General features: G+C 60.7%; 48 protein-coding genes, 1 tRNA gene, 1 other RNA gene, 1 pseudogene and 3 riboswitches (2 of these 54 cut by a window edge). Of the genes and pseudogenes, 22 read left to right on the forward strand and 29 right to left on the reverse strand.

Translation table 11 applies throughout. The features are described from left to right. Positions 1 to 378 (reverse strand): annotated as a pseudogene (locus tag MHJ63_RS00250) (IS1/IS1595 family N-terminal zinc-binding domain-containing protein) (its annotated part extends 276 nt beyond the left edge of the window); the annotation flags it as partial. A gap of 978 nt (positions 379 to 1,356) precedes the next feature. Here MHJ63_RS00250 and MHJ63_RS00255 point away from each other — a divergent pair. From MHJ63_RS00255 to MHJ63_RS00265, 3 genes are all read left to right on the forward strand, one after another. Then, on the forward strand, positions 1,357 to 2,556 hold the full coding sequence (locus MHJ63_RS00255; protein WP_239445779.1) for an MFS transporter: 1,200 nt from the start codon (positions 1,357 to 1,359) through the stop codon (positions 2,554 to 2,556). Positions 2,557 to 3,571: 1,015 nt separating this feature from the next. Further along, complete coding sequence (locus tag MHJ63_RS00260; protein WP_239445780.1) at positions 3,572 to 4,282, forward strand: DUF6318 family protein; 711 nt, start codon at positions 3,572 to 3,574, stop codon at positions 4,280 to 4,282. 124 nt (positions 4,283 to 4,406) lie between these two features. Continuing rightward, complete coding sequence (locus tag MHJ63_RS00265) at positions 4,407 to 5,408, forward strand: hypothetical protein (RefSeq protein ID WP_239445781.1); 1,002 nt, start codon at positions 4,407 to 4,409, stop codon at positions 5,406 to 5,408. A 437-nt stretch (positions 5,409 to 5,845) separates the two neighbouring features. On the opposite strand, the gene MHJ63_RS00270 is transcribed toward MHJ63_RS00265, so the two are convergent. From MHJ63_RS00270 to MHJ63_RS00290, 5 genes are all read right to left on the reverse strand, one after another. Further along, positions 5,846 to 6,988 (reverse strand): DUF8083 family protein, encoded by a 1,143-nt coding sequence (locus MHJ63_RS00270; RefSeq protein ID WP_239445782.1) that lies wholly within the window; start codon positions 6,986 to 6,988, stop codon positions 5,846 to 5,848. A 24-nt stretch (positions 6,989 to 7,012) separates the two neighbouring features. After that, positions 7,013 to 7,816, reverse strand: a complete 804-nt coding sequence (locus MHJ63_RS00275; protein ID WP_239445783.1) for an exodeoxyribonuclease III — start codon at positions 7,814 to 7,816, stop codon at positions 7,013 to 7,015. A 69-nt stretch (positions 7,817 to 7,885) separates the two neighbouring features. Continuing rightward, positions 7,886 to 9,616, reverse strand: coding sequence for an AMP-binding protein (locus MHJ63_RS00280; protein WP_239445784.1), 1,731 nt, complete (start codon positions 9,614 to 9,616; stop codon positions 7,886 to 7,888). A 222-nt stretch (positions 9,617 to 9,838) separates the two neighbouring features. Next, positions 9,839 to 10,666 carry an ammonia-dependent NAD(+) synthetase gene (gene nadE, locus MHJ63_RS00285; protein WP_239445785.1) on the reverse strand — a complete coding sequence of 276 codons (828 nt, stop codon included), beginning with the start codon at positions 10,664 to 10,666 and terminating at the stop codon, positions 9,839 to 9,841. A 124-nt stretch (positions 10,667 to 10,790) separates the two neighbouring features. Beyond that, positions 10,791 to 11,489: a hypothetical protein gene (locus tag MHJ63_RS00290; RefSeq protein WP_239445786.1), complete on the reverse strand. Its 699-nt coding sequence runs from the start codon at positions 11,487 to 11,489 to the stop codon at positions 10,791 to 10,793. 127 nt (positions 11,490 to 11,616) lie between these two features. Here MHJ63_RS00290 and pyrE point away from each other — a divergent pair, with 127 nt between their 5' ends. Further along, positions 11,617 to 12,171: an orotate phosphoribosyltransferase gene (gene pyrE, locus MHJ63_RS00295; RefSeq protein WP_239445787.1), complete on the forward strand. Its 555-nt coding sequence runs from the start codon at positions 11,617 to 11,619 to the stop codon at positions 12,169 to 12,171. 304 nt (positions 12,172 to 12,475) lie between these two features. Here the strand turns inward: pyrE and MHJ63_RS00300 are convergent, their stop codons facing one another. Genes MHJ63_RS00300 through MHJ63_RS00310 form a run of 3 tightly spaced genes read right to left on the reverse strand, consistent with a single transcriptional unit; the run spans position 12,476 to position 15,030 of the window. Further along, entirely contained in the window at positions 12,476 to 13,246 is a 771-nt protein-coding gene (locus MHJ63_RS00300) for an ABC transporter (protein ID WP_239445788.1), read from the reverse strand. Further along, positions 13,247 to 14,014, reverse strand: a complete 768-nt coding sequence (locus tag MHJ63_RS00305; protein ID WP_239445789.1) for an ABC transporter permease — start codon at positions 14,012 to 14,014, stop codon at positions 13,247 to 13,249. Continuing rightward, positions 14,011 to 15,030 (reverse strand): ABC transporter ATP-binding protein, encoded by a 1,020-nt coding sequence (locus MHJ63_RS00310; RefSeq protein ID WP_420876122.1) that lies wholly within the window; start codon positions 15,028 to 15,030, stop codon positions 14,011 to 14,013. The genes MHJ63_RS00305 and MHJ63_RS00310 overlap by 4 nt, the downstream gene beginning before the upstream one ends. A 439-nt stretch (positions 15,031 to 15,469) precedes the next feature. On the opposite strand from MHJ63_RS00310, the gene MHJ63_RS00315 reads away from it, so the two are divergent. The 5 genes from MHJ63_RS00315 to MHJ63_RS00335 all read left to right on the forward strand — a co-directional run bounded on the left by MHJ63_RS00315 (position 15,470) and on the right by MHJ63_RS00335 (position 20,128). Further along, positions 15,470 to 16,633, forward strand: coding sequence for a CE1758 family FMN-dependent luciferase-like monooxygenase (locus MHJ63_RS00315; RefSeq protein WP_239445790.1), 1,164 nt, complete (start codon positions 15,470 to 15,472; stop codon positions 16,631 to 16,633). 27 nt (positions 16,634 to 16,660) lie between these two features. Next, positions 16,661 to 17,350, forward strand: coding sequence for an FMN reductase (locus MHJ63_RS00320; RefSeq protein WP_239445791.1), 690 nt, complete (start codon positions 16,661 to 16,663; stop codon positions 17,348 to 17,350). 385 nt (positions 17,351 to 17,735) lie between these two features. Next, positions 17,736 to 18,431, forward strand: a complete 696-nt coding sequence (locus MHJ63_RS00325; protein ID WP_239445792.1) for a TrmH family RNA methyltransferase — start codon at positions 17,736 to 17,738, stop codon at positions 18,429 to 18,431. Between the two features lie 261 nt (positions 18,432 to 18,692). Continuing rightward, positions 18,693 to 19,715: a class II fructose-bisphosphate aldolase gene (fbaA, locus tag MHJ63_RS00330; protein WP_035756602.1), complete on the forward strand. Its 1,023-nt coding sequence runs from the start codon at positions 18,693 to 18,695 to the stop codon at positions 19,713 to 19,715. Continuing rightward, the gene (locus MHJ63_RS00335; protein ID WP_070506846.1) at positions 19,715 to 20,128 is read left to right on the forward strand and encodes a DUF3151 domain-containing protein; all 414 of its coding nucleotides are present in this window, start codon (positions 19,715 to 19,717) and stop codon (positions 20,126 to 20,128) included. The genes fbaA and MHJ63_RS00335 overlap by 1 nt, the downstream gene beginning before the upstream one ends. Positions 20,129 to 20,331: 203 nt before the next feature. Here the strand turns inward: MHJ63_RS00335 and MHJ63_RS00340 are convergent, their stop codons facing one another. After that, entirely contained in the window at positions 20,332 to 21,558 is a 1,227-nt protein-coding gene (locus tag MHJ63_RS00340) for an acyl-CoA dehydrogenase family protein (RefSeq protein WP_239445793.1), read from the reverse strand. A 24-nt stretch (positions 21,559 to 21,582) separates the two neighbouring features. On the opposite strand from MHJ63_RS00340, the gene MHJ63_RS00345 reads away from it, so the two are divergent. The 5 genes from MHJ63_RS00345 to MHJ63_RS00365 all read left to right on the forward strand — a co-directional run bounded on the left by MHJ63_RS00345 (position 21,583) and on the right by MHJ63_RS00365 (position 26,886). Further along, on the forward strand, positions 21,583 to 21,849 hold the full coding sequence (locus MHJ63_RS00345; protein ID WP_239445794.1) for a hypothetical protein: 267 nt from the start codon (positions 21,583 to 21,585) through the stop codon (positions 21,847 to 21,849). A 41-nt stretch (positions 21,850 to 21,890) separates the two neighbouring features. After that, positions 21,891 to 23,051 (forward strand): CaiB/BaiF CoA transferase family protein, encoded by a 1,161-nt coding sequence (locus MHJ63_RS00350; RefSeq protein ID WP_239445795.1) that lies wholly within the window; start codon positions 21,891 to 21,893, stop codon positions 23,049 to 23,051. Then, complete coding sequence (locus MHJ63_RS00355; RefSeq protein ID WP_239445797.1) at positions 23,023 to 24,480, forward strand: MFS transporter; 1,458 nt, start codon at positions 23,023 to 23,025, stop codon at positions 24,478 to 24,480. Before MHJ63_RS00350 ends, MHJ63_RS00355 begins: the two co-directional genes overlap by 29 nt. Before the next feature lie 158 nt (positions 24,481 to 24,638). Then, positions 24,639 to 25,940, forward strand: a complete 1,302-nt coding sequence (locus MHJ63_RS00360) for an adenylosuccinate synthase (protein WP_035756589.1) — start codon at positions 24,639 to 24,641, stop codon at positions 25,938 to 25,940. 145 nt (positions 25,941 to 26,085) lie between these two features. Further along, a complete protein-coding gene (locus MHJ63_RS00365) occupies positions 26,086 to 26,886 on the forward strand; it encodes a carbon-nitrogen hydrolase family protein (RefSeq protein ID WP_239445799.1) in 801 nt (266 codons plus the stop codon). A 42-nt stretch (positions 26,887 to 26,928) separates the two neighbouring features. On the opposite strand, the gene MHJ63_RS00370 is transcribed toward MHJ63_RS00365, so the two are convergent. The 3 genes from MHJ63_RS00370 to MHJ63_RS00380 all read right to left on the reverse strand — a co-directional run bounded on the left by MHJ63_RS00370 (position 26,929) and on the right by MHJ63_RS00380 (position 30,039). After that, complete coding sequence (locus tag MHJ63_RS00370; RefSeq protein WP_070491553.1) at positions 26,929 to 28,035, reverse strand: magnesium and cobalt transport protein CorA; 1,107 nt, start codon at positions 28,033 to 28,035, stop codon at positions 26,929 to 26,931. A gap of 175 nt (positions 28,036 to 28,210) precedes the next feature. Continuing rightward, the gene (locus MHJ63_RS00375) at positions 28,211 to 28,723 is read right to left on the reverse strand and encodes a CoA-binding protein (protein ID WP_239445800.1); all 513 of its coding nucleotides are present in this window, start codon (positions 28,721 to 28,723) and stop codon (positions 28,211 to 28,213) included. Next, the gene (locus MHJ63_RS00380) at positions 28,723 to 30,039 is read right to left on the reverse strand and encodes an O-acetylhomoserine aminocarboxypropyltransferase/cysteine synthase family protein (protein ID WP_239445801.1); all 1,317 of its coding nucleotides are present in this window, start codon (positions 30,037 to 30,039) and stop codon (positions 28,723 to 28,725) included. Before MHJ63_RS00380 ends, MHJ63_RS00375 begins: the two co-directional genes overlap by 1 nt. Positions 30,040 to 30,051: 12 nt before the next feature. Beyond that, a riboswitch (SAM riboswitch) is annotated at positions 30,052 to 30,156 on the reverse strand. Between the two features lie 93 nt (positions 30,157 to 30,249). Between MHJ63_RS00380 and MHJ63_RS00385 the strand changes: the two genes are divergently transcribed. Then, positions 30,250 to 30,909, forward strand: a complete 660-nt coding sequence (locus tag MHJ63_RS00385) for a histidine phosphatase family protein (protein WP_239445802.1) — start codon at positions 30,250 to 30,252, stop codon at positions 30,907 to 30,909. 76 nt (positions 30,910 to 30,985) lie between these two features. Next, positions 30,986 to 32,275 (forward strand): M20 metallopeptidase family protein, encoded by a 1,290-nt coding sequence (locus MHJ63_RS00390; protein WP_239445803.1) that lies wholly within the window; start codon positions 30,986 to 30,988, stop codon positions 32,273 to 32,275. Between the two features lie 40 nt (positions 32,276 to 32,315). On the opposite strand, the gene MHJ63_RS00395 is transcribed toward MHJ63_RS00390, so the two are convergent. The 4 genes from MHJ63_RS00395 to MHJ63_RS00410 all read right to left on the reverse strand — a co-directional run bounded on the left by MHJ63_RS00395 (position 32,316) and on the right by MHJ63_RS00410 (position 37,228). Next, positions 32,316 to 33,257: an HpcH/HpaI aldolase/citrate lyase family protein gene (locus MHJ63_RS00395; RefSeq protein WP_052048547.1), complete on the reverse strand. Its 942-nt coding sequence runs from the start codon at positions 33,255 to 33,257 to the stop codon at positions 32,316 to 32,318. A gap of 9 nt (positions 33,258 to 33,266) precedes the next feature. Next, a complete protein-coding gene (locus tag MHJ63_RS00400; RefSeq protein ID WP_239445804.1) occupies positions 33,267 to 34,706 on the reverse strand; it encodes an amino acid permease in 1,440 nt (479 codons plus the stop codon). A 186-nt stretch (positions 34,707 to 34,892) separates the two neighbouring features. Further along, positions 34,893 to 36,935, reverse strand: a complete 2,043-nt coding sequence (gene acs / locus MHJ63_RS00405; protein WP_239445805.1) for an acetate--CoA ligase — start codon at positions 36,933 to 36,935, stop codon at positions 34,893 to 34,895. Between the two features lie 8 nt (positions 36,936 to 36,943). Next, a riboswitch (SAM riboswitch) is annotated at positions 36,944 to 37,041 on the reverse strand. Continuing rightward, entirely contained in the window at positions 37,022 to 37,228 is a 207-nt protein-coding gene (locus MHJ63_RS00410; protein WP_239445806.1) for a hypothetical protein, read from the reverse strand. Its footprint overlaps the riboswitch before it by 20 nt. A 149-nt stretch (positions 37,229 to 37,377) precedes the next feature. Beyond that, positions 37,378 to 37,491, forward strand: a riboswitch (SAM riboswitch). Positions 37,492 to 37,521: 30 nt separating this feature from the next. Between MHJ63_RS00410 and MHJ63_RS00415 the strand changes: the two genes are divergently transcribed. Beyond that, a complete protein-coding gene (locus MHJ63_RS00415) occupies positions 37,522 to 38,952 on the forward strand; it encodes an LLM class flavin-dependent oxidoreductase (RefSeq protein WP_239445807.1) in 1,431 nt (476 codons plus the stop codon). Between the two features lie 183 nt (positions 38,953 to 39,135). On the opposite strand, the gene purL is transcribed toward MHJ63_RS00415, so the two are convergent. The 5 genes from purL to MHJ63_RS00440 form a co-directional block, all read right to left on the reverse strand. Continuing rightward, positions 39,136 to 41,442, reverse strand: a complete 2,307-nt coding sequence (gene purL, locus MHJ63_RS00420; protein ID WP_239445808.1) for a phosphoribosylformylglycinamidine synthase subunit PurL — start codon at positions 41,440 to 41,442, stop codon at positions 39,136 to 39,138. Then, positions 41,439 to 42,200, reverse strand: a complete 762-nt coding sequence (gene purQ / locus MHJ63_RS00425) for a phosphoribosylformylglycinamidine synthase subunit PurQ (RefSeq protein ID WP_204880677.1) — start codon at positions 42,198 to 42,200, stop codon at positions 41,439 to 41,441. The genes purL and purQ overlap by 4 nt, the downstream gene beginning before the upstream one ends. Beyond that, positions 42,200 to 42,457: a phosphoribosylformylglycinamidine synthase subunit PurS gene (purS, locus tag MHJ63_RS00430; protein WP_035756569.1), complete on the reverse strand. Its 258-nt coding sequence runs from the start codon at positions 42,455 to 42,457 to the stop codon at positions 42,200 to 42,202. Before purS ends, purQ begins: the two co-directional genes overlap by 1 nt. Before the next feature lie 112 nt (positions 42,458 to 42,569). Next, positions 42,570 to 43,910, reverse strand: coding sequence for an NADP-specific glutamate dehydrogenase (gdhA, locus tag MHJ63_RS00435; RefSeq protein WP_239445810.1), 1,341 nt, complete (start codon positions 43,908 to 43,910; stop codon positions 42,570 to 42,572). Between the two features lie 132 nt (positions 43,911 to 44,042). After that, a complete protein-coding gene (locus tag MHJ63_RS00440; RefSeq protein WP_239445811.1) occupies positions 44,043 to 44,780 on the reverse strand; it encodes a DUF3159 domain-containing protein in 738 nt (245 codons plus the stop codon). A gap of 70 nt (positions 44,781 to 44,850) precedes the next feature. On the opposite strand from MHJ63_RS00440, the gene MHJ63_RS00445 reads away from it, so the two are divergent. Further along, positions 44,851 to 46,320, forward strand: a complete 1,470-nt coding sequence (locus tag MHJ63_RS00445; protein ID WP_239445812.1) for an FAD-binding oxidoreductase — start codon at positions 44,851 to 44,853, stop codon at positions 46,318 to 46,320. On the opposite strand, the gene MHJ63_RS00450 is transcribed toward MHJ63_RS00445, so the two are convergent. Continuing rightward, positions 46,317 to 47,216: a 3-methyladenine DNA glycosylase gene (locus tag MHJ63_RS00450; RefSeq protein WP_239445813.1), complete on the reverse strand. Its 900-nt coding sequence runs from the start codon at positions 47,214 to 47,216 to the stop codon at positions 46,317 to 46,319. The two genes, MHJ63_RS00445 and MHJ63_RS00450, sit on opposite strands and share 4 nt — an antisense overlap. A 146-nt stretch (positions 47,217 to 47,362) precedes the next feature. On the opposite strand from MHJ63_RS00450, the gene MHJ63_RS00455 reads away from it, so the two are divergent. Next, positions 47,363 to 48,805, forward strand: coding sequence for an aspartate ammonia-lyase (locus MHJ63_RS00455; RefSeq protein WP_239445814.1), 1,443 nt, complete (start codon positions 47,363 to 47,365; stop codon positions 48,803 to 48,805). A gap of 195 nt (positions 48,806 to 49,000) precedes the next feature. Here the strand turns inward: MHJ63_RS00455 and MHJ63_RS00460 are convergent, their stop codons facing one another. Together MHJ63_RS00460 and MHJ63_RS00465 are read right to left on the reverse strand one after the other, a co-directional pair. Beyond that, complete coding sequence (locus MHJ63_RS00460; RefSeq protein ID WP_239445815.1) at positions 49,001 to 50,446, reverse strand: ATP-binding protein; 1,446 nt, start codon at positions 50,444 to 50,446, stop codon at positions 49,001 to 49,003. 139 nt (positions 50,447 to 50,585) lie between these two features. Beyond that, positions 50,586 to 51,872: an aspartate kinase gene (locus MHJ63_RS00465; protein ID WP_239445816.1), complete on the reverse strand. Its 1,287-nt coding sequence runs from the start codon at positions 51,870 to 51,872 to the stop codon at positions 50,586 to 50,588. Between the two features lie 378 nt (positions 51,873 to 52,250). On the opposite strand from MHJ63_RS00465, the gene MHJ63_RS00470 reads away from it, so the two are divergent. Beyond that, entirely contained in the window at positions 52,251 to 52,547 is a 297-nt protein-coding gene (locus MHJ63_RS00470) for a hypothetical protein (protein WP_035756554.1), read from the forward strand. Positions 52,548 to 52,637: 90 nt separating this feature from the next. Here the strand turns inward: MHJ63_RS00470 and recR are convergent, their stop codons facing one another. Next, positions 52,638 to 53,237 (reverse strand): recombination mediator RecR, encoded by a 600-nt coding sequence (gene recR / locus MHJ63_RS00475; RefSeq protein WP_239445817.1) that lies wholly within the window; start codon positions 53,235 to 53,237, stop codon positions 52,638 to 52,640. 33 nt (positions 53,238 to 53,270) lie between these two features. Next, positions 53,271 to 56,042, reverse strand: a complete 2,772-nt coding sequence (locus tag MHJ63_RS00480; RefSeq protein ID WP_239445818.1) for a DNA polymerase III subunit gamma and tau — start codon at positions 56,040 to 56,042, stop codon at positions 53,271 to 53,273. Between the two features lie 179 nt (positions 56,043 to 56,221). On the opposite strand from MHJ63_RS00480, the gene MHJ63_RS00485 reads away from it, so the two are divergent. Further along, entirely contained in the window at positions 56,222 to 56,392 is a 171-nt protein-coding gene (locus MHJ63_RS00485) for a CsbD family protein (RefSeq protein WP_083285302.1), read from the forward strand. 220 nt (positions 56,393 to 56,612) lie between these two features. On the opposite strand, the gene ffs is transcribed toward MHJ63_RS00485, so the two are convergent. Then, an RNA gene (gene ffs, locus MHJ63_RS00490) (signal recognition particle sRNA small type) lies at positions 56,613 to 56,709 on the reverse strand. 131 nt (positions 56,710 to 56,840) lie between these two features. On the opposite strand from ffs, the gene MHJ63_RS00495 reads away from it, so the two are divergent. Further along, positions 56,841 to 56,925 (forward strand) — tRNA-Ser (locus MHJ63_RS00495). 120 nt (positions 56,926 to 57,045) lie between these two features. Here the strand turns inward: MHJ63_RS00495 and MHJ63_RS00500 are convergent. After that, positions 57,046 to 57,515, reverse strand: partial view of an IS1249 family transposase gene (locus MHJ63_RS00500; RefSeq protein WP_239445819.1) — the 3' portion only. Its footprint extends 709 nt past the window's final position; the window shows 470 of its 1,179 coding nt (coding positions 710-1,179); the start codon falls outside the window, past its right edge — the gene reads right to left on this strand; the stop codon is at positions 57,046 to 57,048.

The raw sequence follows: 57,515 nt of genomic DNA on the forward strand, positions 1-57,515 counted from the left end.
GGCCAGGACATGATCGAAGGTGGCCGCCACGATAAGACACCCGGCACCGGTGTAGGTTCCATCGATAAAGATCTGGTCATAGATCGTCCCGGCGTGTTTGATCATCGGGTCGGGTACTTCAACCAGCCAGCACCAGCTAAACCGTCGCTTCAACGTCGAAGGGCTCACCCCGGCCTGTTGTGCGGTGTCTTTCAAGCTACGGGTCGAGGTGCAGTGAGCGATGAACTGCTTGAACACTGCGGCTTTGGTGATGTCAGTCCGGGTTTTGGTGGTTGAGGCTCCGCAGAGTTTGCACCGCCACCTTGTCCTACCTTGTGTGGTGGTGCCATTGCGTTTCATATCGCCACCGCAGTGGCATCGTGGTCTGTTCTTCGGCATCCAGCCACCACACCACTAGCCGGTAGCACATCAAGGGCACCACACCGAGGAATGAACGCTCACACCACCGATATATGCCCAGCAGCCATATATATCCGCTGAAACCCGCGCCAACACAGCCGAAAACACCGACCCCAGACACACATTCTGACCCTTAACCCGTGCAGGCCGGGTATTCTGCCCCCGTTAGCGATGCCGTGAGCTGGCTTGTATCAGCCTCGTTGGTGTTGGATTCTGTTCCCGGCTAGCGGTCATGCCTAGTGCTTCGGAAGCGGTTGGCTAGCTTAGAACCCGATCACGGAAGCATGCCAAAGGGCGCCTTCATGACACATGAAAAACGTAGCGCTATCGCCGAGTACCAGCCTTGGCCCTTACCTCCGGGCTAGCGGCTTGTGGGACCAATGACAATGCCAAGCCTGCCGAAACGCCCGGCCTAGAACCCGCCTGTCCCGGGAACCTTGCCCGAGGTAGCTAAACAGGGAAGATCCAGCTAGCCCTGGAGAGGCTGGAGCGCGGCGTCGACCAAATACGACTCACTGTCATTCAGAAGCCACAAAACCGCCACCCTGGGAACCACAAACGAGTCGAACAATTCCCCGGAGCCACTTTGCATTCTTGTGTATAGTTCTTCTCAAGCAACGCTGGTGCTTGTCGGGGCAGTACTTTCAGGGCCTATCTATATGGAGAAGTCCCCACTGGAATGAAAGTCATGCCTACTACTTCGGCTGAAGCTAAGCTGCTTACTTGATCACTGCATTATGGAGGCGCGGAGAACGACGCGGATTGGAGTCATATAGACGACTCTGTTCTTCAGCGATTCCGGACCACTCGTGAATCGGGCGTTACGAATGTGCGGTGTCCCATAGCAACCCTTACTTTTAGTAAGTTTGGAACTGCTGAAAATTCTGACAGATGGTCTCGATGGAAGGGAGACTCGGGTGGCTCTCCGTAGAAATTTGACAGTTAGCACCTGAGAATATGCTTGAGGTTCTAAGAAATAGGCTTTACAGAATTTTCTTCTACAGCTTTACGCTAGGGAATTTTGCAGAAGGTCTCCTGGTAGTCACTACGCCATTCCTTATCCTCCGAACCACCGGCAGACCCGCCGACGTGGGCATAGGGTTAGCGGCGCAAACCATAGGAGTGCTATGCGCGCTTCTCCCAGGGGGCACCTTGGCGGATAGGTTCTCGAAGATAAAGATAATTTCTCTATCTTATATATTAGGTGCACTATCTTTGCTGCCAGTATTCCTATTGAATAGCGTCCAGAATAATATTGTCTTATTAGCATTATGCTTATTTATGTTTGGCGTGTCTACTGCAATCTATGGGCCTATAAGTGATTCGTTGACGCCAGATTTAGTAGATGAAAGCAACTTACATAGAGCTAATTCTGTCGAGTCATTTAGTCAGCGCGTTGGGCAAGGTATGGCAGGTCCAGTAGCTGGTGGCGTTCTGATAGTTCTAGATATGGGCACTATCTCTTACGCGATTGCTAGCATGTCGCTCCTTCTTGCGGCAGTAAGCATTAGAAGGATAAATATTCCGACACTTAATACTAGGGATGAAGATGGGCAGGGGCCATCTTGGTCAAGCGCCTTGAGATTTCTTAGAAAATGGCCTTCGTTTACGCTGCTTCTCGTGTGGGTCAGCGTCGCGGTGATGCTGCAGATGGGAGCGAAGCCTGTAGTAAATACAACCTGGGCAGATGGCTATCAGGGTGGATCTATGATTTATGGATCTGCACTGGCTATTGGCGCTGTAGCTTCGCTAGCAACAAGTGTGATTGTCGGCAATGCACGCCTACCTAAAAATTACGTTCTATGCATGATTCTATGCTGGTCTATTGGGTCCTCAGCGGTAATCATCTTATTGTTTAACAAAAGTGCAACTGCATTTGCGGTTACATTTATTGTGTCAAGTATATTTCTAACTATTGGCAATATATACTGGTCGACATTCATGCAAAAGAGTATCCCTCGGACACTGTTGCCTAGAATGCTAAGTATAGATTGGTTTGCATCGCTCGCGCTTGTTCCTCTGGGAGCAGCTTTGGCTGGTTTTGGTTTAGAGCGCATAGGACTAGAGAAGATGTTTCTCGTACTATCCACTCCAATCCTATTTAGCGGTTTTATAATGATGATTCTGATGCGACGCTCGTTTACGCTACGCGACTAATGAACCACTGACATGCCCATGAGCCATGTACCAGGAAGCTCCACCGAGAAGGCATCTCCTCTACTGAAACATGAGGGTGCCTTTTCGATAAGGTCAACACCGTGAATGCCACCAAATCCGATATGCAAGGGTCTCCACCGGCGACTAAGCTGACCAACCCCAAGACATGGCCTTAGCTGCTGCTACTTACTGGCAGAGCTGCACCGACAGCAGCAGAACTGGCCGAGCCATGCCCGTCCTTATGGCGAAGTAGATCTGAACGCTCAGCGAGTAGAAGACGCTTTCACTGCCTGGGGTCTGGACCGCTTGGGACCTAACTCGTGCTGGCTCTCAGGGCCGTTAAAGGACCTAGAGGCATGGGACGTCTTCATTGAATCGCTCTCTGAAGGTATAGATAATTCCCAGAACATGCGAGAGCTACCGTTTCATATTCTTGTTGCTCCGGTGGGATGAAAATGACCTTGACTTCTGAGCGTACAAAACCCGGAATGGCTGTGATGAGAGAAGGGGGCTGATGTTGGACCTGGCTGCCCGCCTCGGTTGTCTGAGGAGTAACGCTTGCAGCCTATTCCAGTTCGCAGGTTAATCCGGTGACGAGCAGAGCGTGGGCGAAGCGAGAGCCGGCGGGGTATCGCTCGGTATGAGCGTTCATTCCTCGGTGTGGTGTTGTTGCGGCGGTACCGGCTGGTGGTGTGCTTGTTGGTTGAAGGACTCGACCTGAGCTAACCCGCGTCCCCCTATCGCTACCGAGTGTTGGTCTACATCAGTCTTTTCATTTTGGATTCTGTTCCCGGTTAGCAGTCACGCCTGATCCTGTCCGGAGTATCGGACAAAGAATCCCAGGGCTCGAACCGTTCTTCAGTACTCGCCCTCCCCGCGTTCATGCGGAAGTTGGACTAATCCGGCTGCAACTGAAGTGTGAAAGAAAAATTTCATTTTGTTCTTCTATGGTGCTTTTGGGTGCGGTTGGCTACTTTAGGTTCTAAACAGAAACACATGCCTAAGGGGCGCCATCATGACAAACCTGAAACGCAGCGCTATCGCCACCGTATTGACGCTCGCTCTCGCTTCCGGACTGACGGCTTGCAGCAACAACAATGAGGACGCGAAGCCAGGTGAAGCGGCACCGTCCGCCTCGCCGTCTGTCAGTCCGAGCAATAAGGAAGTGAAAGACGAAAACGCTTCCGGTAGCGGCAAAGAATCTGCGAAATCCAAACCTTCTGCGAGCCCGTCACCGAAGGGCCCCTATAAACCTGCGACCTCTAAACATAGAGCTCAGAACGTGCCGCCTCCTGGCCCGCTACCCAAAGTGGCGAGAGAAGACAGTAAGGCTGGACAAATTGCCTTCGTTGAGCATTGGCTGAAAGAGCTCAACTATGCATGGGAAGTCGGCTCGTTCCGTAAAGAGTTCTGGGACATTACCTCACGTAAGTGTGAATACTGCAAAGACATTGACAAAGCTTTCTCACTTATGAAGCAAGACAAGGCTTGGATTGTTGGCGGACAGTTACGTTACGAGGACATCCAAGCACCAAATGAGGAACTAGACGACGGAAACTTCTACGTGACATTCACTGTCCACGAAGACAAGCGCTCCTTCTATAGGCCGGGGAAAACTAAACCTGTCGAATCAACCTCGGCCGGCTCAGCTGACAACGGAATGCTCGTCCTAGAGCGCAAAGATAACGGCTGGAAGGTTAGGGGGTTCTACGGTGCCGATCGCTAGCAGACACAAGAAGACCAATGCTGCTACTACACTCGCTGCCGCTCTTCTCCTGTTCTTCACCGGAACTAGCGCATATGCCGCTAACGTTTCCTATGGCGGAGATGGACTTGATGTCGATAGAAGTGTGGAACGCAAATATGAGACCACTACGAAGAAGCCAGGGGCATCCGACTACACTCCCGCGGTTGCTCCTAAGTCTTTTGCGAATCGTCCTGTGTGGCTCCAGGCTTGTACCGCTTCTGCGTTGGATCGGTCCGGGGCTGTGACCGGTTCCACCAAGGTTGCTGGTAGTGACCTGCATGTAGCCGAGATGGTGGACCTGAAAGCTCGTAATGCGGCTAAAACCCAAGCCTGCACCCGACGGGCCGTGGATGAGTGCGGTCAACGTGACGACCTGCTCTACACCAGCAACACCGCCACCACACAACTAGCCTGCCGCGCCAAGAGTAAACCGTCTAAGAACGGTGCCCCGGCTGAGCAGGCTCCGCTGACCATCACTGAAATCCGCACCCTGATCGCGACCGAAACCAAACGCATCCGCATCCACCCCGGAGCAGTGACTACCGACGCGATCAAACCCAACACCCTCACCACCGCCTGGACCAACTTCTACCTCACCAACCCCAAACACAACACCGACGACAAGAACGGCGGCAATGACAAGAACAGCACAACCAGCAACAGCGACACTGCCACCGTCGATGGTGTGGTGCGGGAAACCATCGAGGTCCTCGACGAGAACGTCACGGTCGAGCTGACCCCGATCAAGTATCGGTGGAAATACGGCGATGGCGAGGCACGCACTTCGAAAACCGCAGGGAAAATGCTGCCCACACGTGCGGATGTGTGGGAGAAGGAAACCCCGACCTCTCACATGTACCAGAAACGAGGAACCTTCCGGGTTGAGGCGACCGTGACCTACACGGGGAAGTACTCCCTGGATAACGGTGAAACCTGGGACACCATCCCCGGCACATTGGAAACCCAGGCCACACCCTTGGATATACGGGTGTGGAGTATGCGGTCCGTCAATGTCTCTGGTCCCTGCCAGCCAGGCAACCCCAATGATGACCCGACCTGCAAAATACAAGACTTCACCATCTTCAAACCCCGCCAAACACGCTAACCCCCACCACAACACGACACGGACGAAATGAGGCACCTTCATGCCAGAAAGAATTCTGGGACATCACCTCACCAAAGTGTCAATACTGTAAAGCCGAGGACGAAGTTTTCTCGCGCATGAAGAAAGACAAAGCCTGGGTGGTCGGCGGAAAGGTGCGGTTAGAAAACGTGGGCATACCAAATAAAAAGCTCAAGAATGGAAAGTGCTACGTGACGTTCACAGCGCACGAGGACGAGCGTTCCTATTACGTGCCCGGGAAACGAAACCAGTCCAAGCTGTCGAGGGAGGCTGGGGAGACGGTGCCGCTATGGTCTTGGAACGCAAAGCAGGCGGCTGGAGAATACGCGGGTTCTACGCAATCGACGAGTTGCCGCGAGGGAAGTAAGCATCCCTCGCAAGCGCGGGGTAGCGACTAGCTCTACTCAGAGCGGGGGTCGCTACCCCGCGTGCGCCCACATCGAAATCGAATCCCACCGCCGCCGTAAACGGAAATAAGCAGCCACAGCACCAGCCATGTCCGCGTCCATCAATGCATCCAACCCATCGGCGACATCCAAAACCGAATCATCCGGCCATGCCCTAGCCGTCAACAAACCATAATCCAACTCAACAACCGAATCCGGATGGAACTGCTGCAACCAGTCATGCAACTCCACAGCCGAGGCTAATAACCCAGTCGGGTCCACCGCATCGACATCATCCATGCCAGAACCGTCGAGGAAACCAGTGGCATCGACGTCCTCGTCCGCTTCCTCGTCCTCTGCAGGACTGCCGCCCCATGAATCACCCTCACCGAAGCCATCAGCGTCGGTGACCATCGAAATCGAAGACAACGCGGCAACGGCATACGCCGCCCGCTCCAGAGCCAACACCAAAGGAACCCGAACCGCAACCGAGAGCGGCTGCGAATCCTCGCCCTCGAGGACCTCCTCCTCATCGCCGGAACGGAACAACGCGAACCAAGTCAACGGGATCCGCCACGTAGACATCCGCGTGAACAACGGCGATTCAGCAAGCCACATCCCGTGTTCCTGCAAACGCTCACTATGCGCCGCGGCCGAAGCCGGAGGGAACCACACATCTAAAGCGTCCTCAGGCACGTAGTCCTCTAGCAAAGACGCCGCGATACCCGCACGCAACGGCTCCTGCGCCGGGCAAAACATCACGACATCGCCATGCTCCCTATCGAGCACAATCATGCGATACTGCTCAACAGTCCCATGCGGAAACGGATCCACCCGCGGACGCGAAATACGCGCCAAAGAACGCCACAACGCGGCCTCGTCATCAAACGATGCATCCAGCGTGTGCCCTGGCGTAGCAATCAACAACTGCTCAGCGTCATCGAAACTGCCCAACGGCGAATACACGCGCAAATATGCGGTGGGAGGCATATTACGACGCGCGCCCACCGGCATACGCGGAAACCCGCCCGCGCCGCCGTTGTCGCCAGAGTTGCCGGCGCTATCAGTGCCGCCAGCCCCAGCGCTGTTGCTCGCGCCGGCCCCGCTGGCGCCGTTCCCATCCATGCCGCCAGCCCCAGCGCCGCCGCCCGCATTGTCGTCTGAGAAAGTCCCCATCAGAGAGCTAGACCTAGCAGGACCTCAAGCCAACGTCACGACGACCGGCGCGTGGTCCGATGGGCCCTTGCCTTTGCGTTCTTCACGGTCGACTGCCGCATCCGTCACCCGCGCCGCCAAGGCGGGGGAGAGTAGTTGGAAGTCAATCCGCATCCCCTCACCTTTAGGGAAACGTAGCTTCTGATAATCCCAGTAGGTGAACACGCCGGGGCCGGGGTGGCGCTCCCGCATCGGATCAACAAAACCCGTATCCAGGAATGCGTGGAAAGCGTCACGTTCAGGCTGTGACACGTGCGTCAACTGGTTGTCGAGGAAGTACTGCATATCCCACACGTCCTCATCGCGCGGGGCGATATTCCAGTCGCCCGTCAAAGCGATCTGCGGCTGAGAATCCTCCGCCAGCCAGCCGGCCGCTTGACGGTTCAGCTCCGCAAGCCACTCCAACTTATACGGCATGTGTTCATCGTCCAGGGCGCGCCCATTCGGCACATACAAGCTCCATACGCGCACACCGTTACAGGTCGCCGCGATCGCACGAGCCTCCTGAACAGGATCCACCCCACCCTTACCGAACGCGGGCTGCCCAGGGAACGTCCGCTCAACGTCCTCAAGCCCCACACGGGACGCGATCGCAACACCATTCCACTGCGAAAAACCGAAATGCGCCACATCATAATCGAGCGACTCGAACAGCTCCCACGGGAAGTTCTCGTCCTTGCATTTGGTTTCCTGGATGGCCAGAACATCAACATCATTCTGCTCAAGCCACGCCTCAACACGGTCAGCGCGGGCCCGCAGCGAATTCACATTCCACGTTGCAATCTTCACGCACACAACCGTATCAACGCCCGCGCGTGGCGCGCCCAACTTTCACCGGCCCGGCGCCCGCATCGGCATCTACTTAGACCGGACCGACTTTAGCGCCGGGAAGTCTCGTTCGGTGTATTCGGTGCCTTGCGCGTCAGGTAGCAGCTGCCCGTCGGGGCCACGCTTTTCGGACTCTTCGTTGCGCAGGTCAACGCGGCGGATCTTGCCGGACACGGTTTTCGGCAGGTCCGCGAACTCGAGGCGACGGATCCGGCGGAACGGCGGCACGTTTTCCTTGCAGTAACGGAAGATCGCCTCCGCGGTTTCCGGGGTCGGTTCATGCCCGGCAGCGAGGATGATGTAGGCCTTCGGCACGGACAAACGGATCGGGTCCGGCGACGGCACTACCGCGGCTTCTGCGACGGCCGGATGCTCAACCAGGACAGACTCCAGCTCGAACGGTGAAATACGGTAGTCCGAAGACTTGAACACATCGTCAGCGCGCCCCACATACGTATAGATGCCGCGCTCATCGACCTCAGCGATGTCTCCCGTATGGTAGATGCCTCCGCGCATCGCCCGCTCGGTGCGTTCCGGCTCGTTATAGTAGCCGGCCATCAAACCGCCGGGGCGGGGATCCAGCCGCAGGCACAGCTCACCCAGCTGCGCCTCTTCACCGGTGGTCGTGTCGATCAAGACTGGCTCATAGCCCGGCATCGCACGCCCCATCGCGCCGATCTTGACCGGAATACCTGGAGGGTTCGCCACCTGGACCGTGGATTCGGTTTGCCCGAAGCCGTCGCGGATCGTCTGACCCCACGCCTTCGCGACCGTATCGATCACTACGGCGTTGAGCGGCTCACCCGCGGAAACCAGCTTCTTCGGAGGGTTTGTCAGGCGCGTCAAATCAGCCTGGATCAGCATGCGCCACACGGTTGGCGGTGCGCAGAAACTCGTGACCGACTCCTCCGACATGTGCTCCATCAACTTGATCGCATCGAAACGCTCATAGTTATAGATGTATACAGTTGCTTCGCCGATCCACGGCGCGAAAACATTCGACCACGCATGCTTACCCCAGCCCGGGGATGCCACGTTCAGATGCACATCGCCCGGTTCAATCCCGATCCAGTACATCGTGGATAGATGCCCCATCGGGTATGAATAGTGCGTGTGCTCAACCAGCTTCGCTTGCTGTGTGGTGCCCGATGTGAAGTACAGCAGCATCGAATCGTCACTGGTAGCTTTGTGTTCCGGAACGAACGATTCCGGCGCGGCATCCGCATCGGCCCAATGATGAGCCCCAGCGAACACCGAATCAACATCGATCAGTGAATACTCGCCCTCGATGTCCGCGAACTTCTCCAAATCGTTGTGGTCAGCGATGACCCAACGCGCACCGCCACGCGTAATACGGTCCTGAAGGTCAGCCCCCACCATCTGGGTAGTGGTCGGGATCAGAACCGAACCGAGCTTCACCGAAGCCAAAACCGACTCCCATAGCTCGACCCGGTTGCCGAGCATCAAAATGATCTTGTCGCCAAACTTCACGCCCAGCTGCGCCCACCATGACGCCACCTGATTCGACCGTGCCGAAAGCTCACCCCACGTGCGCGTGGTGCGTGTCTCATCGTCCTCAACGATGATGAGCGCTGGGTCATTCGCGCGCTCGCCGGACGCGATCTGATCGAACCAGTCGAACCCGAAGTTGAAGCCCGGGATGTCCGGCCACGTGAACGTTTCACGCGCTTTTTCGTAGTCCTCCCGGTAGGTCAGCAACTGGTCGCGTGCGGCCTTGTACTGCTCGAATTGTTGCGACATGGGTTCCTCCCGGGGGTTCGTCTATGCCTGCTGCCGCATATGTGGGTGGTTGCCCTGCGCGGCTGGCAGTTGACGAGGTTGGTATTGATTGGATTGTTGTTGTTTAGATTATCGATAAAAAAGTGCTGGGGCTGGAAAGATACGGTCCATGACGGGGCTCAGTTTCGCCACCGCTCTAGTTCCACTAGAGGTTCAGTCCTGGACCGACTGAGTTCCGCCGCCTCATTCCTTCCACCATGTGTCCGATGGGGTGGTTGGGGTGCGGCGCTTATGTCGGCTACGTAGGTAGGCGGCCTCGATGCGTTCCGCGGCTTGGCCGGGGACGGTTTCGCCGCGAAGGTAGGCGTCAAGGTGGGCGTAGGAGACGCCCATTTCGTCCTCGTCGAGCCGGCCGGGCTGGCCGTCCAAGAGGTCAGCGGTTGGGGCCTTGCCCACCACGCGTTGCGGGGCACCCAGGTGGCGCAACAGTTCACCGACCTGCCCCTTCGTCAGCCCCGCCAACGGAAGCACATCGGCACCGCCGTCACCGAACTTAGTGAAGAACCCCATCGTCGATTCAGCCGCCTGATCCGTACCGACCACCAGCTGGCCGCGCTCACCCGCAAGAGCATATTGGGCCGCCATCCGCATGCGAGCCTTCAGATTGCCGCGGTTGAAATCCGTGAGCGGGGCGCCCGTGGTGGCTTTGATCTGCTCCTCAAGACCAACGACCCCCGGCGCGATGTCCACTGTGTGAGGGTCATCGGGCTGTATGAAATCCATCGCCGCTTGCGCATCAGCCTCATCAGCTTGAACCTCGAACGGCAACCGAACCGCAGTGAAGGTGGCGTCAGTGTTGTGCTCGGCGCGAAGCCGCTCCACCGCGAGCTGCGCTAGACGGCCCGCGAGCGAGGAATCAACCCCGCCTGAAATACCTAGAACATAGCCGCGCGCATGCGCTACGAGGGCGTAATCCACTAAAAACTGGACGCGATCCTCAACCTCCTGAGCCGCGTCAATCTTCGGTTTCACACCCATTTCAGCGATGATCTGTTGCTGCAGAGACCTCATAAACCCAGCTTAGTCCGTGGGGTGCAGGTGTGGTTGGGGCGGCGGTGCGGGCCTGGGGCGGGAGGCGGCCGATGCGGTAGGAGGAGGCGCCGAGGTCCCGGCGCGTGGCGGTGGGGGCCTTGGCTTACGGTGCGGGTGGCGCTGGTGGCGGCGGCAGGAAGCCGCGAGGGGTTGAACCTTCCTGTGCAGTGTTTTCTGGCGGTGTTGTGCTTTCTGCTGGCTCTGCGTCCGCGGATGTTGCGGTGTCCGCTTCCGGTGTCGCCTTCTCTGGCGGGGCCGGCGGAGGAGGCAACGTGACGGGCGATGCGGGCGCTGGGTCCGGAACGTCAGCTTGGTCCGCGTGAGGGGCTGCGGGTGCTGGGTCCACATCGGGAGCCGCTGGCGCATCGTTCGTTTCAGGCGCATCAACCGAACCGGCATCAGACCCAACTGTGCCGTGGGCGATCTCCTGCCCAACCTCGGCAGCGGCGGCCTCAACCACGCCGCGCATCGAAACCTTCTCCGAAACCGGGGCATCCAGGCCGACCTCGTCGGGAACCTGCGGCGCAGGAATCACCGGTTCAGCCGCGCGAACATGCGGATCCGCGATCGCATCAGCCTGCTGCTCAGCGGCACGAACAGCCGCATAAATGTCCTCAGAATCCACACCGAGACGTTTCGCGATAGCGGCATCAACCGCATCGGAATCAGGTTCCCAATCAGTCGGTTCCCAGTCCGTCGGCTCCCACGAAGACTGCGGCGCAGGAACATCAAGCTCGGCAGGAGCCGCCTCAAACGGCTCCACATCCTGACCGGCAGGCCCAGGAGGAGTAGGAAGAGACATCGAAGACCCCCAAAAACGGAACGAATCCCAGAATCGACTAACCCAAGAAACAACTAACCCCAGAATACGGGGGAATAAGGCGTGAGGGAAATGAGCAAAAACCGGTGTAGCACCTAAACTAAGGAACATGACCAGCAACGAACGCGCACGCCTGCAGCAGCTCATCAGCGACCTCGCCGTGGTGCGAGGCAAAGTGATTCTCTCCTCAGAGAAAGAAGCCGACTACTACGTTGACCTACGCCGGGTGACGCTGCATCACGAAGCCTCGATCTTGATCGGCCGCCAACTGTTGGCAGCATGCGACGACGCCGGCATCACCTTCGAAGCCGCCGGCGGGCTCACGATGGGTGCTGACCCCGTAGGTACCGCGATCATGCACGCGGCACGGGAAGCCGGGTGTGAGATTGACGCGTTCGTGGTGCGGAAAGCCGCGAAAGACTACGGCATGGGTCGGCAGGTTGAAGGGCCGGGCGTTGAGGGGCGCGACGTGCTGATCGTCGAAGACACATCCACGACCGGCGGCTCCGCCCTCACGGCAGTGGAAGGGGTGCGGAAAGCGGGCGGCAACGTGGTCGCGGTAGCGGTGATCGTTGACCGGGACACCGGCGCGGCCGAACGCATCAAAGAAGAAGCCGGCGTGCCGTACATTGCGCTGTTCAGCAAACACGACCTCGGCCTCTAAACCTTTAGCAACAAGAGTGTCGAAAAACGTTAAGACCTGTAAGTGCTGAATAACCTTTAGCACCGAGAGTGTCGAAATAAAACGTGGCTGCCGCCCCTTGCCGGGGTGGCAGCCACGTTTTATGTGCCGATTATGTGCGCGGATGGCTACGGCAGAGAAATAACAGCACACACGATGCCGAAGGTTAAACACGGAGCGGGGCTGGCCGTGGAATAACAGCACACATGTTGCCGAAGGTTATTTCGGCACTCAGTCGGCTTGACGTTATTTCAGCAATTTCGTTGCCCAAGATTAAAAGGCTGGGCTAGATGACGCTGAACTTATGGCCTGCACGCAACCGCGAACGAGCGATCTGCACCATCAGCAAACCTAAAACAGCCCACGCCACGCCGCGGCCCACATCGAACGCAAGCACAGACCACGCCACACTCGAGTTCAAGCTGCCTACAGCATCGACCACACCAGTCAGCGGGATCACCGCACTCAACGGTGCCAGCCATTGCGGGAACAACGCGACCGGCACAATCACACCCGCCAAAACCGGGACAACAGCCCCCGCGAACGCAGCACCTTGATACGGGTCAGACAACGCCAAGCCAACACCCGACATCGAAATCCCCAACAAGCCGCCCACCAGCACAGCGCACCCCACCAACAAGGCCAGTCGCGCCACCACCGCAAAGCTAGCGTGCCCGGACATCACGGTGATCACCACAAGAGAGGCCACACCCGCCGGCAGCGCGAGTAGCACCGGCATCACCAGCGACGCCAGCCAGTACGCGAGATCCACCCGCCGGTATTCATGCACAACCTGGAACACTCCGAGGTTCCGGTCGGTCGCGGTCTTGGAAACCACCCCGGAACACACGCCCAAACCGATGCCCACCAGCGTGGACGCATACGCGGTACGCAGCACATCCATGGACCCGACGTCTTTGGCGAGCAGAACACTGAACAGAATCTCTAACAACGGGATCGCAAGCATCGAGACCAGCAAGGTTCCGACGGTCGCGTACGCAATCGATGACGCCAAAGAAACCCGGAACGCGGCTCCAAAACGCGATGCGAAACTCATCTAGATCACCGCCAATGTGCCAGCGGAACGGGCCTTGCGGATAGCTGATTTGCCGAGCCAGTACGATGCGGCGAACCAGCACGCTGTCACGCCCAGGCCGATGAGCAGACGGATCATGACCTCACCTTCCGGGACTTGGCCCAACAAAACCTGGGTTGGTGCAGATAACGGAATGATGTAGCTCAGCTCGTGTAATACCGGTGGCGCGTCCGTAGAAGTGAAAACAAGACCAGAAAGAATGAAAACAGGAATCAGAAGAAGTTCCTCATACGCAATAGCGTTCGGCGTCAGCACGAAAAGCGCCGCAATCACAAAAGAAATGCTGAGGCATGAAACCCACAACAACAGGATACTGACCGCAACCGACGCCCCTGAAGCCGGGGGAGTGCCGTGGCCTACGTCAGTCGCAATCCACAGTAGGCCCCACGCGAGCCAAGCGACCGCGAAGGATAAAAGCCCGAAAACCGAGGCCGCAGACACAACCGCAGCCGCCGGGGAAAGAACGCTGATGCGCGCACTGAATAGGTGGACAAGCGTGCCTTTGAACCGTTCGAATCCAAGGATTCCCGCGGCAACAGTTGTTGTGGTCCACATGCCAACGATGCCGCTACGCATCCACGCAACCCACGCGTCGCCACCCCACGCGTAGTATGCAAGCGCTTGAATAGCGAGAATGCCGAGGGTCGATGTGGCCATGAGTGAAACGAAAAACGGGACCCGAGCGAACTCGCCCAGGTGGAAAGCAACCATACGGAAGTAGCGCATCATGGGCGTTTGAGCTCACCTGCCAATGACAAATAGGCTTCCTCAAGCGTGGGTTGCCTGGTGACTAAATCGTTCGGTATTTCGATGCTGTGTTCCCGGAAAATACGCTGCACCTCAGCTTGAATCTGTGCGGGCGTTTGGCTGCTTTCCCAGAAAACAGTGAGCCCCCATCGTGCACCTTTCGGGGACTGACGCAGCTCCTTCACATGCGGCTGGGAGCGCAACGTATCAACAATGTCCTTGTTGCGCGCGTGGATCGTTGCAGTGGTTGTAGCGGTGACACCTGCGTAATTCACGACTTCCGTGAGCCCGCCCGTGAAGTGGATGCGGCCGGCACCGATGACCGAAATGACGTGGGATACGTCCTCGATTTCAGACATCGTGTGGCTGGTGAGGAAGACGGCGTGCCCGTTGTTAGCGAGCTCCTTCAGCAAAGCACGGATGGATAGCGCGATGTCTGGGTCGAGTCCGTTCGTTGGCTCATCCATGACAAGTAGGGCCGGGTGCCCGAGAAGTGCGCGGGCGATATGAAGACGCTGCACCATTCCCCGCGAGAAAGAATTGACTTTCTGGTTACCATTTTTAGATAAACCGACGGCTTCAAGAACTCTTTCAGTCTCTGCAGGAATGTTTTTCGCTGGGATGCCTGCAACGTTGGCGAAGAAACGCAAGTTCTTGATAGCGCTTGCCCTAGGGTAGAAGCCGAGTTCGCCGCCGAGGGCCAGCCCGACGTCGCGGCGGGCCTGCCGCGAATGTGTTGTGGCGTTGTGGCCGTTGACGATGACCTCACCCTGGCTTGGCTCCAGGATGGAAGCGGCCATCTTCACCAAGGTGGTTTTTCCTGCGCCGTTCGGCCCGATGAGTGCATGGATCTGGCCAGGTTCAACGGTGAGTGAAACCTCGCTGACCGCAGTGAACTTTCCCTTGTCATACGTCCGCGAAGCGTTGCGGAACTCCAGAGCGGGAACTTTTGAATCGTTCGAATCAGTAGAAATTTTTTCCCCTATTGTGTTTTCGATGAGGTGGGTGCAAAAGCTGGTTGGTCTTCTTGCTGGCGGAACATCCGCCCTTTTGCCGCCGCTTTCGTCTGCAGTGGTGGGCGCCTGTGGTGCTGGGTGCCTGTAGCACTGCGTATCTGGTAGCGCCGGCTAGCAAGGCGCGCGAGCGTGGGACGGCACCACATCAGTGTGACATAGGCCATATAGGGGGGGCAAGTGGTGTGACTGGACTGTAATGACGGTTGTGGTGCCGAAATAGCAGCACTGGCGTTGCCGAAGGTTAGTTCAGCGCGCAATCTACTCAACGTTATTTCTGCAATTTTGATGCTCAAGGTTAAAGGGTTGCCCAGGATTGGATGGGTCGAGGTTAGCGGGAATGAAAAGGGATGCCCGACGGTTGATATATTTGACACGTCAACAAAGTTCGGGGTTTGAACCCCGGCACCTAGGAGAAACCACCATGGAATTCGGTATCTTCACCGTCGGAGACCTCACCCCGGACCCCACCACCGGAACAACCCAAACCGAGCACGAACGGCTCCGGTCCATCCAGAAATACGCAACCAAAGCCGAAGAAGTCGGCCTCGACTTCTTCGCACAAGGCGAGCACCACAACCCGCCCTTCGTCGTGTCATCACCAACCACCAACCTCGCCTACATCGCCGCGAAAACCGAACGCATCAAACTCACCACCTCAACAACCCTCATCACCACCAACGATCCCGTCCTCATCGCAGAGGACTACACGATGCTGCAGCACGTCTCCGGCGGCCGCATCGACCTCATGATGGGCCGCGGCAACACCGGCCCCGTCTACCCATGGTTCGGCAAAGACATCCGCCAAGGCATCCCACTCGCGATCGAGAACTACCACCTGCTGCGCAAACTCTTCCGCGAAGAAACCGTGAACTGGGAAGGGAAATTCCGCACACCACTACACGGCTTCACGCTCGCACCCCGCCCGCTCGACGACACCCCGCCGTTCGTATGGCACGGCTCCATCCGCTCCCCAGAAATCGCCGAACAAGCCGCTTTCTATGGCGACGGTTTCTTCCACAACAACATCTTCTGGAAAATGGAACACACCGCCTCCATGGTCCAGCTCTATCGCGAACGATACGAATACTACGGTCACGGCGGAGCCGAGCAAGCCATCGTAGGCCTGGGCGGCCACATCTTCGTAGGCGAAACCGAGAAGAAAGCCAAGGAGTTCTTCCGGCCATACTTCGACAACGCGCCGGTTTACGGGTACGGGCCGTCCCTTGAAGAGTTCACGCGGGATACACCGCTGACCGTCGGCACCGTGGAGCACGTGATCGAACGGACGCTCGGATTCGCCGATGCGGTGGGCGACTACCAGCGGCAAGGTTTCCTGATCGACCACGCAGGCCTGCCGGAAGAGGTGGTCCTGGAGCAGATCGAGATCCTCGGCCGCGAGATCGTGCCCGTGCTCCGCCGCGAATTCGAGACGCGCCGCCCCGCCGGCGTCCCGTCCCGCGCGCCAAGCCACGAAGAGCTCGCCGCCCTACCGAAGGATCACGACTACTACCAGGTGACCTCCTCGCCGGTCGCCCGCGCGGCGGAAGCTGCGAAGCGGGAACACGCGGCGGAGAACGACAACTAGAAGGACGGACGTGGCAGAGGAGGGGACATGGCACTGAAACTCGTTGCAGTAACAGCTGGGCTATCGCAGCCATCGAGCACCAGGCTTTTGGCCGATCAGATCGTCAATGCCGTCCGTGCCGCGGTGACCGCGCGCGGCGAGGACGTTGAGGCGGACGTCATCGAGGTTCGTGAGATCGCCCAAGACCTCACGCAGTCGATGCTGACCGGCGGGATGCTGACGCCGAAGCTGGCTGAAGTTCGCGAAAAGCTTGCTGCGGCCGATGGGGTTGTTGCGGTGACGCCGGTGTTCACCGCGAGCATGTCGGGGCTGTTCAAGATGCTGTTTGATTCGCTCGATGTGGATACGCTGCGGGGCGTGCCGGTGCTGGCGGCGGCGACGGCGGGGACGCCGCGGCATCAGCTGGTGATCGACCACGCGATGCGCCCGATGTTCGCCTACCTGCACGCCACAGTGGTCCCGACCGGTGTGTTCGCGGCGACCGAAGACTTCGGGACGGAAGCGGGGAAGGGCCTTGCCGGACGTATTGCGCAGGCAGCGGATGAGCTGACCCAAGCGATGATGAGTTTCGGCAACACAGTTGCTGGTTTCACGGCAATGCAACAGCCAGCTGCGAAGCGCGGACGCCAACGGACATCCGGGAATGAGCCGACGCACGTGGTGGACTTCGCGACCCTGCTCGAGGGGCACGACGGTAACCCCACGTCTAAGGCTTAACGACCGAGAGAGTAACCTTCGGCACAAAAATTGTAGTTATTTCGCCAGACGGTGTGTGCCAGCCGGCGCCGGAAGGGTGGCGGCCGCCACGGCCGCTGGTGGCAGCGGTGCCGGAGGGCAGCGGTAGCGGAGGGCAGGGCGACGCAACCGTGGGGGAGCGGGACGGGCGCACCGCAACGGAAGCGGCCGCGAGAAATAACAGCACTAGTGATGCCGAAGGTTAAAACGTGCGGGCGGGGGCATCGAAATAGCAACACTGGTGTTGCCGAAGATGCAAATAGCAGCACTCACGTTGCTAAAGGTTATGTCAGTAGCTGCGCCGGGGAACGTTATTTCAGCAATTACGTTGCCCAAGATTAAAACTGGGGACGTACAGTTGTGTTTCGTGAGCGAGAACCAAACCCCGAGCGAAAACAATACCCCGAGCCAGAACAACACCCCGCGCGAGAACAACAGCCCCGAAACACCTGAGCACGTCGTCGGTGTCGGCCCGTGGGAAGGTCCTCACCCTAAAGGCGCCCACTGGGACCCCGAACTCCTCGCTCACGGCGACCGCCGCAACGTTCTCGACCAATACCGGTACTGGAAACACGATGCGATCGTCGCCGACCTCAATTCTCGCCGCCACCCACTCCACATTGCCATCGAAAACTGGCAGCACGACTTCAACATCGGCACCGTGGTACGCAACGCCAACGCATTCAACGCAGCCGCCGTGCACATCGTAGGCCGCCGCCGCTGGAACCGCCGCGGCGCCATGGTCACCGACCGCTACATGACCGTCATGCACCACCCCACCGTCGAAGACTTCGTGACCTGGGCCCGTCAAGAAAACATCCCGATCCTCGGGATCGACATCTTCCCCGACTCCGTCCAACTCGAAACCTACAGCCTCCCAGAACGATGCGTGCTCGTGTTCGGGCAAGAAGGCCCGGGACTCTCCGAAGAGATGCGCACCGCCGCGGTCGACACCCTCTCCATCGAACAATTCGGTTCAACCCGCTCCATCAACGCCGGAGTCGCTAGCGGCATCGCGATGCACGCCTGGATCCGCCAACACGTCTTCAACCAACATCCCTAAACGCCAGCCCGTGCCGCAAACAGTAACCCGCCCCGCGGTGCGGCACCTGCCCCTGCACCGCCGCCGCAACCCCTCACCGCGGCCGCAACCCCTCAACACAGCGCACGCAACACCGCGGGTCGGTAGCATAGAGGAAGACGGCGGCACCGCCTACCAGCGGGACCGTTGCGTGCGCGCACGCTAGCCTGCACGCAAGACTACGCTGGCTAGAACATCGCACGCCGAACCAGCCGCGCCAGCCCCTATATAGAAGGAGCCCACATGGGTGTTGCAACACCGGACCAGTACAACCAGATGCTCGACACCGCCAAAGCCGGCGGATTCGCTTACCCTGCGTTCAACGTGACCAGCTCCCAGACGGTTTCCGCGGCGCTCGCCGGTCTCGCGGAAGCAGGTTCTGACGGGATCCTGCAGATCTCCACCGGTGGCGCGCAGTACTTCTCCGGCTCCACCGTGAAGGACCGCATCGCAGGTTCCCTTGCTTTTGTCGCGTACGTGCGTGAGGTTGCGAAGAACTATCCGATCACCGTCGCGTTGCACACCGACCACGCGCCGCGTGAGCAGATCGACTCGTGGGTTATGCCGCTCATCGAAGCCTCCAAGGCAGAGGTGCAGGCGGGGCGCGACCCGCTGTTCAACTCCCACATGTGGGACGGCTCCGCTGAGACGCTGAGCGAAAACCTGCGCATCGCGCGTGAACTGCTCCCGTTGACCGCCTCGAATAAGCAGATCCTCGAAGTTGAGATCGGCGTTGTTGGTGGCGAAGAGGACGGCGTTGAAAACGAGATCAACGAGAAGCTCTACACGACCATCGAAGACGCCGCAGAAACTGTTGAAGCGCTCGGCTCCGGCGAATACGGCCGCTACATGACGGCGTTGACGTTCGGTAACGTCCACGGCGTTTATAAGCCGGGTAACGTCAAATTGCGCCCTGAGCTGTTGAAGGAAATCCAGGACGAAATCGGTAGCCGTCTGGGCAAGGATAAGCCGTTCGACCTCGTGTTCCACGGCGGATCCGGCTCCACCGAGCAGGAGATCGCTGACGCGGTGTCCTACGGCGTGATCAAGATGAACATCGACACCGACACCCAGTACGCGTTCACTCGCCCCGTGGTTGAGCACATGTTCCGCAACTACGATGGCGTGCTGAAGATCGACGGCGAGGTCGGCAACAAGAAACTGTATGACCCTCGCTCGTGGGGTGCCGCGGCAGAGAAATCGATGGCGGCCCGCGTGGTTGAGGCGTGCCAGGACCTCGGTTCCGCCGGGAAGGCGATCAAGTAATGATCGGCCGTAACTTGCTGGGGATCCCGGAGACGCGGATCCCTGAAAACCCTGAGCTGGTTGCCCGCTACGATGCCGGCGATGAGGCCGAGGATTTGGTGCGTCAGTTCCCTGCCGAGCAGCTTCCGTGGGCTTTGCTCGCTGAGGATGCTGCCGCCGATGGCCGCGATATTGAGGCGTATGCGTTCGCCCGGGTGGGTTATCACCGTGGCTTGGATGCGTTGCGTCGCGCTGGCTGGAAGGGGCAGGGCCCGGTTCCTTATGAGCATGAACCGAATCGTGGATTCTTGCGCTGCTTGTACCAGTTGAAGCTCGCTGCCGAGCGGATTGGCGAGGTGGACGAGGTTCAGCGTATCGGTGACTTCCTGCGGGATGCCGACCCCGAAGCGGAAGCAAAACTCGCCGCCGAATAACCGCCTTTCTCACCTTCGGCACCGAAATTGCTGCAAATTTATGCGATGGCATTAATTTTTTTACAGCAATTTCGGTGCCGAAGATGCTTAAACCAGGTGGGGCGGCGCCGTACAGCGCCGCCCCGCCGGCTACTAGCCCGGACGCCCCGACCAAGTCGCGTCCTGCCCAGACCAAGCCGCTACCCGCCGCCCCGCTCAGCTCGCTAGTTCGCGAATGCGCTGATTCCGGTGAGCTTTTGACCGATGATGAGCGTGTGCACCTCGTCGGTGCCTTCGTAGGTGCGCACTGATTCGAGGTTGTTCGCGTGGCGCAGCGGCGAATAATCGAGCGTGATCCCGTTGCCGCCACACACGGTGCGGGCCTCGCGTGCGATCTCGATCGCGGTCTTGACGTTAGCGAGCTTTGCAACCGAAATCTGGTGGAACTCCAACGTCCCCTCATCCTTCGCCCGCCCCAACTGCAACGCCAGCAACTGGCCCTTATTCAGCTCGACCGTCATCCGGGCGAGCTTCTCCTGCGTCAACTGGAACCCCGCGAGCGGCCGCCCGAACTGTTCACGCTCCAACGCATACCCCAGCGCAGCCTCAATCGAATCCCTTGCGGCCCCCATCGCGCCCCACGCGATCCCGTACCTCGCCTCGTTCAGGCACGCGAGCGGGCCACTCAACCCCTGAGCGCCAGGCAGCAAAGCATCCGCGCCAACCCGCACCCCATCCAGGGTGATGTCGCACTGAAGTGAGGCGCGCATCGAAAGCTTCTGCGTGATCGGGGTCGCCACAAACCCATCGGAATCAGTCGGCACAATGAATCCGCGCACCATCGAGTCCACGCCCGGCTTCACGCGGGCCTCATCCAAAACGCCAGCGGCCGCGGCGTCCTCGTTGCTCACGTGCGCCCAAATCACTGCAACCTGCGCTAGGGATGCCAAACCGATCCATCGCTTAGCGCCATCCAGAACCCACTCGCCATCAACCCAGCGGGCACGGGTGAGCATCGATACCGGATCAGACCCCGCGGTTGGCTCCGTCAACCCGAAGCAGCCGATCACCTCGCCCGCGGCCATTCGCGGTAGCCACTGCCGTTTCTGTTCCTCGGAGCCGTGCTTATAGATCGCGGACATCGCAAGCGAACCCTGCACCGAAACCACGGTGCGCAAGCCAGAATCCCCGGCCTCTAGCTCCTGCATCGCAAGCCCGTACTCGACCGCGGACCTCCCCGCGCACCCGTAACCGTTCAAGTGCATCCCGAACAGGCCTTCCGCCGCCATCTTCGGCAGCAATTCCACCGGAAGCGTAGCCGAATCGAACCACTCAGCGATGTTCGGCCGGATCTCGGCGTCCACAAAAGCTGCCACACGGTCGCGGGTTTCACGTTCGGTTTCACTCAGCATCCCGTCAATATTCATGAGGTCTGTCTGGTTGCGTGGCATGGGTTTCCTTCCGTGATGATGCCGATGCGGCACTTGCTGCGCCGCGGCGGTTGCGTTGATGGTTGGTTGCGTTGGTGGTCAGCGCACGATGCGGCCTCCCGCAAACTGTTATGTTGCGTGGGTCACATCTCAGGTTCCATCTTGCCACCGGATGCCGTGCGGCCGAAAGCCGGGGCTGGCTGTGCGCAGGCGCAGTTTGCCGCGCTGACCGCCGCGCGCTCCACCGCCCCCGGGCTCCGCCGCCGCCGCGCTGACCGCCGCACTCTCCGCCGCCGCGCGGGCGACGGCTAGATTCTGGACAGCCTGGTTTCGCCCGTGATAGTCATGTGACTATGGTCACAGCGGATGCGGGTAGGGTGAGCGGCCCCTTGAAGGGCTTGGTTGTCGCGGATTTCACGCGGATCCTTGCGGGTCCGTACGCGACGATGCTGCTCGCTGACCTCGGCGCCACCGTCATCAAGGTTGAGTCTCCCAGTGGGGATGACACCCGTACGTGGCAGCCGCCGGCACGCGACGGGGAAGCGACCTACTACCTGGGCGTCAACCGCAATAAGCATGCGATCGCCCTGAACCTCAAAGACGCCCACGACCTCGAAATCGCCCACCGCATCGTGGCCAAGGCCGATGTTTTCATGGAGAACTTCCGCCCTGGCGGGCTCAAGCAGTTCGGCTTGGACCCGCAGAGCGTCAGGGAGAAGCATCCTCACGTAGTCCATGCGAGCATCACGGGTTTCGGCTCCCGCGGCGGCGCGGACATGCCCGGCTACGACCTGCTAGCTCAAGCGACCTCTGGGTTCATGTCTCTGACCGGGGAGCCGGATGGCGATCCGCAGCGCGGTGGCGTCGCGATCTTCGACATTATGGCTGGCCTTCACGCCGCCGTCGGCGTCCTCGCCGCTCTCCGCCAGCGCGAACAGACCGGCCGCGGCCAGCACATCGAAGTCAACCTGCTGAGTTCTGCGCTGTCCGGCCTCGCGAATCAAACCTCGGGCTTCGTCGGCGCGGGCGCTGTTCCGTTCCGGATGGGCAACGACCATCCGAGCCTCTTCCCGTACGGTCCGTTCATGTGCTCGGACCGGCACGTGGTGATTTGCGTTGGTAATGACCGCCAGTTCGCGCTCCTTGCCACAGCGCTCGGTGTGTCTGAGCTTGCGGACAACGAAGACTACGCGACGATGCCTGCCCGCAACCGCAACCGGGATGCGTTGCGGCCGCTGATCGAGCAGCAGCTCGCACGTGCCACGGCCGATGAGTGGGCCACACGGCTACGCAAGGTGGGGCTTCCGGCTTCGCCGATCCTCGGGGTCGATGAAGGTGTCGCTTTCGCTGAATCGCTGGGATTGGAGCCGGTCATGACGCCGGTGGGGGAGCCCGATGGGGTGCCTACGGTGCGCACGCCGTTGTGGCTTTCGGACGCGGAGCCTGCGTATCGCAAGGAGCCGCCGGGTATAGATGAGGACCGTGATGCAATCTTGGCGTGGCTCGAAGACTAACCGCGCCACTGACAAGCCGGCGCTCCACCGTACGCGGCAGGCCCGTAAAGCAGGGTTCGCGGCGTTCATCGGCACGACCATCGAATGGTATGACTTCTATACGTATTCGACAGCGGCCGCGCTGGTTCTAGGGCCGCTGTTCTTCCCTGGCGAGCTCGGGGTCCTGGCCTCGTTCGCAACGTTCTGGGCTGGGTTCCTCGCCCGCCCGATCGGCGGGGTGATCTTCGGCCACTGGGGCGACACGTTCGGCCGCAAGAGTGCCCTCATCACCACCCTTTTGCTCATGGGCGGCTGCACCACCGCGGTCGGTTTGCTCCCCACCTACGATGTGGCCGGCTGGTGGGCGCCCGCCGCCCTGGTCGTCTTGCGGCTGGTGCAAGGCATTGCGATGGGCGGGGAATGGGGTGGGGCCGTGGTGCTCGCCGCAGAGCACGCCCCAAGCAACCGCGGGATCCTGTACGCCGCCTTCGCCCAACAAGGCTCCCCGGCCGGTAACTTGTGCGCCTCCGGCATGTGGTTGCTCGTCGCGATGCTGCCGGATGACGCGTTCTTCACGTGGGGTTGGCGCGTTCCGTTCCTGATCTCTGCGGCACTCGTAGCGATCGGGTTGTGGATCAGGGTCTCGGTCGAAGAGTCCCCGGAGATGATGCGCGGGAACCTCCACCGCCACGACGACGCCACCCCCGCAACCGGCAACAGCCCCGCCGCTGCCAAGGCAGTCACTGCCGACGCCAGCCCCGCCGCTAACCCAGCTACTGCCAACAGCAACACCCCCGCCACCGGCAGCGGCCGCGCTCGCCGTGAGGCTCCCATCGTGACCTTGTTCCGTGAACATAAGGCGACGGTTTTGTGGGGTGTGGGTGCGAGTGTTTTGGCGACCACGGTCACGTACTTCAAGGCCACGCTCGCGTTGTCCTGGGCCACGGACGCTGGCTTGTTCACGCGGCAGGGTTTCCTCGCGATGGTCACGGCGGCGTTGGTCGTGCAGTTCTGTGTTCAGCCGTTGGGTGCGTTGCTGGTGCACCGCGCGAAGGAACGTGGCAGGGTGCGGCGCGCGGTCGCCGGGATGCTGATCCCTGAGATCGTGTTGCTTCCGCTCATGTTCGTTCTGATCAGCACGGGTAACTCTGTGCTCGCAACCGCGGGGATTTTTGCGGTCACGATCCCGCACGCCCTGTATTTCTCAGCGCTCGCTGGCTTGCTCTCTGAGTCTTTCCCTCCCGAGGTCCGCTACACGGGTATTTCGTTGAGTTACCAGGTCGCCTCCTCGGTGTTCTCGGGTTCAGCACCGCTGGTGGGTTCCGCGATGATCACGATGGCCGGCGGGCACATGTGGCCTGTCGCTGTGATGGGTTCACTATTTGCTGTGCTGACGTTGGTCTCGGCGCTCAAGCTGTGTGGGGGCCGGATTGATAGACTCAGCGAGTAAGGCCCTCATCGCGGGAAAGCGCACGCCACAAGCCGGGTTGCTTGCGGCATCGTGTCTTGAGATGGCGGGTTCGCTTGAGGCGGGCCCCGGTGATGGGGGTGTTTCCCTGCCAACGCACTAGAGCACGCACTAGGAGACAGTGCGCGAGGAGTAGATGCATGCCGGCCGTCGTTATTGTTGGCGCCCAGTGGGGCGATGAAGGCAAGGGCAAAGCAACCGACCTTCTTGGTGGTCGTGTTGATTACGTTGTGAAGCCGAATGGCGGTAACAACGCGGGCCACACCGTTGTGGTGGGTGGTGAAAAGTACGAGCTGAAGCTCATCCCGGCCGGTATTTTGGCCCCGAATGTGATCCCTGTTCTGGGGAACGGCTGTGTTGTGAACCTTGAGGCCCTCTTCGAGGAGATCGACGCGCTCGAGGCTCGCGGCGCTGACACGTCCCGGCTGCGTGTTTCTGCGAACGCTCACTTGGTGGCCCCGTATCACCAGACACTCGATAAGGTCACCGAACGTTTCTTGGGTAAGCGCGCGATCGGCACCACCGGCCGCGGCATCGGCCCGACCTACATGGATAAGATCGGCCGCCTCGGCATCCGTGTCCAGGACATTTTCGACGAATCGATTCTGCGCCAGAAGATCGAGGGCTCACTGCGGCAGAAGAACGAACTCTTAGTCAAGGTCTATAACCGCCGTGCGGTGACAGTCGAAGAGATTGTTGAATACTTCTTGAGCTTCGCTGACCGTTTGCGCCCGATGGTGATCGACGCTGAGCTGGAACTCAACAAGGCGCTCGATGAAGGCAAGGTCGTGCTCATGGAGGGCGGGCAGGCAACCTTCTTGGATGTGGACCACGGGACCTACCCGTTCGTGACCTCATCGAACCCGACCGCCGGCGGCGCCTCGGTGGGTGCCGGCATCGGCCCAACCCGCATCCAGCGCTCGATCGGCATCATCAAGGCCTACACCACCCGCGTGGGTGCTGGCCCGTTCCCGACCGAACTGTTCGACGATATGGGTGAGCGCCTACGCACCGTGGGTGGCGAGTTCGGCGTCAACACGGGCCGTCCGCGCCGCACCGGCTGGTATGACGCGGTTATGGCTCGCTACGCGTCCCGCGTCAACGGTTTCACCGACTACTTCTTGACCAAGCTCGACGTTCTGACGGGCATCGAGAAGATCCCGGTGTGCGTCGCCTACGACGTGGACGGGGTGCGCCACGACGAGGTCCCGATGACGCAGTCCGAGTTCCACCACGCCAAGCCAATCTATGAATATTTTGACGGCTGGACCGAAGACATCTCGGGGGCCCGGAGCCTCGATGACCTGCCGGAAAACGCCCGCAAGTATGTTGAAGCGCTCGAAGCGATGTCTGGTTGCCGCTTCTCCGCGATCGGGGTGGGCCCGGACCGTGACGCGAGCATCGTGGTGCGGGATCTGATCGGCCCGGTTGAAGACAACTGAGCTCACTCATCCGGCCTTGAAAGAGACCGCTAGTAGCATCTGATGCCAGCGTGCATAGAACCTTGTTTCTATGCACGCTGTGCTTTATCCGAAGGTGTGTAGAGTAGGGCTCACACCGCTTGTTGCAGACAGCAAGGAGAACGCGATGAAGATTTCCCTTGGCCAGTTCAGCCCGACCGCCGATGTCTTCGAAAACCTCGAAACGTTGGATAAGTTGGCGCGGCAGGCCGCCTCTGAGAAGGCGGACATGATCGTGTTCCCTGAGGAGTCGATGCTTTCGCTGGTCCAGGCTGGCGATGATTTCGCTGGGCTTGTTGAGAAGGGGTGGGAGCGTTTCGCCCGCCAGGTCGGTTTGATTGCGGCGAGCCACAGCATCGCTGTTGTGGTGGGCGGCTATGAGCCGAACGAAACCGGCAAGCCGTACAACACGGTCCTTGCAGTGGATGCGAATGGCCAGGAGCTTGAGACGTACCGCAAGATCCACTTATATGACGCGTTCACGTCCAAGGAATCGAACCGTATTTCTGCAGGCGACCCCAACCAGGTCGCTACGTTCACGTACGGGAACCTGACGTTCGGGATGATGACGTGCTACGACGTGCGTTTCCCCGAGCTCGCGCGCAACCTTGCGTTGGCTGGCGCTGATGTTCTGTTGGTTCCAGCGGCTTGGTATAAAGGCGAGAACAAGATCGACCACTGGCAGACGCTACTGAAGGCCCGCGCTGTGGAGAACACGGTATGGGTTGTGGCCGCCGGTACGGCCTCGAACCAGACGATCGGATACTCGGTCATCCTGGATCCGCTGGCCCAGCCTGTCGCTTATCTTGAGGACGAGCCATTCGGGTTGGTCACGGGAAAAGTGGGCCGCAAGAAGGTCAAGAGCGTGCGCGAATACCTGCCGGTTCTTCAGAACCGCCGCGTAGGGGTCGACGCGCCAAAGGCCTGATCGCTGACCGCTGGCTAGCCGCGGCAGGGCTAGCCAGCGCCGCTACATCCAGTCTTTCTTTTTGAAGACGATGAACAGGAACAGAGCGAACCCGAACATAGCCGCGAGCGCGAGCGGGTAGCCGTAGGTCCATTCGAGTTCGGGCATGTTCGTGAAGTTCATACCGTAGATCGCACCGATGAGCGTGGGAGCAAAGATGATAGCCGCCCACCCGGAGATCTTCTTCATGTCTTCGTTTTGCCGCTGCGAAACGAGCGTCGCGTTGACCTGCAGGATCTGATTCAGCGCATCCCGTAGTTCGGCGATGTCGGGGATGATCTGGGAGAGATGATCAGAGACGTCATCGAGGTACATACGCAACTCGGTGTCGGTCCCATAGCGGGTGGTTCCGATCAACAGGCGGCGGATCACGGTCGCTAACCCGTTGGACATTTGGCGTAGCTCGATGATCTCGCGCGACAAGCGGTAAATACGCTCGGCAGCCGCCGGGTCACCCGAGAACACCTGGCGTTCAATCTCTTCTTTATCGGTTTCCAGGCCACGCAGCACGGGGCCGTATCCGTCCACGACCGCATCGAGCACTGCATGCAGCACGGCTTCCGGGCCGTGCTTGAGTAGCTCGTTCTGTTCGCCGAAGCGGTGTTCGAGCCGGAAACCTTTCGCCTGCCAGGCTCGCACCGCGGCCTGATCTTGGCACAAAACCGCTACCTGGTTCCCGCGCATCAACAGGTTGAATTCGCCGAAGACGACCTCTTCGATGTCATCTTGATAGGCAACAGAGTGAGTCACGACGAACAGGGTGTCGCCCTGACGTTCGGCTTTAGCGCGCCGCGATGGGGCCTGTAGGTCTTCGAGCAGCAGCGGGTGAAGATCCCAGGCTTCCGCGAGGTCTTCAATCTGCTGGTCAGTCGGCTTATCCATCGAGATCACGACGACCTGGTCAGGGTGTTCTTCCGAATACCTGCCAGCGGTTTCGATGGTGTGGCCGCCGGTGAGCGGAAACGCGCCTTCGTTATCGAATGAGACTGCGCGGATGTTGTCTTTCACCACGTGCGGGGTCGGCGGCGCAACGGGGGTTCGCTTATGACTGGCACGTCCCGAAACGAGGGGGAGGCCGAGTTTGGAGCGGATCTTGTTGCGAGCAGACATGCCTCTATTCTGGCACCAGTTCCGCTCGTTCCCGGCCACCGCGACGCGCTGGACGTTCAACCCCGCGGCGCCGCGGTGAGACGGTCACGCGGTAGCCACCGCGCCACCGCGCCGCCGCGCAGGCGCCTCAAGCGTCGGTGCGCGATCGTGCCGCGCAGCGACGCAACAGCAACCGTTATGCGCGTAGCTGGCGTTTGGAGGAGATGACTCCGGTGTCGAAGCCTGCAAGGTGGAGGCCGCCGTGGAAGCGCGCGTGCTCGATCTTGACGCAACGGTTCATGACCGCGGCGAGCCCGCCGGCTTCAGCGATGCGCGCGGCTTCTTCGTTCCACAGGCCCAACTGAGCCCAGAACACCTTCGCGCCCACACGCACGGCGTCCTCAGCGACGCTCGGGAGGTCTTCGTTACGGCGGAACGCAACCACGATGTCGGGCACTTCCGGCAGGTCATCGAGGCTCGGGTACACGGGCTCCCCGAGCAACTCGGTGGCTCGCGGGTTGATGAAGTACAGCTTGTAGGGGGCGGAGGACTGCAGGTAGGTCGCCACAAAGTACGCGGCACGCGCCGGGTTCGTGGAGGCACCCACGATCGCAACGCTCTTGGCGGCACGCAAAAGGTTCAATCGTTGCGGGGCTGATGGGCCAACCCACGTGCTGTTGGCCTCTGTTGTGGTGGTTTCGTTGCTCATTACGCTTCCTCCCCGTTCGCAGCACCGTTCACGGCGGCTTCGAGGGCCTGGTCGAGGTCCCAGATGATGTCCTCAACATCCTCAAGGCCCACCGAAATCCGGATCAGGTCTTCACCGATCCCGCCCGCAATCAGCTGTTCTTTACTTAGCTGCTGATGCGTTGTGGATGCCGGATGCAACACGAGGGTCTTCGCGTCACCAATGTTGGCTAGGTGGCTGGCCAGCTGCAGGTTCGCGATGAACTCAGCCCCGACGTCGCGCCCACCCTTGACACCAAAGCTGAACACGGAGCCCACACCGTTCGGCAAGAGCTGCTTGCCGCGTTCGTGGTAGGCGTGGTCTTCCAGGTCGGCGTAGGAGACCCACTCGATGCGGTCATCGTTAGCCAGCCAACGCGCGACCTTGCGGGCGTTGGCGATGTGCGCATCCATACGCTGCGGCAGGGTTTCGATGCCGATCAGCAGCTGCCACGCGGACTGAGGGGCGAGCGATGCGCCGATGTCACGCAACTGTTCGTTGCGTAGCTTGGTGAGGAAACCGTATTCACCGAAGTTGCCCCACCACGACAAGTCACCGTAGGAAGGCACCGGCTCCGTCATGGATGGGAAGTTGCCGTTGCCCCAGTTGAAACGGCCTGATTCAACGACGACGCCGCCCAGGGTGGTTCCGTGGCCGCCCAGGAACTTGGTCGCCGAGTGGATCACGATGTCCGCGCCGTGTTCCAGCGGACGGAAAATATATGGCGGGGTCAGGGTTGAGTCCACAACCAGTGGGATCCCGTGTTCGTGGGCGAGAGCGCCGAGACCTTCGATGTCGGTGATCACACCGGACGGGTTGGCGACCACCTCGGTGTAGAGGACCTTGGTGTTCGGTTGGATCGCGGCCGCGAAGTCCTCGACCTCGGTTGAGTCGATGAACGTGGTCTCCACGCCGAATCGGCGCAGCGTGACATCCAGCTGGGTTACGGTCCCGCCGTAGAGCTTCGAGGAAGCGACCACGTGATCGCCCGCCTGGCATAGCGCGGCGAACGTGATGAACTCAGCGGCCATACCCGAAGACGTCGCGACCGCGCCGATACCGCCCTCAAGGGACGCGACGCGTTCCTCGAACGCCGCAACCGTAGGGTTAGCGATACGCGAATACACGTTCCCGTACTTCTGCAGCGCGAACAGCGTTGCCGCATCGTCCGCGTTTTCAAACACGAAAGACGTCGTGTTATACAGCGGGACGGCACGCGAACCGTGCTCCGAATCAGGGGTGGCACCCGCATGCAGGGCACGGGTACGGAAACCGAATTGACGGTCGGCAGAAGACATGGAACTCCTTCAACTCCATCGATCCCGGCATGAGCACCATTCGCTGCAGCGGTGGTGCTGCGTCGATGGTTGCTGCGGCGTCACAGGGCCAGGTCCCTCGACCGCTCTAGATGGTCAGCCACCATTATGCGCACTCGACTCGAGCCAGGGCAAACGCATGTGACGTACTAAGGCGCGCCGGGAACAGTGCGGCCGGCATAAGCTGGGGATATGAGCACCAGCCCTCACCACGTCCCGTCTCTCGCTTTGGTCCGCCACGGGCAAACAGACTGGAATAAAGAACGCCGCTTCCAAGGAAGCGCGGACGTCCCCCTCAACGCGACCGGCATCGAACAAGCCCGCGCCGCGGCGGAAACCCTGGCGGCTGACGCGACATCACGATGGGGTAGCCCGTGGGACGTCATCTTCACCTCCCCACAACTCAGGGCGCGCGAAACCGCGGAGATCATCGCTGAACACCTCGGACTTGAGGGGCCGCGCGTCGTCGCTGGGCTCAAAGAACGCTCCTACGGCCCCTACGAAGGCCGTGCCTACGGCGACCTCGACAAAGAAACCTTCACCTACCTCTTCCCGGCACACCTCCCCAACGTCGAAGAGATCGAGGCCCGCGGTAAAGAGCTCGGGATCCTCGAAGGCGTCGAAAGCTCCAAAGACGCCGGCCGCCGTAGCGCTACAGCGCTCGCCGAAGCGCTCCAGCGCAACCCAGGCCAACGCGTCATCGCCGTATCCCACGGCTCGACCACCCGCTGCCTGCTCAACACCCTGGACGAGTGGAACATCAGCAACCCGGGGTTGCGCAACTGCGACATCCGCTACCTCACTCCAGCCCAAGAAGCGCACTTGCACCACATCCGCAGCGCACTTTCCTAACCCGGCGCTGCATCACAGCCACCCACTACACTGACTGTGACGCCGTTCACGGACACCAGCTAAGCCAAGGACACCCATGATGAGCACCGCCAGTACATCAGCGAGAAACACGTCAACACCGGGGCAACAGCTTCCGGCGGTACATCCGGCGGCGCAAGAACCGATCCCGGCGGAACTCAACGGGCACATTGTCCGGTTGCGCCGCTATCTGCACGCGAATCCCGAGCTGGACCGGCACCTGCCCACGACTCAAGCGGCGGTGCTGGATGCGCTCGAGGGAACCGAGGGGATCGAGCTGCACACCGGGAAGGCGCTGTCCTCCGTGACCGCTGTTCTGCGTGGTGCTGCTCCGCTACCTGACGGCACGCGCCGCCCCGTAGTCCTGTTGCGTGGCGACATGGACGCGCTACCGGTCACCGAAGAAACCGGGCTTGAATATTCGCCCACCGAAACCGGGAAGATGCATGCGTGCGGCCACGACATGCACACCGCCGGCCTGGTGGGTGCGCTGCTGTATCTCGCGCAGCGCCGCGATGAACTCACCGCCGATGTTGTGGGCATGTTCCAGCCTGCCGAAGAAACCGCTGGCGGCGCGAAAATCATGATTGAAGAAGGCCTACTGGAAGCCGCAGGCCAGCCGGTCGATGAGGCGTACGCGATCCACGTGTACGCCGACCGCTATCCGCACGCAACGTTCGTCTCCAAGCCGGGAACCATCCAGTCCGGTTGTGACGACCTCGTCATCACCGTCCACGGCCAAGGCGGCCACGGATCCGCCCCGCACCAGGCCGCGGACCCGGTGCCAGTCGCGGCAGAGATCGTACTCGGCCTACAGACCATGGTGACCCGCCAATTCGACCCGTTCGACCCCGTCGTGGTGACTGTCGGCTCGATCAAAGCGGGCTCTGCGCCGAACATCATCCCGTCCACCGCGACCATCCAGGTCACGCTACGTTCCTTCAGCCCGGCCTCACGTGAAAAGCTCGTTCCGGCCGTGCAACGCGTCGCCAAAGGCATCGCGGAAGCCCACGGGATGAGCGCAAGCTATAGGGTCGAATGCGACTTCCCTGTAACCGTGAACTCGGCCGAACACGTGGACTACGTGGCCGAAACCGTGCGGGACCTGTTCGGGGATACCGCCTACCGAGACCTGCCGCGCACCGAAGCCGGTTCAGAAGACTTCTCCGAAGTGCTCCAGCGCGTACCGGGCGCCTACATTTTCCTCGGTGCCGTCCCGGAAGGCGAAGACCCCACGAAAGTTGCGGGCAACCACTCGCCGCACGCGATCTTCGACGACCGCGTGCTGGGCCGCAGCGTGCGGCTTTTCGCGGAACTCGCGCTACGCCGCGGGCCTCTCGCACAGTAACGATCAGCCCGCAACGACAAGCCCGCGGCGGCTACGCGCGTCAGTAGTGGTAGGTGTCCGATGGCGCAGGGGCCGGGTCGGATGCCTTGCGCCATTGCACGTTGTAGGCCTTCGCAAGGGCGAGGATCTTGTTCGCGCGGGAGAGGCGCGGCAGGTCGGAGCCGTTGCGGATCTCTCCGCCGGCTTCCTCGAATTCTGTGAGGAACTCGTGTGCCCACGCGACGTCCTCGCTGGAAGGGGAGAGGCCTTCGTTGACGGTTGCGGTCTGTTCCGGAACCAGGCACAGTTTGCCGGTCATACCGAACTCGCTTGTGACCGCGGCGGCTTCGGCGAGTTTGACGCCCGTGGTACCCACGGTCGGGCCGTCGATCGCGCCCGGCAGGCCTGTTGCGCGGGATGCGATCGTGAACTGTGAGCGGGCATAAGCCAACGCCATCGGGCCGTCCCCCATCCCGGTGTCGCGGCGGAAGTCACCGATACCGAACGCCAAACGATAGGTCCCCTTCGCCGCGGCGATCGAATCGATGCGCTGCAAACCGCGCGCGGTCTCAACGAGTGCAATCACGGGAATCCCAGGCAAGCGGCGTGCGGTCTCGTTGACGTGGTCGGTGGATTCGACCATCGCAAGGATCACACCGGCCAAACCACCCTCAGCCACAGGCCCACCCACAGCAGAAGGCAACGCGGCAGCTAAAGCCTCAACGTCGTCTTCCCAATACTTGGTCGCATAACCGTTCATACGAACCCACGCGGTGTGGCCGCTAGTCATCCACTCAACCGCGGCTTCACGAGCAGCAACCTTGTCTTTCGGCGCCACCGCATCTTCGATATCCAAAACCACCACATCGGCGGCGGAATCTTCGGCTTCAGCGAAACGGTCAGGATGCGCCGCGTTCGTCAAAAGCCACGAACGCGCAAGGTCTGGGCCGATCTTCTGACCGGCCGCCGTAGGGATCTGTGCAGGGTAAAACGTAGGAGCCATGACCACACGTTACTGACTCTGGCGGCGCTTGAGCCACGTTGTGACAACATATATCGCCGAAATCAGCGCGATCCACACGGCACCCGCTATGAGCGAGACGCGTGTGTTCGGGAACCACGCCATCAACACGATCACCAGAACCAGGAAGGCACCCGCGAAAATCGGGGTGATGGGCCACAACGGCACCGGGAACTCAAGGTCCTTCTTAGGGACACCTGCGCGGCGTAGTTTGATGCGCATCGCGGTGTGGGACAGCAAAACCATGCACCACAGCCACGTGATCGCAAACGCGCCGACCGAGGCAACCACGGCGAAAGCGGACTCCGGCATCAGGAAGTTCAACACCACACCCACCGTGAGCGCGCACATCATGAGCAGTGCCGCAGCCCACGGCACGCCCTTGCCCGTGGTCCGGGTGAACGCGCGTGGGGATTGCCCCAGGTGTGCCATCCCGAACAGCATGCGGCCGGCACCGTACGAGTTCGCGTTGATCGCAGAGATCGCGGCCGTGAGCACCACGATATTCAAAATATGTTGCGCCGCCGGGATTCCTAGCGTTGCGAAAATCTGGACGAACGGGGAAGTGTCCGAGCTCATGTGGTTCCACGGAACCAGCGTCATGATCACACCCAAAGCCAGAACATAGAACAGCAGGATGCGGATCGGAACCGAGTTCACGGCGCGCGGGATCGCGGTGTGCGGATCGTTAGCCTCACCCGCGGTCACGGCGATGGTCTCGATGCCACCGAAGCTGAACACGACCATCGTCAAGCACGCCAGAATGCCCATCCAACCGTTAGGCGCCAAGCCACCGTGATCGAAAAGATTATGCAGGCCCGGGGTTGCTTCGCCCGGTACGCTCATACCGAAAATCAGGATCGCGATGCCGCCGAGGATCATCGCGATCACGGCGCCGACCTTGATGATCGACATCCAGAACTCCATCTCACCGAACACCTTCACGTGCCGGGTGTTGATGCCCGCGATGAGCAAAACGACCGCTGCCGCCCAGATCCATTGCGGCGCGTTGGGGAACCACAACCCCATATATACCGAGACCGCGGTGACGTCCGCAATCGAGACGACGAGCATACAGAACACGTACGTCCAGCCGGTCGTGAACCCCAGGTAGCGGCCCAAATAGCGGGTCGCGTAGTCAGAGAACGCGCCAGCGACGGGGTTGCGGACCGCCATCTCGCCCAGGGCGCGCATCACGATGAATACCGCGGCACCCGCCACAATATAGGCGAGCAGAACGATCGGGCCTGCGGCCTTGATCGCATCCGCTGAGCCATAGAAAAGCCCGGTCCCGATCGCCGAGCCCAGCGCCATGAACTGGATATGGCGCCCGGTCAGGCCCTTATCGAGGGAGGTCTTCCCAGCCTGAGGCGAATCCCCGGTTTCTGACGACGTGTCTGTGCTAGAAGCCGTGTCTTTGCTAGAACGCATGCATCGAGACTAGAACGATGCGTGATCCAGTGCACATTCGCGATAGGGCTTGGGCGAGCCGGCCGCCTAACCCTGGACGAACTGACTTCAAATCAGCTCAAAGTACGCATTTTCTCTTGCGGGCACGGCCTCCCGCTGTAGCCGCGGGCCAGTTCCCCGGTTGGTACGGCCTAGCTGCGGATACAGCTAGCCGCGGGCGGCGGAGAGCACGTCCGGGATGCATTCTTCGTTGCGCAGGCTCGTGGTGTCGCCGAGTGTTTCACCGGTATAGGCCTGGGTGAGGATGCGGCGCATGATCTTGCCGGAGCGGGTTTTCGGTACGTCGGGCACGAGGATGATGCGGGCCGGTTTCGCGATGGGCCCGATCTCCTTGGTCACGGTGGCGCGTAGCCGTTGCACGAACTCGGCGACGGCCTCCTCGCTCGCGTCAGCGCCGAGCAAGGACTGATCGCCGGGGACCACGAACGCGATCGCGGCGTGCCCGGTCTTCGCATCCGGTACCGGGCACACGCCGGCTTCCACAACACCCGGGTCGGTCACGAGCGCGGACTCGATCTCAATGGTTGAGAGCCTGTGGCCCGAAATGTTGATGACGTCATCGGTGCGGCCGAGGATCCAGGTGTCACCGTCGGCATCGACTTTCGCGCCGTCGCCTGCGCTGAACCAACCGTATGTGGCGTAGGCCTTCCAATAAGAGGTGTACCAGCGTTCCGGGTTGCCCCACACGGTGCGCGCCATCGAGGGCGGGAACTGGGTGAGCACGATGTTGCCTTGGGTTCCAGCCGGTGTCGGGTTGCCCTCGTCGTCGACGACCGCGGTCGCGACCCCTGGCATGTCACGGCCTACGCTGCCGGGCTTGACGGTGGTTGCGCCGGGTAGGGGAGTGAGGATGGTGGAGCCGGTTTCTGACTGCCACCAGGTATCGACCATGCTGATGCCGCGCCCGGGTTCCCCGGTTTCAGGGTTGGCGGGCTGGTAGGTGTCGCGGCCGATCTGTTCGCGTAGCCACCGCGCTGCCTCAGGGTTGACGGCTTCACCTACGGTTCCGCCGAGGCGGATGCTCGAGAGATCGTATTCGGCGGGGATCCCGTCCGGGAACCAGCCCATGAGCGAGCGCACGAGCGTTGGCGCGGTGTAGTACGAGGTCACACCATAACGCTGGATGACTTCGAAGTGCCGGCCCGGGTGCGGCGCGTTCGGCACGCCTTCGTAGATGACCTGGGTCGCGCCGGCCCCGAGCGGTCCATAGATCTCGTAGGTGTGGGCGGTGACCCACGCGAGATCTGCAGTGCACCAATGCACGTCGCCCGCGCGCTGAGCTGGGTCCGGGTGAGCGAAGATCTGGTTATAGGTCGCTACAGCACCGGTGAGGTAGCCGCCGGTCGTGTGCACCAGGCCCTTCGGTTTCCCGGTGGTCCCGGAGGTGTACATGATGAACAGCGGATTTTCCGCGTCGAACGCTTCCGGTGTGTGCTGCCGTGGCTGGCCGGGCACAATCTGGTCCCACCAGATGTCACGGCCTTCGGTCCACGGGATGTCGCGGTGGCCGGTGCGGTCGATCACGAGCACATGCTCGAGCTGGTTCTCCCCGGACGCGGCCTCATCCGCGATGTCCTTGACGGGCACGGCCTTGCCGCGGCGGTACTGGCCGTCGCTGGTGACCAGCAGCTTGGCGCGGGTGTCTTCAACCCGGAAACGCAACGCTTCCGCGCTGAATCCGCCGAAAACAAGCGAGTGGATCGCGCCGATGCGTGCGCAAGCCAGCGTGATGATGATCGTCTCAACGAGCACCGGAAGATAGATCACGACGCGGTCGCCGCGGGTGATGCCCAGTTCCGTGAGCGCGTGGGCGGCCTGCGAGACTTCTTCGGTGAGTTCGCGGTAGGTGACGGTGCGACGGTCGCCGGGTTCACCTTCGAAGTAGAGCGCTACTTTGTCCCCGTTGCCGGCCGCTACGTGGCGGTCTGCGCAGTTGACAGCGGCGTTGAGCGTGCCTCCCGCGAACCAGGTTTGCTGCAGACCTTCCTGAGTTTCAGGGTTAGGCGGGGTTAGCGTGTGCACCGTATCCCACGGGGTCTCCCACGTGAGCTGCCCGGCCTGTTCGGCCCAGTACGCGCTGTGCTCTTCATCGCTAAGCTGCTCTTCATCGCTAAGCAGCGCGCTGCTGAGGTTTGCGTTGCTGAGCTGAGCCTGGGCGGCCTGGTGCGCGGGTGCGGACGTTGCGGTCATGCGTTGTCACTCCATCGATCCTGGCGTGAGCACCATGCCCGGTAAAAACCCGGGGTGGTTGCTGCGGCGTCGTAGAGCCAGATCTCTCAGCCGCTCTGGATGGTTGTGCTGTCCATAGTGGGTGACGAAGGCGGTTGCACGCAAATCGGGTCAGCGTGTGTGTCATGTTGCTCAACACGGCTGGCGAAGCAAAGGCGTCCGATGCGGCGGGCGATCACCCCACCCATGATCCCGTTGATGATTAGCGCGATGATATCGACGGTAAAGGACACTTCTGGCCGTGCAAATTCCACGTCGCTGTAGCCCTTTCACCTGCAGAAACCCGTGTTATGGCATGGGGTAATACTTTCGCAAGTGTAGCCGCCGATGCGTGCTGTCATTCTTTGTCATCGGTCACGAGCGATTTGCGTGATGCCCATGGTGTGCCTCTATGCTGAATCCGTATCCATCCAGAGCGGCCGAGAGATCTGGCTCTACGACGCCGCAGCAACCATCCTGAAGGGTTCCGTAGCAGGAATCGTGAGGGAAAGGTGCTCCCGCCAGAAGACGATGGCGCAGCGTTTGAGGGCTGCGGGAAAGGGTTAACATGTCGTCTGAAAAACCGATTCTTCTCAACGCTTTCGCGATGAACACGATTGGCCACCAGTCCCCGGGTTTGTGGAAGCATCCGGAAGATACCTCGCGGGATTACAACAAGCTTTCGCACTGGGTTGAGCTCGCCAGGATCCTGGAAGAGGGCCGTTTTTCCGCCCTGTTTTTGGCCGACGTGATGGGTGTGTATGACGCGTACGCGAACTCCCCGGAGACGGCGTTGCGTTCCGGTGCGCAGATCCCGTTGGCTGATCCGGCGGTGATCGTGGCGGGGATGGCTGCAGCGACGAAGAACCTCGGTTTCGGTGTCACGGCAGGCACCGCGTATGAGCATCCGGTGGGGCTCGCGCGCCGCATGGCGACCCTGGACCACATCACCGGCGGGCGAGTCGGCTGGAACGTTGTGACCGGCTACCTCGAGTCCGCGGCGAAGAACTTTGGCCAGACCCGCCAGATGGAGCACGACGAACGCTACGATCACGCGGATGAATACCTCGAGGTCGTGTATAAGTTGCTCGAGGGGTCGTGGGAGGACGACGCGGTTGTAGCTGACCGCGAATCTGGCTTGTTCGTTGACCCGGCTAAGGTGCACCCGATTGAACACGAAGGCAAATGGTTCAACGTTCCAGGCATTGCGATCACGGAGCCTTCCCGCCAACGCACCCCGGTGATCTTCCAGGCCGGCGCGTCCTCGCGCGGTATGGCTTTCGCGGGGAAGCACGCTGAGGCTGTGTTCGTTTCGCAGGCAACCAAGGAAGGCCTCGCGAAGACCGTGAAGAAGATTCGTGAAGCAACCGTGGCGGCGGGCCGTAACGCTGATGACGTCAAGATTTTCGCGATGATCACCCCGGTTGTGGGTAAGACGAACGAGGAAGCGTGGGAGAAATTCCGCGAATACCAGTCTTATGCCGATGAGCAGGGCGCGTTGGCGTTACTCGCAGGCTGGACGGGCATCGACTTGTCCGAATACCCGCTCGATGCGGTGATCGGTGAAGACGTGGAGTCCAACGCGATCCAGTCCGCGGTGAACATGTTCCAGGCGGCTTCAGGCGATTCTGATAAGCCGTGGAACGTGGGCCAGCTGGCGCGCTACATCGGCGTGGGTGGTTTCGGTCCGGTTGCCGTGGGTACCGGCCGCGAAGTCGCCGAACAGTTCCACGAATGGGTGCGTGACACCGGGGTGGATGGCTTCAATGTCGCCTACGCGGTCAAGCCTGGCACGTTCCGTGACGTTGTGGACTACGTGATTCCAGAACTCGAAGCGCTCGGCGTGTACCCGAGCGCTGAGGAAGCCGCCGATGCCACGGTTGCGTGGGATGCAGACCGCCCAGTGGAGGACCAGACGGGTTCCTCCTTGCGCCACGCACTGTTTGGTCGCGGCGACCGGCTGCCGGAGAACCATCCGGGCGCGGCTGTCCGCCGCTAGGTTGCCACGCTGGCGGGCAGGAGACAGCGCCCGCCAGCTGGGGCAGGCCGTACAATTCACGGCCGCGAATACGACATGGCTGTGGGCGCCAGGATAAACCTGGCGCCCACAGCCATCTCTTGTTATCGACGGTGCCTGCTAGCGGTGTGCTGTAGCCGTACGGCACACCGCTAGCAACAGGCGTTAGCCGAAGTGGCGTTGCATGGTTGCGCCCCAGCCTTCGCGGATTTCGTCGAGGGTTGCACAGAACTCGCCTTGAACTTCGATCGCGTTCGAGGAAGCGTCCACGACACCCAGGCGGACGTGGGCGAACCCGCGTGCCGCGGCCATCGCGGTGAAACGTTCTTCCTCGGAACGCGGCAAGCACACCAGCGCGCGGGCCTGCGATTCAGAGAACAGAGCGGTGAAAGCGTCAATGCCGTCACGCTGCTTGAGTTCATCCAGGTTCACGCGCACGCCGACGCCGTAGCGCATCGACATCTCGACTAGCCCGGCTGCGAGGCCGCCTTCGGAAAGGTCGTGGGCGGCATCGAACATGCCGTCGCGAGAACCGGAAACCAGAAGCTGGCCCAGGGTGCGTTCCGCATCGAGGTCGACCTTCGGCGGGACTCCACCGAGGTGGTCACGCATCGCGGCGAACTCGGAGCCATCCAGCTCATCGCGGGTCAGACCAAGCAGGTAGACCGCGTTGCCGTCGTGCTCTTCACGCCAACCCGAAACCGTGCGCGCGGTGACGTCATCGAAGCGACCCATCACGCCTACAACCGGGGTCGGGTGGATCGGGGTCTCGCCGGTCTGGTTGTAGAGCGAAACGTTACCGCCGGTCACCGGAACCTGGAGTGCAAGGCAGGCATCCGAAAGCCCCTCGATCGCCTGGACCAGCTGCCACATCACATTCGGGTCCTCAGGGGAACCGAAGTTCAGGCAGTCAGTCACAGCCATCGGGGTAGCGCCGGAGGTCGCGACGTTGCGGTACGCCTCGGCCAAAGCCAGCTGAGCGCCAGCGTAGGGGTCGAGGTAGGCGTAGCGGCCGTTCGCATCCGTTGCGAAACCGACACCCATGCCGGTGTTTTCATCAACGCGGATCACGCCGGCGTCGTCAGGGGAAGCCAACGCTGTGTTGCCTCCAACGTTGGAATCGAACTGTTGGGTGACCCACGACTTATCGCACAAGTTAGGGCGCGCCATGAGCTCGAGCATCGCCTGCTTGAGGTCCTCGCCCTGCTCCGGTAGGTTCTTACCGGCCTCGGAGGAACGGAACGTGTCAGCCTGCAGCGTGTCCTGGTAGTCAGGGCGAGCGTATGGGCGGTCGTATTCAGGGCCCTCTTCAGCGGCGGTCTGCGGATCGATGTCCACGATGACCTCGCCGTTCCAGGTGATGATGAGGCGTGGTTCCTCGGTGATCTCACCGATCCAGGAGTATTCGACACCGTAGTGTTCCATAACCTTCTCGAACGCTTCAGCGTTCTCGGGGGTCACGACGGCCATCATGCGTTCCTGAGATTCGGACATCAGGATCTCGGACGGGTTGAGGCTCGGATCACGCAACAGCACGTCCCTGAGCTCAACGTTCATGCCCACGCCACCGTTGGAGGCGAGCTCGCTGGTCGCACACGAAATACCGGCCGCGCCGAGGTCCTGGATCGCGACGACGAGCTCTTCACGGAACAAGTCGAGGCAGCATTCGATGAGGACCTTCTCAGCGAACGGGTCACCCACCTGAACGGCAGGGCGCTTGGATGGCTTGTCTTCCTCGAAGGAAGCGGAGGCCAGAACCGAGGTGCCGCCGATGCCGTCGCCGCCGGTGCGCGCACCGAACAGGACCACACGGTTGCCTTCGCCCTTAGCGTTCGCGAGGTGGATGTCCTCGTGACGCATCACGCCCACAGCGAGCGCGTTGACGAGCGGGTTGCCCTGGTAGACGGAGTCGAACACGGTTTCGCCGCCGATGTTTGGCAGGCCGAGCGAGTTACCGTAACCGCCGATGCCGGCGACGGCGCCGTGCACGACGCGTGCGGTGTCTGGGTGGTCGATCGCGCCGAAACGCAGCGGGTCCATGACCGCTACGGGGCGGGCACCCATCGAGATGATGTCGCGAACAATACCGCCGATGCCGGTAGCGGCACCCTGGTACGGCTCAACGTAGGACGGCGAGTTGTGGGACTCGATCTTGAAGGTCACGGCCCAGCCGTCACCGAGGTCGGTCACGCCAGCGTTCTGGCCCATACCAACCAGGGTGTGCTTCTTCATCTCGTCGTCGACCTTCTTACCAAAGGAACGGAGGTGAATCTTCGACGACTTGTAGGAAGCGTGCTCCGACCACATCACGGAGTAGATCGCGAGCTCAGAATCTGTTGGGCGGCGGCCGAGGATCTTCTTGATGTCCTCGTATTCGTTTTCCTTGAGCCCCAGTTCAGCCCACGGCTGTTCGACGTCTGGGGTGGATTCGGCGTCAGCGACGGTGTCAAGGATGAAGTCTTGGGTGGTCACTTGGCGTCCTCCACAAAGTTGCTAATCAAGGAAGTGAACACGGTCAGGCCGTCACGGCCGCGGCCGTCGTCGGGACCAAAGCCCAGCTCAACTGCGTGCTCTGGGTGAGGCATCAGACCAACCACGTTGCCGGCTTCGTTTGTGATGCCAGCGATGCTGCGGCGGGAGCCGTTCGGGTTCCAGCCTTCGTAGCGGAACACCACGCGGCCCTCGGCTTCGAGCATGTCGAGGGTCTTTTCGTCAGCGACGTACTGGCCGTCCTGGTTCTTCAGCGGGTAGACCACGCTCTGGTTCTTCTCGTACAGGCGGGTCCACTTGGTCTCGTTGTTTTCGATGGTCAGCGGCTGATCGCGGCGAATGAACTTGAGGTGATCGTTCTTGATCATCGAACCCGGAAGCAGGTGAGCTTCCGTGAGGACCTGGAAACCGTTGCAGATGCCGAGCACTGGGAGCTTATCGTCCGAGTTCGCGGCGTCGATGATGCTGTCCATGACCGGCGCGAAACGAGCGATAGCGCCCGGGCGCAGGTAGTCGCCGTAGGAGAACCCGCCGGCGATCACAACAGCCTGAACATCCTTGAGGTCGCCATCCGCGTGCCACAGGTTCACTGGCTCGCCGCCGGCCAAGCGCACCGCACGGCACGCATCGCGGTCATCGAGCGTTCCAGGAAACGTGACAACGCCGATCTTGACGCCCGAGTTCGGGTAGGTGTCCACGGAGTTATCAACCAAGAAAGGGAAATCAGTGGTGCGGGGCATTACTGACCGTCCTCAACCACAGCCACGTTGACAACGTCTTCGATGACCGGGTTGGACAGCAGGGTCTCAGCGGCTTCGCGAGCTGCTGCCAAAGTATCTTCTGTCACTTCACCGTCCACGGTCAGTTCAAAACGCTTGCCCTGACGGACTTCGCTGAACTGGGTGAAACCGAGGCGAGGGAACGCACCGAGAATAGCTTTACCCTGCGGGTCCAGAATCTCGGGCTTGGGCATGACGTCAACGACGATCCGGGCCATGATGTGGGATCTCCTGAGATGGCAGTTTCTTGCCGCGAGCACACAGAAATGGTGCTTGCGCACTTGCCTCTCTATCTTATCCGTTTAGGAACACGCGTGGGGTGGGCTCCCGCTAGATGATGCCTTGGTTGAGCATCGCGGTTGCGACACGGCTGAAACCGGCTACGTTCGCGCCGAAAACATAGTCGCCGCCGCGGCCATACTTATCCGCTGATTCGAGGCAGGTTTCGTGGATGTCTTCCATGATCTCGGTGAGACGCTGGACCGTGTAGTCGAACGTCCAGGAGTCACGGGAGGCGTTCTGCTGCATCTCAAGCGCGGAGGTCGCAACGCCACCGGCGTTCGCAGCCTTACCTGGGCCGAAGAGCACCTTCGCGTCACGGAAAGCCGCCACCGCATCGGGGGTTGATGGCATGTTCGCGCCCTCGGAAACCGCTTTGACACCATTGCGGATCAGGGTGTGGGCGTCACGGCCGTTGAGCTCGTTCTGGGTTGCACACGGCAAGGCGACGTCGGTTGGCAGGTCCCAGATGGAGCCGTCAGTGACAACGCGGGCGCCGTTGCCCCGGCGTTCGGCGTAATCAGAGATGCGGCCGCGCTCCACTTCCTTGACCTGCTTGATCAGGTCAACATCGATCCCGTTCGGGTCATAAACATAACCCGAGGAATCCGAGCATGCCTGCACGGTGGCACCCAGCATCTGGGACTTCTGCATCGCATAGATCGCGACGTTACCGGAACCGGACACGGTCACCTTGGCGCCGTCGAAAGATTCACCACGGGTTTTCAGCATGGACTCCGCGAAGATCACGGCACCGTAGCCGGTCGCCTCGGTGCGGGCGCGAGACCCGCCCCACAGCAACGCCTTACCGGTCAGCGCGCCGGATTCATAAGCGTTGGTCATGCGGCGGTACTGGCCGAACATGTAGCCGATTTCGCGGGCACCCACACCGATGTCGCCAGCCGGGACGTCCGTGTACTGGCCGATGTGGGAAGCCAGCTCAGTCATGAACGACTGGCAGAAGCGCATGACTTCCGCATCGGACTTACCGTGCGGATCAAAGTCAGAGCCGCCCTTACCGCCGCCGATAGGCATACCGGTCAGTGAGTTCTTGAAGATCTGCTCGAAGCCCAAGAACTTGATGATGCCGATGTTCACCGAAGGGTGGAAACGCAGGCCACCCTTATACGGGCCGAGTGCGGAGTTGTATTGGACGCGGAAGCCACGGTTGATCTGTACCTGGCCGTTGTCATCAACCCACGGCACACGGAAGATGATCTGACGTTCCGGCTCGCACAACCGCTGCATGATCCCGTATTCCATGAGCTCGGGGTGCTGTTTGACGACTGGGCCGAGGGAATCGAAAACCTCTGCAACTGCCTGGTGGAACTCTGGTTCGCCAGGGTTGCGGCGAAGTACGTCAGCGTATGCATCCTCTAGCTGTGGTTCCACAGTTCCTCCTGAAATCGTGTTGCGGCTTCCCAGTCTAGAAAAATTTGTGCGCTCGCCGGTTTTTTATTTCTTAACGTCTGGGAATGTGAAGGCTCAGGACAAACCGTCTGGGAATCGTGTATGGGGCAGGGGTTAGGCCTCGGTTTCCGGCCCGGTGTGGTTGCTGTTTCGCGGCTCAGATTGTTCCGTGTTCTGTTCCGCGGTTTGTCCAGGGTGCGCCACTTGTGGGTGGCGGATCCCGGGATGGGTTTTGGGGATGGAGCCGAACAGTGCCCAACCGGATGCGATGAGGCTGAGCGCGAAGAGCGGGTAGCTCAGCAGGATGTGGGCCACCGAGAGCCCGATGACGTGGCCGGTAGCCCAGAAGTAGCCGAGCACGATGACGCGGACACCGTATTGGGCGACCCAGAACCAGGAAGCGCGGTTGTAGGCGCGTAGGATCACGGGGTCCTTACGCCACGTGGTTTTGGTTCCGAGCAGTGCCCCGAGCACGATCCCAAGGAACGGCCAACGGACCATGATGGAGGCTATCCAGGCCAGCATCGAGGCCGCGTTGGAAAGCAGCCGCAACAGGAAGAAGTCCACGGCGTTGCCGGTATAGACCGCAACCGCGGCGGATGCGACCACGGCGAGCAACCCGAATATGACGGAGGTCAGTCTGCGGCGTTGGTAGAGCGCGAAGCCGGCGATGATGAGCCCGGACAGAGTAGCTGCCGCGCCCCCGATGACGATGTCGTTGCCGCTGAGCATCCACGCGAGCACGAACACAACCGGCGGGATGGTCGCCTCGATCGCAGGGCGCGCACCACCGAGCAGCTGAAGCAGGGACTCTGAGTTGGCGTGTTCGGCGCGCTCTGGTGGGGTGGGCATAAGCGCTAGTCTAGTTTCCGACCATTGTGTGTTCTGGCTCATACCCAAGCTGTGGGGAAGGTGAGGTTTCATGGCTGAGGTGGCTCCGGCATCGGAGGCAACTGTTTCTGCATCTGCAGCTGTTTCGCCGCTGGTTTCACAGACGGCGCTGGATTCGCTACGGGAGGCGATGCGCGGCGGCATCGCGACGGATGAGCCGACCTTGCGTGCGTACTCGATTGACCGTTCGGGTGTTGAGCCGGATGGTGTTCCGGTTGCGGTGGTGTGGCCGGAGACCACGGAGCAGGTTCAGGCGGCGGTGCGCTGGGCCTCGGAGCATGGCGTGAGTGTGGTTCCGCGGGGTGCCGGCACGGGCCTGGCGGGGTCTGCGACGGCGGGCGCGGGATCGCTCGTGGTGTGCCTGGAGCGCATGAATAAGGTTCTGGAGATTTCGGCGGATGACCGTTTGTGTGTGGTCCAGCCGGGCATCTTGAACGATGAGCTCAACGCGGTGCTACACAAGGATGGTCTGTGGTGGCCGCCGGATCCGGCGTCGAAAGCGATCTCCACGGTGGGCGGGAACATCGCGGCGAATGCTGGCGGGTTTTTGTGCGCTAAGTATGGCGTGACGCAGCAGTGGGTTTTGGGGCTCACGGTGGTTTTGGCGGATGGCCGCGTGGTGTCGATGGGTCGGCGCACCGTGAAGGGTGTTTCCGGCTATGACGTCACCTCGATGCTGATCGGTTCCGAGGGCACGCTGGGGATCATCGTCGAGTGTGTCTTGAAGGTGCGGCCGCTGCAGTCCGCTGAGGTTGCCACGCTGGTTGCGGTGTGTGATTCGGCGGTGGATGCCGCAGCTGCCGCGAGCGCTGTGACGGCGGCGCATCTTCAGCCGGCGATGATGGAGCTGCTCGATGAAGTGACCTCGGCCGCGGTGGTGGGGCACTTGGTTGCTACGGATGAGGCGTTCGTGGACCCTACCGAGGGCAGGCCGGCGTCGTTGCTTTTGGTGCAGACAGATGGCCTGGGTGCCGCGGCAGAGTTGTCCCAGGTGCACGATGCGGTGGCTGGTTTCGCGCGTCACGTGCGGGTTGCTGAAAGCGTTGAAGAGACTGAAGCGTTGATCGGTATGCGGCGGGCCGTGTTCCCTGCGATTGAACGCATGGGTGGCAGTGTTTTGGTTGAGGACATCGCTGTTCCGCGGACCCGGATGGCGGAGGCATTCACGCGGATGCGTGAGATTGAACGGAAGTATGGAGTTGCGTTGCCGAGCGCGGCCCACGCCGGCGATGGCAATATGCATCCGGTGTTCGTGTTCGAACCGGTCGCGGGTGAGACGGGGCTGGATGCGGTTCCGGCTCACGTGTGGGAAGCCGCTGACGAAGTGTTCAGTGTTGCCCTCGAGATGGGCGGAACGCTCACCGGCGAACACGGCGTGGGCTTGTTGAAGAAACGCTTCCTGCCCTTGGAGCTCGGCGCAGACCAGACGGAACTGCAGCAACAGTTGCGGAAGGTCTTCGACCCGCAAGGGATCATGAACCCCGGCAAGGTCCTCGACTAGGCAGCGCTCGCGCGGATCGCGGCGACCGCATCGAGCCCCCGCTGGCGTAGCTGCTGGGAGCGTTCAGAGAATGCGCGTTGCCGTTCAACATATTCGGCCTTGCCGTGCGCGGTTTCGATCCGGATGGGTTCGAAGCCCCATTCACTCAAGTCATAGGGTGAGGCCTGCATGTCCATGATGCGGGTCTCCCACGCGAGCTCGAAAGCGTCCATGATGAGCCCCGAATCCACGAGTGGCGCGAGCTTATACAGCCACTTATAGACGTCCATCCCGGCGTGCAAACATCCAGGCTGTTCAAGCTCAACCTGCCGCTCCCGCGTAGGCGTGAGCTGGTTCAGCCCGCGAGCCTGCGGGGCATAAAACCGGAACGCATCAAAATGCGTGCACCGGATCTGGTGGGTCTCAACCACCTCATCCGTACCGCTAGAACCCAGCCGGAGCGGAACATAGTCGTGGCGCATACCGTTCTCTTCCGAGTTATACGCCATAGCCCACTCGTGCAAACCAAAACACGAAAAACTCCCTGGCCGCGCCGCGACCGCACTGAAGATCGTGTCCGCGAAGTCCACCATCCGTCCCCGAGCCGCCACGAATTCCGCGGCATCCACCGTAACGCCAGGCCTCCCGCTCCCATCGGCATCCTCAACCACCGAATAAAACCGCCACCCAGACCGCTGCGCCACCGCATCGTCGCCTAACAACACCACGCCGGGGCCGGGATGCCAACGTTCCAGCTGCGCCGGCGGAAACGAGTAATACGTGAACAAGAAGTCATAGACCGGGTGGGTCTGCTGCCGCGCTCGCCGGTGCCGGAACGGCTCGGTGTATGCGCGGGCGCGTTCGGCGTGAGCGTGCTCGCGGGCACGCCACTGGTCGGGATAGAGCAAGGTGGGCATACATCCATTGTGGACGATGCGGGCCTGGCCAGCGCTCGCGGCAGCTGCCAGCGGGTGCGGATGCGGCCGATTGCGTGCTGTCTGCGTAGACTCATCAGTTGGTATCTGTTGTTGCAAACCGTTGGTTTGCGGTTCTCAGGAGCATCATGTCGTTTTTGCCTCTGACGGCCCCTGCCGAGTTGCGGGCCGCGCTTGAATCCACCGAAACCCGTACCGAGAAGGACTCGCTGGGGACACGTGAAGTCCCGGCGGAGGTTTTGTGGGGTATTTCCACGTTGCGGGCGGTCGAGAACTTCCCGATCACGGGCCGCACCGTGGGCCAGATCCGGGAGCTTGTGTGGGCTTTGGGTGCTGTGAAGCTCGCGGCTGCCCGGGCTAATCACGAGTTGGGCCGGCTTGATGATGCCCGCTGTGAGGCGATCGAGGCCGCGGCCCAAGAGGTCATGGACGGTAAGTGGGATTCGCAGTTTGTGATCGACCGTGTTCAGGGTGGTGCGGGAACCTCAACGAACATGAACGCGAACGAGGTTATTGCGCATCGTGCCCAGCAGATCATCGGGGACGAATCGATGGTGATCAACCCGATCGATCACGTCAACGCCGCCCAGTCCACTAACGATGTGTACCCGTCCGCGCTGAAACTTGCGCTGCATTGGGCGATGCGTGGGCTCATCGAAGAGGTCGGGTTGCTCGCCGAATCCTTCGGGAAGAAGGCTCAAGAGTTCGCGGAGATCACTAAGATCGGCCGCACCCAGCTCCAGGATGCCGTCCCGATGACGCTGGGCCAGGAGTTCGGTGCGTTCGCAGATGCGATGCGTGAAGACGTCGTGATGCTCACGAACTTCATTCCGCATCTGCTGGAACTCAACCTGGGTGCCACCGCGATCGGTACCGGGATTACGGCGCCGGTGGGGTATCGCGAGCTTGTGCTTAAGCACCTGCAGCAGATCACTAAGAACAACGTGATCGGTGCTCGTAACCTGGTTGAGGCGACCTCGGATACGGGTGTTTTCGTGCTCGTATCCGGTGGGTTGAAGCGTACCGCGATCAAGCTTTCCAAGATCTGTAATGACCTGCGTTTGCTTTCATCCGGCCCGCAGGCTGGCTTGAATGAGATCAACTTGCCGCCAGTGCAGGCGGGTTCTTCGATCATGCCGGGCAAGGTCAACCCGGTGATCCCGGAGGTCGTGAACCAGGTCGCGTTCCGCGTGGTCGGTGCTGATACAACGGTTGCGATGGCGGTTGAGGCGGGTCAGATGCAGCTCAACGCTTTCGAACCCGTGATGGCTGATGTGTTGTTCGATGCGATCGATTCCCTGCGTGCGGCATGTGCGACGTTGCGGTTGCGTTGCGTGGACGGGATCGAGGCGAACGAGGACGTGCTTTCGCGTCGTGTGGCTGAGTCTGTGTCCGTGGTGACTGCGCTTTCGCCGCTGATCGGCTATGAACGTTCCGCTGACCTCATGAAGCAGGCGCTCGAAGAGAACGCGTCCATCATTGACCTCGCGGTTCAAGAAGGCGTGCTCGATGAAGTCACCATTCGCCGCGCGATTGCCGATGCGACGGGCCACACCCAAACCGTGGAATAAAGCGCGCCCTCAACGACGATGCGGTGGGCGCGTTCACGGATCGCGTTGAGGCTGCGTTCACGGAGGGCACTGAGGATACGTGGAGCAACGCTAGCGGGCTCATGCTTGAGCTTCCCACTTAACTTCCCACTCAACATAACACTGTGGGAAGTTAAGTGGGAAGCTCGGTAATGCCGGGCCTTCTTGGCTGAATGACTATGTTTTGATCCGGTAGCGTTGGCGCGGGCTTCGTAGCGGTTCAGTGCGCTCGACGGCACCCTCGGCGATGAGTTCGTTCACTGCTTTTTGGACTGCTGTACGGCTTAGTTTTGTGCTCTTGACGAGCTCAGCTGTGGAGGCAGAGACTTGGCTCTTGAGAGCGGTGAGCACTTGGTCAAAGGCGCTTGCATACCGCTCTTTCTCCGCGACTCTTCGCCGGTGGAAAATAATGGTGAAGCTGTCTAGCCGGTTGATGTACTCAGGTGGCGGCATGAGGGCATCAGCGAGTGAGCGTTGAATGACTGCGATTCCCGTGCCCCTGTTTTCAGCAACGACACCTGCCGCGCCATCATCGTCGTGAAACTTCACGTCCTCGAGGAACGCAGAGAGCCGTTGGTTTCTAGTCGAGCTCACTCCTGGTTTCCCTAAGTTTCTAACGGTAACGCCTCCATATAGTCCTCCTGGACTGGTGATTTCGAGGCGATCAACGAACATGTTGATCTGTACCTGGCTACCTTGCACGAGCGGTGAGTAATCGCGATGCATGAGTGCATTCACAAGAGCTTCGCGTACCGCGACAGGCGGATAGTCTGGCAAATCTGAGCGGTACTTTTCGCCGATGAGCGCGGCAGTGCGCATGTTTTTTCTGACGACTTCAATTCCTTCATCAACGAGCTCCGGAATGGTGCCGGTGAAAGTCTTGCTGTCTAGGAGACGGATCCCCTCAGTAACAGAGCCCTTGGTTGTTCCAGGGAAGTTAGCAAATGTCACCGTAAGGCGCGGATAAAACTCCTGCGGATATTCGCCCATGACAAGCAATGACGCCAGGGTTGGGTGTCCGTCTTTGAGGATACGCAAGCGTTTCATCGCGGTTTCGATGCCATCGTTGAAGGTTTTAGGACGACGCTTGCGTTGAACGCTCAGGTAGGCGTTCACGGTGCCCGAATGCAGGTCTTCAGGTTGCGCATCTGTGACTGACTGTTCGTCCCATTTAGGCTGGGTTCGCTCCTCAACGAGGCGGTCGACTTCGTATTGCGTAAGCCGTATGTCACCGTCGCCAACCCGTATATAGCTACCGCCATATTTTCCCTGGTCAGTTACGTAGCAAGGCTTGTCTTCGGAGGTCATTTCACTGACTTCCGCTACAACAACTAAGGAGTTCTCAAAGGGCACTGTGTCGATGAGCGGACGCACTGGGGGTGTGGTTTGGGCGCATCGGGTTTCTAGCGCGTCCTGAGCTTTTGCGGCATCGAAGCCCTCTACCGGCAAGAAGCCGTTTGACTCATCGAGCCCCAGGATGATGAGGCCGCCGTTTGCGTTCGCGAACGCGCTGAGAGTTTCGCGAATTGACTTGCCCACATTGCTCTTGACCTCGGTTGGCTGGTTGTCTGTTCCAACCAACCGCAGTGTGTGGACGATTGTCTCTAAGTGTTCGGTGTCCATCGAGTGCTCACTAACTCCCCACTTAACTTCCCACTCAACATAACACTGTGGGAAGTTAGTGGGAAGTTAAGTGGGAAGCTTCTGGGAAGTTCTTAAGAGCGCGTGCGAGAACCGAACCGCGCGGCGGGCGGCAGGGAGCTTAGCGGCCTGTGCCGCCGTAGACCGTGGCTTCCTGTTCGGTGTCGAGTCCGAATGCGGTGTGGATCGCCTCGACAGCTTTGGTGAGTTTGTCTTCGTGAGTCACGATCGAGATGCGGATCTCCGAAGTGGAGATCAGATCAACGTTGATGCCGGCCTCGTGCAGGGCGCGGAAGAACGTCGCGGAGACGCCCGCGTTGGAGCGCATCGCTGCGCCAACCAGGGAGACCTTACCGATCTTGTTGTCTTGTTCGATGTCCTCAAAACCGATCTCGGTCTGGGCTTCACGCAACGCGGTCACCACGCGGTCGCCTTGAGTCTTCGGTACGGTGAACGTGATGTCAGTCTTGCCGGAGCCTGCGGTGGAGACGTTCTGGACGATCATGTCCACGTTCGTATCCGCCTGGGCGATGACCTCAAAAATGTGGGCGGCCTTACCCGGGATGTCTGGGACGCCGATCACGGTGACTTTCTCCTCGGAGAGGTCATGAGCTACGCCGGCAACAATCGGTTGTTCCAATGGTTCCCCCTCCGGGAGTTGGATCTTGTCAGAAGCGTCAGGGACAATCCAGGTCCCCTCATTGTGGCTAAAGGACGAACGCACGTGAATCGGGATACCGAAACGCCGCGCATACTCAACGCAGCGCAAATGCAGGATCTTCGAGCCGTGCGCGGCAAGCTCCAGCATCTCCTCGCTCGAGAGCGTATCGAGCTTCCGCGCATGGTGAACCACGCGCGGATCAGCAGTGAAGACGCCGTCCACATCCGTGTAAATCTCGCACACATCGGCATCCAGGGCCGCAGCGAGCGCAACCGCGGTCGTGTCAGAACCGCCGCGGCCCATCGTCGTAATGTTCTTCGATTCCTTCGACATGCCCTGGAAGCCAGCCACGATCGCGACTGAACCGAGCTCAACCGCGCGGCGGACACGCGCAGGGGAGACCTCGACGATGCGGGCCGAACCGTGCAGTGCGTCAGTGATCATTCCGGCCTGTGAACCGGTGAAGGAGACCGCTTTGCCGCCTGCGGCTTCGATCGCCATAGCGAGCAGAGCCATGGACATGCGTTCGCCAGCGGATAGCAACATGTCCATTTCGCGGGCGGGTGCCTTGTCAGTGATTTCGGCGGCCAGATCCAACAGCTCATCAGTCGTGTCACCCATCGCGGAAACAACAACGACAACATCGTTGCCGGCTTCGCGGGTTTCCAACACACGGGCGGCGACTCGCTTAATACCTGCGGCATCCGCAACGGAAGAGCCGCCGTATTTCTGCACGATCAGAGCCATGAGCGCCTTTCGCTAGTCGATGGGTGCGCCTAAGCCATGCCGGCACCCCAGGGAAGTGTTGTGTTTCAGCCTACGGTGCGCAGGCATGGCACACACAATAAGTGACGCGCGTTGCAGCGGGTATCGTAAGAACATCAAGTGTGACGCATGCAACAGAGGTCAAATGGGTGACGAGTCAAATATTTCGTGTCAGAGACTCTCAGATCCCAGGATTTACCCTATCTTTGACTATTATCTTTACCGGAGGACGCTCCAAAGGTGATTTGTTCCCGTGGATTAGGATTGGTTACGTCTTAGTTGCGGCCGATCTGTACTTCATTCGACACGACACGATCGACACCAGCAGGATCGACACAACAGGACAGGGGCGTAAACGCGATGGGTAGCAGGGAAGACCTTCCTCAGCCATTCGGCCTAGAAATCACGGCTAGCCGGCTCGACGGGCGAAACGTTGCGGGGCAACTCACGTTCGATCAACCCGCAGAACGCGTCTCAATCCAGGTAGCAAGCCTGCGCCACCGCAAAGACCACGTCTTAGTCACAGACACCGTGGGCCAAAGCTACATGTTGGATCCCGAGCAGATCGTGTACGCAACCCGACTGCAAGCGGATCAGCACCTGTTCCACATCCTGGCCGCTCTCAACAATATTCAAGACGAGCTCGAGCGCGGCTAGGCCGTCCCGCCGTGCGGCCGGCGCGAGACCGGGCCGCACGGTGCTGGCTACCCGCTGGGCCCATCGGCCGGTTAGTTGATCGTCAGCCGCTTAGTTGATCAGTGAGCGGCGGCCTTCAAGTGCTCGCCCGAGCGTGACTTCGTCCGCGTATTCCAGATCCCCGCCCACCGGCAGTCCGGATGCGAGCCGGGACACTTTGACGCCGATGCTTTTGAGGATCCTCACCAGGTACGTTGCGGTGGCTTCGCCTTCAAGGTTCGGGTCCGTTGCGATGATGAGTTCCTGGATCGCATCATCCGAGAGCCTAGTGAGTAGCTCCTTGATGTGCAGCTGATCCGGGCCAATACCGGCCATCGGGTCGATCGCGCCACCCAGTACGTGATACCGGCCGCGGAATGCGCGCGTCCGTTCGATCACCATGACGTCCTTCGATTCCTCGACAACGCAAATGGTGCTGTCGTCCCGGTTAGGGTCGCGGCAGATCGCGCACTTTTCGTCTTCGGTGATGTTGAAGCACACCTCGCAGAAAGACACTTTGTCTTTGACGACCTTGATCGCGTCAGCGAACCGCCGCATATCCTCTTTGTCTGCTTCCAGGATGTGGAACGCGATGCGTTGAGCAGACTTAGGGCCAATGCCGGGTAGACGCCCGAGCTCGTCGATGAGGTCTTGGACGGCGCCTTCGTACACGGTGCACTCTCCTGACGGTTGCGGTGAGGCGAATCAGCGACGGTGGGGTAGCGGATTGCCTTCGAGGTCTGTTTCTTCGATGAGCTTCGCGTTGAGGATGTTCTCGAACGCGGCACGCCCGAACGAGACCGAGTTCTCGAGCTGTTCATCATCCTCGCTCGGAACAAAGTCATGCTCTTCAACGGGCGCCGGTGCTTGCGGCGCTGGGGCACCCCAGCCTGGAGCCGGAGCCTGGCTGTTGTTCTTGCTTTGCGCGAGCAGCTGTTGATAGCGGCTGAGCTTCCCGCCCGATGGCGGCGTTGGGGGCGCAGGCGCAGGTGCTGATGGGGCAGCAGACGATGGTTCTGTTGGGGCCGGGGCCGACGATGGGGGTGGCGCCGCTGGTGACGTTGCAGGTGGTACTGGAGCAGCAGGTGCTGAGGATGGTGGCGCGGGTGCTGCCGGTTGTGGTGGCGCTACCGTAGGCGGAGCCGGTGCCGCTGGCGCCGCCGATGGTGCAGGCGCGGATGATGGTGTTGGCGCGGCGGGCGCCGCCGCAGGTGATGAGGCAGCCGGCGTGGGAGCGGTGGGTGGCTCTGGAGCGGGAGTAGCCGGAGGTTCTGGCTGAGGCTTCGGCGCATCGTGCTGTGGCTCAGCTGGCGGTGGCTCATCGTGCCGCGGCGCGTCCTCGTACTGCGGTTCTTCGTAGGGCGGCTCGTTGTGCGGTGCTTCGTGGTGCTGTGGTTCTTCCGCGGCCGGAAGGTTGTTCCGGCCGTCAGCTTTTGGGCTGGCATCGCCGCCTTCAGCGACGTCGATGTCCGGTGTCACTCCTATCACTGCACTGATGGAAGCCTTGAGTGTTTCGGCGGCATCGGCACGGTTGCGGAACGCGTTCATCGGGCCAGGATTGCTGAACCCGAGGGTGAGCGTCTTCCCGTCATAGCCGGCGACCGAGACGTCTTGCTGCAGGATCGACCACACGAATCTGCGGTTCTGTTTGACGTTCTCGAGGATCTGCGGCCACGCCCTGCGGAACATCTCAACGGAACCCTCGGAACCCGCCGCGGGCCGTTCGGGTTGCTGTGCAGGTTCAGGCTCGGTTGCCGGTGGAGTCTCCGGAGCAGGTTCAGGAGTATAAGCGGGCTCGGAGGCAGAGGCAGGTGCCGGCATGGCAGCAGGTTCGGGAGTAGGTGCAGCTTCCGGTTCGCGGGCAGGGGGTTGTGTTGGCGTGGGCTCCGGCGTTGCTTCAGGTGCCTGCGCAGGCTCGTGTGCCGATTCCGGTGCTGGTGCGGCTGGTTCTGTTTCCTCTGTAGGCGCAGGTTTCTGCGCAGGTTCAGCCGAAGCTGGCGCGGGTGCGGCAGGTGCTGGTGCGGCTGCGGTTGATGCGGCTGGGCGGGGTGCAGCCGGTGTAGCCTGTGCAGCCGGTGCCGCTGGCTCTTGCATCTGGCGAGGCTCAGGATTTTGTGATGGCTGAGGCGCGGCCGGAGCCGAGTCCCGCAGTGCGGCGCGCGCGGCGGCAGCACCACGTCCCGCAGCCGGTGCCGCATCATTGGATGCCGTTGCGGGTGCCGGTGAAGATGGGCCGGCTTGCGCATCGGACTGTGTGGTTTTCTTATCTGGTGCGGGTGCAGGGGAGGCGCTGCCAGCTTCCATGGGGCCGCCGCTGAAGCTCAAGTGGCGTTCCACACGGTCCATGCGGGCGGCGAGGCCACGCTCGGTGTCATCGGTGGACGGCAACAATAGGCGTGCGCACAGGAGCTCAAGATGCAGGCGAGGGCTTGTTGCGCCGGTCATTTCGGTGAGCGCGGCGTTGGTGATGTCGCCCCACCGAGACAGCTCTGCCGGGCCTAGGCCGGAGGCTTGGGTTGCCATCCGCTGGATCTGGTCTTCGGGCACGCCGTGCAGAACATCGGAGGCGTTCTCGGGGACGGCGCGCACCAGAATGAGGTCGCGGAAGCGTTCCAGAAGGTCCTCAACAAAACGGCGAGGGTCCTGGCCAGACTGGATCACGCGGTCCACGGCCGCGAACACGGAAGCGGAATCGTGCGCGGCCAACGCATCCACCACATCGTCCAGAAGCTCACCGTGGGTGAAACCCAACAGTGCGACAGCGAGGTCGTATGAGATGCCGTCATCACCGGAGCCGGCCATGAGCTGATCGAGGACGGAGAGTGTGTCGCGGGCGGAACCGCCGCCGGCACGCACCACGAGAGGCACTACCCCGGGTGCGATCGCTACATGCTCAACATCAGCAAGATGCTGCACATATTCAGTCATGGGTTCCGGCGGGATGAGCCGGAAAGGGTAGTGGTGGGTGCGCGAACGGATGGTGCCAATGACCTTCTCAGGTTCGGTTGTCGCGAAAATGAACTTGATGTGCTCCGGCGGCTCTTCCACGATTTTCAGCAACGCGTTGAAGCCGGCCGAGGTCACCATGTGGGCTTCATCGATGATGAAGATCTTGTAGCGGTCGCGTGCAGGAGCGAAGGATGCACGCTCGCGTAGCTCGCGGGCGTCATCCACACCGCCGTGGGAGGCGGCGTCGATTTCGATTACGTCAAGGGAGCCCGAGCCGCCCGTCGCAAGATCGCGGCAGGACGGGCATTCGCCACATGGATGCGAGGTGGGGCCGTTCTCGCAGTTGAGGCAACGGGCGAGGATGCGTGCCGAGGTCGTCTTACCGCAGCCGCGGGGCCCAGAGAACAGGTACGCGTGGTTGACACGGTTTTTGTCCAAAGCCATTTGGAGCGGTTTGGTCACGTGATCTTGCCCGATGACGTCTTCGAACGTGTCGGGTCTAAACCGGCGGTATAGCGCTGTGCTCACCCCACCAGACTACCCAGAGACCACAGCAGACCCCTAGCAAAGGGTGCACGATGGTGGCTGAATATTCGTTCTAAGCAAACAAAGTAGCAAATACCTAGACATGGGCGGGTGAGTGTGGAAGTGTCACAGATAGAAGACCTCGGGGAGCTACCCCGGTCTCAGCGTGAAAGGAGTATCCCATGAGCTTGGGAGACAAGTTGGAAAACGCTAAGGACAAGGTAGTCGGCGCCGCTAAGGATAAGCTTGGCGATCTGCGCGATGACAAGGGCCAGCAGGCTGAAGGCAAGGCCCAGAATGCTAAGGGCAAGGCCGGCGACGCTGCAGAGGACGTCAAGGACAACCTCAAGTAAGCCTCGCGCTACACAAGTTTGAACGGTAGTTGCGGGCTTCGAATATTCGGCTAGTTGACTACTGGAATATATGGACGAGGGGTTCACGGCGATGACCGCCGTGGGCCCCTCGATCATTTAAGGATTCTTATGTGCGCCTCGGTTGCCAGTGTGTGGGCGGAGGCTGGCGGGCTGTGCGGCGGAGGCCGGAGGGTCGCGCGGGCGGAGGGGCAGAGTTAAAAGTAACGACCCCTCACGCACCTGCCAGAGCCCACTTACCCTTGCTACCTTCCGGCCCTGGGGGAGTTCAGCGAGATAACACCACGTGAGGGGTCGCGTATCAGTCTAACTGAGAGGCTAATGGGACGCGAATCAGCCGTGTAGGTAGTCTCGATTGGCCCTTAGCTGTTTAGTTCGCTAAAGTATGTAAAGCCTTGTTCAGGCCTGAGGGTCTGACGCGGGTATCCGAGGAGGATTCGCCTAGCGGCCTATGGCGCACGCCTGGAACGCGTGTTGGGTTCACGCCCTCGGGGGTTCAAATCCCCCATCCTCCGCGTTTGTAATGTGTCGGGACATCGTTCACACGATGTCCCGACATTTTTTATGCCCAGGGGCGTGGATGTATCGCGGGTTAAGGGTCAAAATGTGTGTCTGGTTTGGGTGTGTTGCGGGGGTTAGATGTGGCCTTTTTGGATGCCGATTGAGTGTGTGTAGGTGGTGTCGATAGCGTTGTCGTAGAGGGCTGGTCGTCCTGTTTGGTGGTCGGCTTGGTTCTTGTTGTGGGTCAGGGCTGGTACTTTGGCGAGTTGGTTTTGGCCCCAGTTGGACTGCCTGGCGATTTCTGTTGGATCGTCAGGCAGTTCTGTTTTCTGGTAGAGCCACCATTCCAGCATTTTTCGTTGGTGTTCTCCGGCTCTGCCGCGGTGGGTGCGGGTGAGCAGTTTCAGTTCGGCGTTGATCGCGCCTTCAAGGCTGTTGGTGGTGGATTTGATGCGGTGCCGGTGCTGTAGTTCGGTCGGTGGGTTGAGGTAGGTGAACAGGAGGTTGTTACGCCATAGGTGTAGCAGGCTGTTGTAGGCCTTACGGGTGTTCGGGTGTGTCCAGGCCCAGTGGCGTTGTTGGGTGATTGGGTCTGTGGTGAAGG

Source organism: Pseudoglutamicibacter albus (genome assembly GCF_022346425.1).
Classification (GTDB): domain Bacteria; phylum Actinomycetota; class Actinomycetes; order Actinomycetales; family Micrococcaceae; genus Pseudoglutamicibacter; species Pseudoglutamicibacter albus.

Excerpts from the sequence above, each read along its gene's own strand:
- MHJ63_RS00350 (WP_239445795.1), top strand. The coding sequence starts at position 21,891 with ATGGTCACAGCGGATGCGGGTAGGGTGAGCGGCCCCTTGAAGGGCTTG.
- MHJ63_RS00370 (WP_070491553.1), bottom strand. The coding sequence starts at position 28,035 with ATGTCTGCTCGCAACAAGATCCGCTCCAAACTCGGCCTCCCCCTCGTT.
- acs (WP_239445805.1), bottom strand. The coding sequence starts at position 36,935 with ATGACCGCAACGTCCGCACCCGCGCACCAGGCCGCCCAGGCTCAGCTC.
- MHJ63_RS00445 (WP_239445812.1), top strand. The coding sequence starts at position 44,851 with ATGGCTGAGGTGGCTCCGGCATCGGAGGCAACTGTTTCTGCATCTGCA.
- MHJ63_RS00255 (WP_239445779.1), top strand. The coding sequence starts at position 1,357 with ATGCTTGAGGTTCTAAGAAATAGGCTTTACAGAATTTTCTTCTACAGC.
- MHJ63_RS00335 (WP_070506846.1), top strand. The coding sequence starts at position 19,715 with ATGATCGGCCGTAACTTGCTGGGGATCCCGGAGACGCGGATCCCTGAA.
- MHJ63_RS00320 (WP_239445791.1), top strand. The coding sequence starts at position 16,661 with ATGGCACTGAAACTCGTTGCAGTAACAGCTGGGCTATCGCAGCCATCG.
- MHJ63_RS00380 (WP_239445801.1), bottom strand. The coding sequence starts at position 30,039 with ATGTCTTCTGCCGACCGTCAATTCGGTTTCCGTACCCGTGCCCTGCAT.
- MHJ63_RS00365 (WP_239445799.1), top strand. The coding sequence starts at position 26,086 with ATGAAGATTTCCCTTGGCCAGTTCAGCCCGACCGCCGATGTCTTCGAA.
- purS (WP_035756569.1), bottom strand. The coding sequence starts at position 42,457 with ATGGCCCGGATCGTCGTTGACGTCATGCCCAAGCCCGAGATTCTGGAC.
- MHJ63_RS00460 (WP_239445815.1), bottom strand. The coding sequence starts at position 50,446 with ATGGACACCGAACACTTAGAGACAATCGTCCACACACTGCGGTTGGTT.
- MHJ63_RS00470 (WP_035756554.1), top strand. The coding sequence starts at position 52,251 with ATGGGTAGCAGGGAAGACCTTCCTCAGCCATTCGGCCTAGAAATCACG.
- MHJ63_RS00400 (WP_239445804.1), bottom strand. The coding sequence starts at position 34,706 with ATGCGTTCTAGCAAAGACACGGCTTCTAGCACAGACACGTCGTCAGAA.
- MHJ63_RS00455 (WP_239445814.1), top strand. The coding sequence starts at position 47,363 with ATGTCGTTTTTGCCTCTGACGGCCCCTGCCGAGTTGCGGGCCGCGCTT.
- pyrE (WP_239445787.1), top strand. The coding sequence starts at position 11,617 with ATGACCAGCAACGAACGCGCACGCCTGCAGCAGCTCATCAGCGACCTC.
- MHJ63_RS00280 (WP_239445784.1), bottom strand. The coding sequence starts at position 9,616 with ATGTCGCAACAATTCGAGCAGTACAAGGCCGCACGCGACCAGTTGCTG.
- MHJ63_RS00315 (WP_239445790.1), top strand. The coding sequence starts at position 15,470 with ATGGAATTCGGTATCTTCACCGTCGGAGACCTCACCCCGGACCCCACC.
- purQ (WP_204880677.1), bottom strand. The coding sequence starts at position 42,200 with ATGCCCCGCACCACTGATTTCCCTTTCTTGGTTGATAACTCCGTGGAC.
- MHJ63_RS00290 (WP_239445786.1), bottom strand. The coding sequence starts at position 11,489 with ATGTCTCTTCCTACTCCTCCTGGGCCTGCCGGTCAGGATGTGGAGCCG.
- MHJ63_RS00270 (WP_239445782.1), bottom strand. The coding sequence starts at position 6,988 with ATGGGGACTTTCTCAGACGACAATGCGGGCGGCGGCGCTGGGGCTGGC.
- MHJ63_RS00340 (WP_239445793.1), bottom strand. The coding sequence starts at position 21,558 with ATGCCACGCAACCAGACAGACCTCATGAATATTGACGGGATGCTGAGT.
- MHJ63_RS00465 (WP_239445816.1), bottom strand. The coding sequence starts at position 51,872 with ATGGCTCTGATCGTGCAGAAATACGGCGGCTCTTCCGTTGCGGATGCC.
- MHJ63_RS00395 (WP_052048547.1), bottom strand. The coding sequence starts at position 33,257 with ATGGCTCCTACGTTTTACCCTGCACAGATCCCTACGGCGGCCGGTCAG.
- MHJ63_RS00345 (WP_239445794.1), top strand. The coding sequence starts at position 21,583 with ATGCGGCACTTGCTGCGCCGCGGCGGTTGCGTTGATGGTTGGTTGCGT.
- MHJ63_RS00360 (WP_035756589.1), top strand. The coding sequence starts at position 24,639 with ATGCCGGCCGTCGTTATTGTTGGCGCCCAGTGGGGCGATGAAGGCAAG.
- MHJ63_RS00450 (WP_239445813.1), bottom strand. The coding sequence starts at position 47,216 with ATGCCCACCTTGCTCTATCCCGACCAGTGGCGTGCCCGCGAGCACGCT.
- MHJ63_RS00260 (WP_239445780.1), top strand. The coding sequence starts at position 3,572 with ATGACAAACCTGAAACGCAGCGCTATCGCCACCGTATTGACGCTCGCT.
- nadE (WP_239445785.1), bottom strand. The coding sequence starts at position 10,666 with ATGAGGTCTCTGCAGCAACAGATCATCGCTGAAATGGGTGTGAAACCG.
- MHJ63_RS00390 (WP_239445803.1), top strand. The coding sequence starts at position 30,986 with ATGATGAGCACCGCCAGTACATCAGCGAGAAACACGTCAACACCGGGG.
- MHJ63_RS00415 (WP_239445807.1), top strand. The coding sequence starts at position 37,522 with ATGTCGTCTGAAAAACCGATTCTTCTCAACGCTTTCGCGATGAACACG.
- MHJ63_RS00385 (WP_239445802.1), top strand. The coding sequence starts at position 30,250 with ATGAGCACCAGCCCTCACCACGTCCCGTCTCTCGCTTTGGTCCGCCAC.
- MHJ63_RS00355 (WP_239445797.1), top strand. The coding sequence starts at position 23,023 with ATGCAATCTTGGCGTGGCTCGAAGACTAACCGCGCCACTGACAAGCCG.
- MHJ63_RS00485 (WP_083285302.1), top strand. The coding sequence starts at position 56,222 with ATGAGCTTGGGAGACAAGTTGGAAAACGCTAAGGACAAGGTAGTCGGC.
- MHJ63_RS00305 (WP_239445789.1), bottom strand. The coding sequence starts at position 14,014 with ATGATGCGCTACTTCCGTATGGTTGCTTTCCACCTGGGCGAGTTCGCT.
- MHJ63_RS00440 (WP_239445811.1), bottom strand. The coding sequence starts at position 44,780 with ATGCCCACCCCACCAGAGCGCGCCGAACACGCCAACTCAGAGTCCCTG.
- MHJ63_RS00300 (WP_239445788.1), bottom strand. The coding sequence starts at position 13,246 with ATGAGTTTCGCATCGCGTTTTGGAGCCGCGTTCCGGGTTTCTTTGGCG.
- fbaA (WP_035756602.1), top strand. The coding sequence starts at position 18,693 with ATGGGTGTTGCAACACCGGACCAGTACAACCAGATGCTCGACACCGCC.
- MHJ63_RS00375 (WP_239445800.1), bottom strand. The coding sequence starts at position 28,723 with ATGAGCAACGAAACCACCACAACAGAGGCCAACAGCACGTGGGTTGGC.